At 36.1% G+C, this 57,671-nt stretch carries 55 protein-coding genes and 2 tRNA genes (1 of these 57 running past the window's edge); 20 read left to right on the top strand and 37 right to left on the bottom strand.

The annotated features are described in order from the left end of the window. From WBG21_RS02220 to rlmB, 3 genes are all read left to right on the top strand, one after another. Positions 1 to 374, top strand: the final stretch of a protein-coding gene (locus WBG21_RS02220) for a SusC/RagA family TonB-linked outer membrane protein (protein WP_340074366.1). Its footprint begins 2,575 nt before the window's first position; 374 of the gene's 2,949 nt are visible here — the last part of the coding sequence; the start codon falls outside the window, past its left edge; its stop codon occupies positions 372 to 374. A 19-nt stretch (positions 375 to 393) separates the two neighbouring features. Beyond that, positions 394 to 1,803: a RagB/SusD family nutrient uptake outer membrane protein gene (locus WBG21_RS02215; protein WP_340074364.1), complete on the top strand. Its 1,410-nt coding sequence runs from the start codon at positions 394 to 396 to the stop codon at positions 1,801 to 1,803. An 83-nt stretch (positions 1,804 to 1,886) separates the two neighbouring features. Beyond that, a complete protein-coding gene (gene rlmB, locus WBG21_RS02210; RefSeq protein ID WP_340074362.1) occupies positions 1,887 to 2,627 on the top strand; it encodes a 23S rRNA (guanosine(2251)-2'-O)-methyltransferase RlmB in 741 nt (246 codons plus the stop codon). A gap of 31 nt (positions 2,628 to 2,658) precedes the next feature. Here the strand turns inward: rlmB and WBG21_RS02205 are convergent, their stop codons facing one another. Then, positions 2,659 to 3,348, bottom strand: a complete 690-nt coding sequence (locus WBG21_RS02205) for a rhomboid family intramembrane serine protease (protein ID WP_340074360.1) — start codon at positions 3,346 to 3,348, stop codon at positions 2,659 to 2,661. 93 nt (positions 3,349 to 3,441) lie between these two features. On the opposite strand from WBG21_RS02205, the gene WBG21_RS02200 reads away from it, so the two are divergent. After that, positions 3,442 to 4,719, top strand: a complete 1,278-nt coding sequence (locus WBG21_RS02200) for a replication-associated recombination protein A (protein WP_340074358.1) — start codon at positions 3,442 to 3,444, stop codon at positions 4,717 to 4,719. On the opposite strand, the gene WBG21_RS02195 is transcribed toward WBG21_RS02200, so the two are convergent. From WBG21_RS02195 to radC, 4 genes are all read right to left on the bottom strand, one after another. Continuing rightward, complete coding sequence (locus WBG21_RS02195; protein ID WP_340074356.1) at positions 4,716 to 5,510, bottom strand: hypothetical protein; 795 nt, start codon at positions 5,508 to 5,510, stop codon at positions 4,716 to 4,718. The two genes, WBG21_RS02200 and WBG21_RS02195, sit on opposite strands and share 4 nt — an antisense overlap. A gap of 164 nt (positions 5,511 to 5,674) precedes the next feature. After that, positions 5,675 to 6,364: a YjjG family noncanonical pyrimidine nucleotidase gene (locus WBG21_RS02190; protein WP_340074354.1), complete on the bottom strand. Its 690-nt coding sequence runs from the start codon at positions 6,362 to 6,364 to the stop codon at positions 5,675 to 5,677. A gap of 4 nt (positions 6,365 to 6,368) precedes the next feature. Next, a complete protein-coding gene (locus tag WBG21_RS02185) occupies positions 6,369 to 7,607 on the bottom strand; it encodes a polysaccharide deacetylase family protein (protein WP_340074352.1) in 1,239 nt (412 codons plus the stop codon). Between the two features lie 88 nt (positions 7,608 to 7,695). Then, positions 7,696 to 8,394, bottom strand: coding sequence for a RadC family protein (gene radC, locus WBG21_RS02180; protein ID WP_340074350.1), 699 nt, complete (start codon positions 8,392 to 8,394; stop codon positions 7,696 to 7,698). A gap of 73 nt (positions 8,395 to 8,467) precedes the next feature. Here radC and WBG21_RS02175 point away from each other — a divergent pair, with 73 nt between their 5' ends. Next, positions 8,468 to 8,911 (top strand): DUF1569 domain-containing protein, encoded by a 444-nt coding sequence (locus tag WBG21_RS02175; protein WP_340074348.1) that lies wholly within the window; start codon positions 8,468 to 8,470, stop codon positions 8,909 to 8,911. Next, positions 8,908 to 9,537, top strand: a complete 630-nt coding sequence (locus WBG21_RS02170) for an FMN-binding negative transcriptional regulator (RefSeq protein WP_340074346.1) — start codon at positions 8,908 to 8,910, stop codon at positions 9,535 to 9,537. The genes WBG21_RS02175 and WBG21_RS02170 overlap by 4 nt, the downstream gene beginning before the upstream one ends. A 5-nt stretch (positions 9,538 to 9,542) precedes the next feature. On the opposite strand, the gene WBG21_RS02165 is transcribed toward WBG21_RS02170, so the two are convergent. The 5 genes from WBG21_RS02165 to WBG21_RS02145 all read right to left on the bottom strand — a co-directional run bounded on the left by WBG21_RS02165 (position 9,543) and on the right by WBG21_RS02145 (position 15,591). Further along, a complete protein-coding gene (locus WBG21_RS02165; RefSeq protein ID WP_340074344.1) occupies positions 9,543 to 10,898 on the bottom strand; it encodes a UDP-N-acetylmuramate--L-alanine ligase in 1,356 nt (451 codons plus the stop codon). A gap of 56 nt (positions 10,899 to 10,954) precedes the next feature. Further along, entirely contained in the window at positions 10,955 to 11,488 is a 534-nt protein-coding gene (locus WBG21_RS02160) for a DUF4136 domain-containing protein (RefSeq protein WP_340074342.1), read from the bottom strand. A gap of 75 nt (positions 11,489 to 11,563) precedes the next feature. Further along, positions 11,564 to 13,288: a leucine-rich repeat domain-containing protein gene (locus WBG21_RS02155; RefSeq protein ID WP_340074340.1), complete on the bottom strand. Its 1,725-nt coding sequence runs from the start codon at positions 13,286 to 13,288 to the stop codon at positions 11,564 to 11,566. Positions 13,289 to 13,457: 169 nt separating this feature from the next. Continuing rightward, positions 13,458 to 14,459 (bottom strand): GTPase ObgE, encoded by a 1,002-nt coding sequence (gene obgE / locus WBG21_RS02150; protein ID WP_340074338.1) that lies wholly within the window; start codon positions 14,457 to 14,459, stop codon positions 13,458 to 13,460. Between the two features lie 25 nt (positions 14,460 to 14,484). Then, positions 14,485 to 15,591 (bottom strand): adenylate kinase, encoded by a 1,107-nt coding sequence (locus WBG21_RS02145; protein WP_340074336.1) that lies wholly within the window; start codon positions 15,589 to 15,591, stop codon positions 14,485 to 14,487. A gap of 106 nt (positions 15,592 to 15,697) precedes the next feature. Between WBG21_RS02145 and WBG21_RS02140 the strand changes: the two genes are divergently transcribed. The 3 genes from WBG21_RS02140 (at position 15,698) to WBG21_RS02130 (ending at position 19,513) form a co-directional block, all read left to right on the top strand. Next, on the top strand, positions 15,698 to 16,852 hold the full coding sequence (locus WBG21_RS02140; RefSeq protein ID WP_340074334.1) for a 5-(carboxyamino)imidazole ribonucleotide synthase: 1,155 nt from the start codon (positions 15,698 to 15,700) through the stop codon (positions 16,850 to 16,852). Positions 16,853 to 16,857: 5 nt separating this feature from the next. Beyond that, positions 16,858 to 17,343 (top strand): 5-(carboxyamino)imidazole ribonucleotide mutase, encoded by a 486-nt coding sequence (purE, locus tag WBG21_RS02135; protein WP_340074332.1) that lies wholly within the window; start codon positions 16,858 to 16,860, stop codon positions 17,341 to 17,343. Between the two features lie 136 nt (positions 17,344 to 17,479). Further along, positions 17,480 to 19,513, top strand: coding sequence for a M3 family metallopeptidase (locus WBG21_RS02130; protein WP_340074330.1), 2,034 nt, complete (start codon positions 17,480 to 17,482; stop codon positions 19,511 to 19,513). A gap of 2 nt (positions 19,514 to 19,515) precedes the next feature. Here the strand turns inward: WBG21_RS02130 and WBG21_RS02125 are convergent, their stop codons facing one another. Further along, complete coding sequence (locus WBG21_RS02125) at positions 19,516 to 19,902, bottom strand: rhodanese-like domain-containing protein (RefSeq protein ID WP_340074328.1); 387 nt, start codon at positions 19,900 to 19,902, stop codon at positions 19,516 to 19,518. A gap of 90 nt (positions 19,903 to 19,992) precedes the next feature. Between WBG21_RS02125 and WBG21_RS02120 the strand changes: the two genes are divergently transcribed. Beyond that, positions 19,993 to 20,547 (top strand): sigma-70 family RNA polymerase sigma factor, encoded by a 555-nt coding sequence (locus WBG21_RS02120; RefSeq protein WP_340074326.1) that lies wholly within the window; start codon positions 19,993 to 19,995, stop codon positions 20,545 to 20,547. Then, positions 20,548 to 20,811, top strand: a complete 264-nt coding sequence (locus WBG21_RS02115; protein WP_340074324.1) for a hypothetical protein — start codon at positions 20,548 to 20,550, stop codon at positions 20,809 to 20,811. On the opposite strand, the gene WBG21_RS02110 is transcribed toward WBG21_RS02115, so the two are convergent. Beyond that, complete coding sequence (locus WBG21_RS02110; protein ID WP_340074322.1) at positions 20,808 to 21,629, bottom strand: UbiA prenyltransferase family protein; 822 nt, start codon at positions 21,627 to 21,629, stop codon at positions 20,808 to 20,810. The two genes, WBG21_RS02115 and WBG21_RS02110, sit on opposite strands and share 4 nt — an antisense overlap. Positions 21,630 to 21,760: 131 nt before the next feature. On the opposite strand from WBG21_RS02110, the gene gcvP reads away from it, so the two are divergent. The 3 genes from gcvP to WBG21_RS02095 are packed head-to-tail and all read left to right on the top strand — an operon-like array spanning position 21,761 to position 26,015. Beyond that, on the top strand, positions 21,761 to 24,610 hold the full coding sequence (gene gcvP / locus WBG21_RS02105; RefSeq protein WP_340074321.1) for an aminomethyl-transferring glycine dehydrogenase: 2,850 nt from the start codon (positions 21,761 to 21,763) through the stop codon (positions 24,608 to 24,610). 17 nt (positions 24,611 to 24,627) lie between these two features. Continuing rightward, the gene (locus WBG21_RS02100; protein WP_340074319.1) at positions 24,628 to 25,149 is read left to right on the top strand and encodes a methyltransferase domain-containing protein; all 522 of its coding nucleotides are present in this window, start codon (positions 24,628 to 24,630) and stop codon (positions 25,147 to 25,149) included. A gap of 8 nt (positions 25,150 to 25,157) precedes the next feature. Beyond that, positions 25,158 to 26,015, top strand: a complete 858-nt coding sequence (locus WBG21_RS02095) for a glycosyltransferase family 2 protein (RefSeq protein WP_340074317.1) — start codon at positions 25,158 to 25,160, stop codon at positions 26,013 to 26,015. Here the strand turns inward: WBG21_RS02095 and pafA are convergent, their stop codons facing one another. Beyond that, positions 26,016 to 27,650, bottom strand: coding sequence for an alkaline phosphatase PafA (gene pafA / locus WBG21_RS02090; RefSeq protein ID WP_340074315.1), 1,635 nt, complete (start codon positions 27,648 to 27,650; stop codon positions 26,016 to 26,018). Between the two features lie 117 nt (positions 27,651 to 27,767). On the opposite strand from pafA, the gene WBG21_RS02085 reads away from it, so the two are divergent. Next, the gene (locus WBG21_RS02085) at positions 27,768 to 28,505 is read left to right on the top strand and encodes an MlaE family ABC transporter permease (RefSeq protein ID WP_340074313.1); all 738 of its coding nucleotides are present in this window, start codon (positions 27,768 to 27,770) and stop codon (positions 28,503 to 28,505) included. After that, entirely contained in the window at positions 28,505 to 29,275 is a 771-nt protein-coding gene (locus tag WBG21_RS02080) for an ABC transporter ATP-binding protein (RefSeq protein ID WP_340074311.1), read from the top strand. Before WBG21_RS02085 ends, WBG21_RS02080 begins: the two co-directional genes overlap by 1 nt. Before the next feature lie 169 nt (positions 29,276 to 29,444). Here the strand turns inward: WBG21_RS02080 and WBG21_RS02075 are convergent, their stop codons facing one another. Continuing rightward, a complete protein-coding gene (locus WBG21_RS02075; protein WP_340074309.1) occupies positions 29,445 to 29,756 on the bottom strand; it encodes a hypothetical protein in 312 nt (103 codons plus the stop codon). Between the two features lie 327 nt (positions 29,757 to 30,083). Next, positions 30,084 to 30,269, bottom strand: coding sequence for a hypothetical protein (locus WBG21_RS02070; protein WP_340074307.1), 186 nt, complete (start codon positions 30,267 to 30,269; stop codon positions 30,084 to 30,086). A 101-nt stretch (positions 30,270 to 30,370) separates the two neighbouring features. Here WBG21_RS02070 and WBG21_RS02065 point away from each other — a divergent pair, with 101 nt between their 5' ends. Then, complete coding sequence (locus WBG21_RS02065; RefSeq protein ID WP_340074305.1) at positions 30,371 to 30,739, top strand: helix-turn-helix domain-containing protein; 369 nt, start codon at positions 30,371 to 30,373, stop codon at positions 30,737 to 30,739. On the opposite strand, the gene WBG21_RS02060 is transcribed toward WBG21_RS02065, so the two are convergent. The 13 genes from WBG21_RS02060 to porU all read right to left on the bottom strand — a co-directional run bounded on the left by WBG21_RS02060 (position 30,721) and on the right by porU (position 45,758). Next, on the bottom strand, positions 30,721 to 30,942 hold the full coding sequence (locus tag WBG21_RS02060) for a hypothetical protein (RefSeq protein ID WP_340074303.1): 222 nt from the start codon (positions 30,940 to 30,942) through the stop codon (positions 30,721 to 30,723). The genes WBG21_RS02065 and WBG21_RS02060 overlap by 19 nt on opposite strands. An 11-nt stretch (positions 30,943 to 30,953) precedes the next feature. Continuing rightward, positions 30,954 to 31,763, bottom strand: a complete 810-nt coding sequence (locus tag WBG21_RS02055) for a hypothetical protein (protein WP_340074301.1) — start codon at positions 31,761 to 31,763, stop codon at positions 30,954 to 30,956. After that, entirely contained in the window at positions 31,687 to 31,854 is a 168-nt protein-coding gene (locus tag WBG21_RS02050; RefSeq protein WP_340074299.1) for a hypothetical protein, read from the bottom strand. The genes WBG21_RS02055 and WBG21_RS02050 overlap by 77 nt, the downstream gene beginning before the upstream one ends. 573 nt (positions 31,855 to 32,427) lie before the next feature. After that, positions 32,428 to 33,882: a DUF389 domain-containing protein gene (locus WBG21_RS02045; RefSeq protein ID WP_340074297.1), complete on the bottom strand. Its 1,455-nt coding sequence runs from the start codon at positions 33,880 to 33,882 to the stop codon at positions 32,428 to 32,430. A gap of 2 nt (positions 33,883 to 33,884) precedes the next feature. Next, complete coding sequence (locus WBG21_RS02040) at positions 33,885 to 34,961, bottom strand: mannose-1-phosphate guanylyltransferase (protein ID WP_340074295.1); 1,077 nt, start codon at positions 34,959 to 34,961, stop codon at positions 33,885 to 33,887. A gap of 44 nt (positions 34,962 to 35,005) precedes the next feature. Further along, positions 35,006 to 35,602: a SprT-like domain-containing protein gene (locus tag WBG21_RS02035; protein ID WP_340074293.1), complete on the bottom strand. Its 597-nt coding sequence runs from the start codon at positions 35,600 to 35,602 to the stop codon at positions 35,006 to 35,008. Between the two features lie 64 nt (positions 35,603 to 35,666). After that, positions 35,667 to 36,356: an SDR family NAD(P)-dependent oxidoreductase gene (locus WBG21_RS02030; RefSeq protein WP_340074291.1), complete on the bottom strand. Its 690-nt coding sequence runs from the start codon at positions 36,354 to 36,356 to the stop codon at positions 35,667 to 35,669. After that, the gene (locus WBG21_RS02025; protein WP_340074289.1) at positions 36,349 to 37,353 is read right to left on the bottom strand and encodes a M28 family metallopeptidase; all 1,005 of its coding nucleotides are present in this window, start codon (positions 37,351 to 37,353) and stop codon (positions 36,349 to 36,351) included. Before WBG21_RS02025 ends, WBG21_RS02030 begins: the two co-directional genes overlap by 8 nt. 85 nt (positions 37,354 to 37,438) lie before the next feature. After that, a complete protein-coding gene (locus WBG21_RS02020) occupies positions 37,439 to 39,043 on the bottom strand; it encodes a pyruvate dehydrogenase complex dihydrolipoamide acetyltransferase (protein ID WP_340074287.1) in 1,605 nt (534 codons plus the stop codon). Positions 39,044 to 39,048: 5 nt separating this feature from the next. After that, on the bottom strand, positions 39,049 to 40,047 hold the full coding sequence (gene pdhA / locus WBG21_RS02015) for a pyruvate dehydrogenase (acetyl-transferring) E1 component subunit alpha (RefSeq protein ID WP_340074285.1): 999 nt from the start codon (positions 40,045 to 40,047) through the stop codon (positions 39,049 to 39,051). A gap of 150 nt (positions 40,048 to 40,197) precedes the next feature. Next, the gene (locus WBG21_RS02010; protein WP_340074283.1) at positions 40,198 to 40,680 is read right to left on the bottom strand and encodes a cytidine deaminase; all 483 of its coding nucleotides are present in this window, start codon (positions 40,678 to 40,680) and stop codon (positions 40,198 to 40,200) included. A 10-nt stretch (positions 40,681 to 40,690) separates the two neighbouring features. Beyond that, positions 40,691 to 41,839, bottom strand: a complete 1,149-nt coding sequence (gene porV / locus WBG21_RS02005) for a type IX secretion system outer membrane channel protein PorV (protein WP_340074281.1) — start codon at positions 41,837 to 41,839, stop codon at positions 40,691 to 40,693. A 40-nt stretch (positions 41,840 to 41,879) separates the two neighbouring features. Beyond that, the gene (gene porU, locus WBG21_RS02000) at positions 41,880 to 45,758 is read right to left on the bottom strand and encodes a type IX secretion system sortase PorU (RefSeq protein ID WP_340074279.1); all 3,879 of its coding nucleotides are present in this window, start codon (positions 45,756 to 45,758) and stop codon (positions 41,880 to 41,882) included. Positions 45,759 to 45,965: 207 nt separating this feature from the next. On the opposite strand from porU, the gene gldJ reads away from it, so the two are divergent. After that, positions 45,966 to 47,615 (top strand): gliding motility lipoprotein GldJ, encoded by a 1,650-nt coding sequence (gene gldJ / locus WBG21_RS01995; RefSeq protein ID WP_340074277.1) that lies wholly within the window; start codon positions 45,966 to 45,968, stop codon positions 47,613 to 47,615. A gap of 62 nt (positions 47,616 to 47,677) precedes the next feature. Beyond that, the gene (locus WBG21_RS01990; protein ID WP_340074275.1) at positions 47,678 to 48,952 is read left to right on the top strand and encodes a UDP-N-acetylmuramoyl-tripeptide--D-alanyl-D-alanine ligase; all 1,275 of its coding nucleotides are present in this window, start codon (positions 47,678 to 47,680) and stop codon (positions 48,950 to 48,952) included. A gap of 3 nt (positions 48,953 to 48,955) precedes the next feature. Here the strand turns inward: WBG21_RS01990 and WBG21_RS01985 are convergent. The 8 genes from WBG21_RS01985 to WBG21_RS01950 form a co-directional block, all read right to left on the bottom strand. Further along, positions 48,956 to 49,030, bottom strand: a tRNA-Val gene (locus WBG21_RS01985). Positions 49,031 to 49,078: 48 nt separating this feature from the next. Continuing rightward, positions 49,079 to 49,153: transfer RNA gene (locus tag WBG21_RS01980), tRNA-Val, on the bottom strand. Between the two features lie 68 nt (positions 49,154 to 49,221). After that, entirely contained in the window at positions 49,222 to 50,433 is a 1,212-nt protein-coding gene (locus tag WBG21_RS01975) for a bifunctional folylpolyglutamate synthase/dihydrofolate synthase (protein ID WP_340074273.1), read from the bottom strand. Between the two features lie 6 nt (positions 50,434 to 50,439). Continuing rightward, on the bottom strand, positions 50,440 to 51,246 hold the full coding sequence (locus WBG21_RS01970; RefSeq protein ID WP_340074271.1) for an energy transducer TonB: 807 nt from the start codon (positions 51,244 to 51,246) through the stop codon (positions 50,440 to 50,442). Positions 51,247 to 51,250: 4 nt separating this feature from the next. After that, positions 51,251 to 51,637 carry an ExbD/TolR family protein gene (locus tag WBG21_RS01965; RefSeq protein WP_340074269.1) on the bottom strand — a complete coding sequence of 129 codons (387 nt, stop codon included), beginning with the start codon at positions 51,635 to 51,637 and terminating at the stop codon, positions 51,251 to 51,253. A 1-nt stretch (position 51,638) separates the two neighbouring features. After that, positions 51,639 to 52,328 carry a MotA/TolQ/ExbB proton channel family protein gene (locus WBG21_RS01960; RefSeq protein WP_340074267.1) on the bottom strand — a complete coding sequence of 230 codons (690 nt, stop codon included), beginning with the start codon at positions 52,326 to 52,328 and terminating at the stop codon, positions 51,639 to 51,641. Positions 52,329 to 52,376: 48 nt separating this feature from the next. Next, positions 52,377 to 53,711, bottom strand: a complete 1,335-nt coding sequence (gene nhaD / locus WBG21_RS01955; RefSeq protein ID WP_340074265.1) for a sodium:proton antiporter NhaD — start codon at positions 53,709 to 53,711, stop codon at positions 52,377 to 52,379. Positions 53,712 to 53,731: 20 nt separating this feature from the next. Further along, positions 53,732 to 54,958 carry a Glu/Leu/Phe/Val dehydrogenase dimerization domain-containing protein gene (locus WBG21_RS01950; RefSeq protein ID WP_340074263.1) on the bottom strand — a complete coding sequence of 409 codons (1,227 nt, stop codon included), beginning with the start codon at positions 54,956 to 54,958 and terminating at the stop codon, positions 53,732 to 53,734. 213 nt (positions 54,959 to 55,171) lie between these two features. On the opposite strand from WBG21_RS01950, the gene WBG21_RS01945 reads away from it, so the two are divergent. Beyond that, positions 55,172 to 56,314, top strand: a complete 1,143-nt coding sequence (locus WBG21_RS01945) for an acyl-CoA dehydrogenase (RefSeq protein WP_340074261.1) — start codon at positions 55,172 to 55,174, stop codon at positions 56,312 to 56,314. Positions 56,315 to 56,349: 35 nt separating this feature from the next. Here WBG21_RS01945 and WBG21_RS01940 read toward each other — a convergent pair whose 3' ends face one another. Further along, positions 56,350 to 57,585, bottom strand: coding sequence for an acyloxyacyl hydrolase (locus WBG21_RS01940; RefSeq protein WP_340074259.1), 1,236 nt, complete (start codon positions 57,583 to 57,585; stop codon positions 56,350 to 56,352). Positions 57,586 to 57,671: the final 86 nt, after the last annotated feature.

The following is a 57,671-nucleotide window of genomic DNA, read 5'->3' as shown; positions in this document are numbered from 1 at the left end:
TCAACATGAGTACGCGTCTTTTAGATTACTGGACACAACCTGGCGATAATGCATATTTTCCTGCATTAAATAGCTCTACAGTTGGTTTGTTTAGAACTAATTCTACTAATCAACTAAAAGATGGATCATTCATAAGACTTAAGAATGTTACCTTAGGGTATAATGTGCCAAAAAAATTCTTAGAAAAAATGAATTTCGTAGATTCTATCCGAATCTATGCTACAGGTACAAATCTCTTAACTATAAAAGATAGCGATTTGGGAGATAGAGATCCAGAGGTGACTAACAATGTTAATCCTTTACAATTAGGAGAAAGTTTCTTTGTAGCTCCACAAACAAAATCCTATCTAATAGGAGCTAGAGTGACATTTTAATTAAAAAAATAAATATAAAATGAAAAAAATAATAAATAAAATCACTTATATACTAACGATGACAATATTTGTCTCAGCAGTATCATGTGTAGAAAAGTTAGACATTGGTCCGGAAGATAGTATAACAAATAGTGCTATTCTTTCAGATCCAGGCTTAGTAGAAGGTGTTTTAGTAGGAGCCTATAGCCGTTTGCAAAGTGACAATGTAATGAATGGTACCCCTCAGTTAGCTCAAGAGTGGATGAGTGATAATGTTAATTTTGTAGGCTCATTTCCAACCTTTAGGGAAATGCGTGATTATATAACACTTGCAAATAACACTTCAATATTTCCTTTCTGGAGAAATTCATACAGGGTTATTTCATCTGCAAATTTTTTGATCAATAACTTGCCAGCTGCTGACGTTCCTGGTCTATCAAATACGGATAGAGACCGTATAATAGCAGAGGCAAAGTTTATTCGTGCGTTGGTTAATTTTCAATTAGTCAATTTGTTTGCACAGCCTTATCAGTTTTCAAATGGAAGCAACCTAGGAATACCTTTGGTTACTGAATTTTTTGAAGGAGATCCCAGTCAATTTCAGTTAGCAGCCAGTACTGTGAATGAAGTACATGCAGCAATTGAACAGGATCTTACTGATGCCATTCCAGGTCTTTTAACTTCAACAAGTAGAGGGTTAGCTAGTAAAGGGGCTGCAAGAGCTTTGTTAGCAAGACTCTATCTTTATAGAGAGCAATTTGCTGAAGCAGCTGATTTTGCAAATCAAGTCATTCAGTCTTCGGAATATAGTTTAGCTTCTGATTATAGTTTTTATAATCAGCTCACTTCCGAAGATGTATTCACCGTAATTAATACGGCAATTGATGGACAGACAAGTGGTCAAGGTTTTTCAGGATTGTCAAATCCTGCTCCCATTGGAAGAGGAGATGCACCATTTTCACAAAATTTGTTAGATGCGTTTGCAGCAGAACCGGGAGATCTTAGATTTACTACCTTGAATCAAGTAGGGACAGATGCAGAATCTGGTACGTCTACATTTAGCAGTAAGTTTCCTGATGGAATAAACCTTACAGACAATGCACCTGTTATTCGTATAACAGAAATGTATTTAATACGTGCCGAAGCAAACTTAAGAGGTGGTACAACTGTTGGAGCCACTCCTCTTAGTGACATTAATACATTAAGGAATAGAGCTGGTCTAGCACCTTTAGGTTCAGTCAATTTAGATGCTATATTGCTTGAACGTAGAAAAGAGCTTTGTTTTGAAGGACATCGTAGAATGGATTTATTACGAAATGGAATGGCTCTAAGAAGGCCTGGAATGCCAAATGAAGCAGCATCTGCCTTTGGTGCTGACAAGACTATCCTTCCAATCCCAACTTCTGAAAGAGACTTGAATCCAAATATTCATCAAAACCCAGGATATTAAATATTAATCTATTTAAAATAATAAAAAAGGCTGTCTATTTTGACAGCCTTTTTTTATAAAAAATAACATTTAAAAACATTATCATGAAATTAGAAAGTTACGCTTTTGGTATCAGGTCTGTTATTGAGGTCATAAAAGCCAAAAAACCTATTGATAAGGTTTTTGTTCAACGGGAATTAAAAAATAGTTTATTTAATGAACTCTATGAGTTAATTAAAAAAAAACAGATCAGTATATCCTATGTCCCTCTTCAAAAGTTAAATAAAATAACTTCTAAAAACCATCAAGGGGTCATCGCTATCATCTCCCCTATAGAGTTTTATGATTTTGAAGAATTGGTCATCTCAACCCTGGAATCAGAAGAAGTTCCTTTATTTTTAGTACTTGATCAATTATCAGATGTCCGGAATTTTGGTGCTATCATCAGAACAGCCGAATGTACCGGGGTTAATGGTATTATCATCCCTAAAAGAGGGAGTGTTTCGGTCACAGCTGATACCATCAAAACTTCTGCCGGTGCTGTTTTTAATATGCCTATATGCAAAGTAGATCATATTAAAGATGCTGTTTATTACCTTCAAGCTTCAGGTATCAAAGTTATTGCTGCTACCGAAAAAGCAAAACAAACCATATACGAAAGTGCTTCGTTCAAAAAGCCTATAGCGATTATTATGGGGGCTGAAGGAAAGGGAATTTCCCCTTCCCTACTGAAAATAACCGATGAAGCCATAAAATTGCCTATGAAAGGAACTATTGCTTCATTAAATGTATCTGTAGCGTGTGGTGTATTTCTCTACGAGGTCTTGAGACAACGCAATTATTAATCCTTATAGCTTATTAATCAGCAGATCAAGATTACTCTTTGTTTTCATTTTTTTCATTTTCCAATGCACTCGTCGGAATAAAATTACCATCTGCATCAAAATGATTTAGAAAAGGATCGTTTTCATCTCCTATTGTTGTTTCTATATCTATTTCTTTACGATTATTTTCTTTAAATAAGAAGGCAAAGATCAATCCGGTTAAAAATCCTGACAGATGCCCTTCCCAAGAAATTCGGTCGTCTACAGGAAAAACATACCACACAAGGCTTCCATACAAGAATACTACTATAAGTGATAATGCAATTAAGCGATATTGTTTTACAATAATCCCACGAAAAAAAACAAAGCTGCTAAGCATGTATATAATCCCACTCGCTCCTATATGATAGGCATCTCTCGCTATCAGCCAGGTGATAATACCCGTCAAAACAGTTCCAAAGGCCATTACTTTCCAGCTTATCCTTCGATAGAAATAGAATAATCCACTTGAAAGAAAGAAAAATGGAAGGGTATTATTATATAAATGTTTTAATGAGCTGTGGATAAAAGGGCTGAAAAAGATCCCTTTTAATCCTGAAACAGTTCTGGGAAATATGCCATAAACCGTAAAATCATACCCAAAACGAACTTCAAACCAATAAACTATCCATATGGCTAAGACAAACAGTAATGGATAACCAACTACTCCGGTTGAAAAAACAAATGATGCTGTTTTTTTCATTTCATGAATTTAATCAATGTTTTGTATATCAAAAAAATAACCAAACATAAAAACATGTTATCTTGTCATATAAATATTGGTTATTTTTATCTTATGAATGCACCATTAGCTGAACGAGTACGCCCAAAAACATTAGATGAATACATAAGTCAACAACATTTAGTTGGAGAAACTGGGGCACTTACAAGCCAAATAAAACAGGGGATTATACCTTCATTAGTATTTTGGGGGCCTCCAGGTACCGGAAAAACGACATTGGCAAACATCATTGCCAATGAATCAGGCAGGCCTTTTTACACGTTAAGTGCTATCAGTTCAGGAGTTAAGGACGTACGTGAGGTTATTGATAAAGCAAAACAAAGTAGTGGACTGTTTACTACAAAAAGTCCTATTCTTTTTATTGATGAGATTCATCGGTTTAGTAAATCACAGCAAGATTCGTTATTAGGTGCTGTGGAAAAAGGTTGGGTGACTTTGATTGGAGCTACTACAGAAAATCCAAGTTTTGAAGTGATCCCCGCACTCTTATCACGCTGTCAAGTATATATTTTAAATCCCTTTAATAAAGAAGATTTAGAAAGATTATTGTTGAGAGCACTTAAAATAGATCCTGTTCTGTCTAAAAAGAACATTACGCTAAAAGAAACGGAAGCATTGCTACGGCTCTCCGGAGGTGATGCTAGAAAGCTACTTAATATTTTTGAATTGGTTGTAAATGCTGAAAATATGAATACTATCATTTTTACAAATGATTTGGTGCTTCAAAAAGTGCAAAAGAATACAGTGCTATATGATAAAACCGGAGAACAACATTACGATATCATTTCTGCCTTTATAAAGTCGATACGAGGGAGTGACCCTAATGGTACTGTCTATTGGTTGGCAAGAATGATAGAAGGCGGTGAAGATGTAAAATTTATTGCACGGCGTATGCTAATTTCAGCTTCCGAGGATATCGGTAATGCCAATCCAACTGCATTGGTGATTGCAAATAACACTTTCCAAGCGGTAACTACTGTTGGGTATCCTGAAGCACGAATTATTTTAAGTCAATGTGCTATATACCTAGCAACCTCTCCAAAAAGCAATGCTTCCTATACAGCTATTAAAAAGGCGCAGCAAACTGTTAAGGAAACAGGAGATTTGTCAGTACCATTACATTTGCGAAACGCACCTACAAAATTAATGAAAGAGTTGGGATATGGGGAAGACTACAAATATGCGCACGATTATGCGGATAATTTTGTGAAACAAGAATTTTTACCTGATGCGCTAAAAAACACTACTTTTTACATACCGGGAGAAAATCAACGGGAAAATACGGTCCGTGCACTTCTTAAAGCACAGTGGAAAGACAAGTATGATTATTAAAATTTAATTTTTAATCTTTCTTGTTTTAGTTTATTTTTCTCATAATATTCCATTATCCAATCATTTCCTTTTTTATAAAGGATCCCCTGTTTGTTTTTTAAGATAAATACATTTTCTAAGGTTGTTTTTTGTAAAACATATACAACTGCAGGAGCGCTATCAACCAGTTGGTAACCGTTGGCAATAGGCTGTGCATATAAAACATCTTCTAGCTCCTCCTTTATAGGAGTTTCTATAAGTTCTTTGGATTGTTGTATAGGTTTCTTCTCCTCTTTTGTTTTTGTTTCTTTCTCTTTAATATCCTGGACAGGCTCTTCAGCCTTTACTACTTTTTTCTTTGTTTTTTCTTGAGGAGCTTCTTGTTTAGGTTGGTATGTATAATTAAGGCTTTCTATTGATGAAAAAGCATCCCTTATGGCTGCATGATAGGTTTTTTCAAAATCTTTCTCTTTACTTTTTCCTTCTTTGGATCTATAAATAACATTTTTATAACAATCTTTGAGTTCTACAATTAATTTAGTAGTAAAAAAGTTTGAATTATTGACTACATCTGCTTTTAATCCCAAACAATTATCCCTAGCAAGGTCTTCCGGCATATTTTCCCCTTCATAAAAAGCTGTAAAACCATTTTCTTCAAATAACAACTTTACAAGTGTATTTACCCGATATTGATTCTCCTTTTTAAGAAAATCAAATTGTTTAGGGATAATTACGTATTTGTAGTTGTTAATGTTTTTTTGAGCAAATGACATTATTCCTGTAAAAAGGAACAAATAAATTATTTTCTTCATTGTCTTTCTAGTATGGTTTCTTTGTTTTCGAGAGTATATAATTAAACCCTAGCTGGAACGAAATACTTCTGGCTTTAGCTAAATCTTGATACTCGAACAGATTATCTGCTAAAATATAAAAATTTACATTGCTAATGTATGAAGATAGCCTTTTAAAGTTGTCACTATAGAAACTCTTTAATTTCAATTAAATCATCCACAATAATACAATGATCATGCTTCTTTTCTTTGTTTGAGTTAAAATGTATTGTGTGCATGCCTACATTTTTAGCTCCTATGATATCTGCTTCAAGGCTATCGCCTATCATTACTGATTTTTCAGGGTCTACAATTGCTTTCTCTAAGGCAAATTCAAAAATCTTTGGGTTTGGTTTCTTCACACCGACCATCTCAGAATTAATTACATGCGTGAAAAAACCCATAATAGCTGCTTTTCTTAGTTTTCCTTCTTGAACTTCTTCAAAACCATTTGTTATAATATGAAGATCATATCCTGAATTCTTTAAGTATTCCAAAATCACAATCGTATTATTAAATAAATGGTTTTGGTGGGGTAGCTCTTTTATATATTCATCTGAGAGAATATGTATGAGCTCATCATCTATCTTATATGAGAATTCATCAAATGTGTCTTTAAGGCGCTTGTACCTTAACACTTCTTTTGGTATTTTTTCCTCTCTGTATGCTTTCCAGTACTTGAAATTAATGGGGGCATAGGCTTCTAAAAATTCCTGAACTTTCAAATTCACTTTATGTGTTTTCAATATTTTATTGAATGTAATTGCTGAATTTTTTTCAAAATCCCACAAAGTATGATCCAAATCAAAAAACACATCTGTGACTATATCTTTCAAAATATTATTTTTTTATAAGTTCTCTATACAGTTCTTTCCATTTATGGGTTGTTTCATCCCCAAGGATTTCATTAGAAAAAACAGTAATAAAAGTACCTTTTACCTTTTTTACTTCATCACGTATATTGAAAAGTGTCTTTTTGACCTCTTCCATAGTTGGTTTTCGCAATAATGCATGGTCTTGTATAGAAAATGGGTTGACTTTTATAGGTAATTGAGCCTCAAAATTTATATTGTAAAGGTAGAAAGGGGTACACGTCCCGGCTCTAAATCCGGCATGGTGTGAATATCCCATTGTATAATCTTCATTAAACTCAGCTTCCAAAAATGCTTCATAGGTTTCAGGAATATTGATTTTATTATATCTGAGACGCACTTTTTTTACCGGACGGTTTATCAAGTTTATCAGGCGGCTTCTTTCCCTTTTCAACATCTTGATATCTATTGCAGATTGATATGAAGCCATTAAAGAGACTATACTATAGTCTGCTACTGATTTTACCAATGAGCAGAATTCTTTGTTGGTTACAGAAATATTTTTATCATAGTTGGAATAATCTGCCATCAAGAAAAAGTACATCGCATCAACATCATAATGCTTGTGGAGTTCAATCAATTCTTCAAAATTATCATAAGGGTCTCTGAAAAACCCCATCAATGTAGCATACCGTTTTAAAATACGTTTTATTCTGAATGAAAATAAGTCTACCAATGTACCGCCCAGTGTACGAATGAAACCTCTCTTCCTAAAGCAATACGCAACCGGAACATCAATAAGAGAAATATGTCTATAACGTCTTACAGGGGAGTACATCTCAGGGAATCGCCTGAGCAATACCTGTTTAAGTTTTAATGCCCAAATATCTATTACCGGTAATTCTAAAAAATTATTTTTAAAGGCTATACTTTCTGTAGCAGGGTATCTTCCGTGTTCATCCTTTACGTGGGGTAAATATTCTTCATATCTACTAATCAAATAAAAACTCGCTGCGAAAATATCAAAGGGGATCGTACTTCTCTCCCCTACAGGAAATATACATGGGGTTCCTTCCCAGTCTTGTACATTTATCTCCACATTTCTAATCCCTTGTTCAAAAAGAAGTTCATGGCTTCTTATAAAAAATTCATTTTGTAACGGTTGCTTGGAATATGTAAGTTTTGGGCCCGTATGTGCAATAAATTCCTCCACTTTAACAGTAAAAGCAACTTCTACCTTCGACATATTTATAAAAATATGCTTCATTATATAGGTAAGCCGTGGTGTAATTCTATGGGTATAAACTAGTAGCATATATAAAGGTTACAAGCCTTTCGAAGTATTCCTAATGTTTTTATATCAGGTTTTCATCAGCAAAGCTAAAATACGCTTTTTCAGTTACAATGAGATGATCTAAAACTTTTATATCCAGACTTTCACCTCCTGTTTTCAGCTTCTCTGTCAGTTTTTTATCTGACTCACTGGGCAATAATACTCCTGAAGGATGGTTATGTGCTAATATTAAAGCAGTAGCCCCAATCTCTATAGCCTTTCGTAATGCTAATCGTACGTCAACCAATGTCCCGGTAATCCCTCCTTTGCTTAATTGCATAGATTGTATCACCCGATTAGCGTTGTTTAAATAAACAACCCAAAATTCCTCATGAGGCAACTCCCCGATAATTGGTTGCAACATCTCATAAGCAGTATTACTTGAAGTAATTTTCTTTTTCTCCAATGCTTCTTCAGCCCTACGCCTTCTACCAAGCTCTAATGCAGCTGCTATAGTAACTGCCTTAGCCTCCCCGATTCCTTTAAATTGCATAAATTGAGCTACCGATAACTTCCCTAATTCATTAAGATTGTTTTGAGCAGAAGATAATATACGCTTGGAAAGGTCAACAGCAGTTTCCGATTTACTACCACTTCCTATTAAAATAGCTATAAGCTCTGCATCACTTAATACTGCCTTCCCCTTTTGCAAAAGTTTTTCTCTGGGTCTATCATCTTCTGACCAGTTTTTTATGGAAAAAAAAGTTGTTTTTTCTGTCATTTTGTTTTTTTGCTAAAGGTAAAAAACTTCAAAAAATATTGTACCTTCCATTACTAAATTTAAATGTTTTTCCATGGAGTCTATTTTTAATGAAAAACCCTATCAAGAAATTTTAACCCGTATTGATGCATTAACTGAAAAATCGTCTGCTTCCTGGGGCAATATGGATGTAGCTCAAATGTGTGCGCACTGCAAAGAGCCTATTGAAGTGGCCTTAGGAAAAAAGAAACTCGATCAAAAACCAAGTTTTTTACTCAAACTCTTGTTTAAAAAATCATTATACAACGATACACCTTACCGAAAAAACCTCCCAACGGCAAAACAATATAAAATAGTAACTTCTAAAGATTTTGAGCAGGAAAAAAATGATTTAAAGAGCCTTATTGACGAATTTCACAATCATAAAACAAAAGAAGATTGGGCTCCACATCCTGTTTTTGGTACATTTACGAAAGAACAATGGGGTAAAATGACGTACAAGCACTTAGACCATCACCTTAGACAATTTAATGCATGATAAACAAATACCCCCCTGCACACCATCAAGAAGGTAATTTTGAAAACATTGTAGAGGTTATAAAAAGTTATCCCCTTGCTACACTTATTTCTGTTCATGAAAACGAATTGTATACTACACACCTTCCTTTAATCTATGAAAAGGACAAAACCAAATTTGGCAAGCTGGTAGCACATATTGACAAATACAACCCACATGTTAAAGCTTTGACGGATGAAAAAGAAGTCACTGCTATTTTTCATGGACCAGAAACATATATTTCACCCGCTATCTATACTACTTCACAGCTTCCAACGTGGAATTATATTAAAGCGCATATAAAAGGAACTGTAACTAGGTACAACAATAGGGAAAAGGTAAAGCAAACCATGATCCGGATGACAACATTTTTGGAACACCCCAAGCATTTATATACGCTGGAGCAAGACGATCCTAAAATGGAAGCCGCATTAGATTATGTAGTAGGTTTTGAGATCAATATCACTGCTTGGGAAGGAAAATTTAAATGGTCGCAAGATAAATTGCCACGTGATCAAAAACTTGCGAAAGAAACCCTTATAAAAAATCAACAAAAAGGCATTGCTTCATTCATTGATCGATTATTCGAAAAACATCAGCATAAATAACTTAACTATTTTACTAATTTTTTAACCGCTTCAAAATTAAGACCGCCATAATTTCCGGAACTCATCAATAACAATGTATTATTTTCTAAATTTTGGTTGAATAAAAATTCTTTGAATGCCTCAGGCGCTGTGTGAACCACTATATCTGACCGGTTAAAAGCACTGGTTATTTGTTCTGATGTAATAGTTTCTAAGCGTTTTATTTTTACTGCCTCCGGCGAATAAAAAACAATTGCAACGTCTGCAGCATTTAAACTACCATCATATTCCTTTAAAAAATCAACATTTAAGCTGCTGTATGTATGCAATTCCAAACAAGCTATCAATTTTCTATCAGGGTACTGAGCTTTGACAGCATCTGTAGTTGCCTTCACTTTACTGGGTGAATGTGCAAAATCTTTATAGGCAACACTTTTAGCACCCTCTGCTATCTTTTCCAACCGTTTAGAGGCCCCTTTAAAACTGGCAATAGCTTCATAAAAATCTACCTCATCAACTCCCATATGTTGGCATATCCATTTAGCCCCTTCCAAATTACTCAAATTATGTGCTCCAAAAATCTCCAGCGGCATAGATCCTTCCGGAGTATGTAACAATGTTTTCCCTGCTACCACTTCATAATCAGGTGTCTTATAGGGATGCTTCCTAATGGCACTCTTAGATGTTTCGACAATATGCTTTACCATTTCATCTTCTTCATTATATACGAGAATACCTCCTTGTACCATGCTCTCAATAAACTGCTCAAATTGAGCTACATAATTTTCATAGGTGGGAAACACATTGATATGGTCCCATGCAATACCGCTTATCAAGGCTATGTTTGGTTTATAGAGATGGAATTTTGGCCTTGGGTCTATGGGAGATGACAAATATTCGTCACCTTCTAATACTATAAATTCATTCTCTTCCGTAAGGTGCGTCATCGTATCAAATCCTTCTAATTGTGCCCCTACCATATAATCGACGGAAATCTCATGATAATTTAGCACATGCAGAATCATAGAGGTAATGCTTGTTTTTCCATGACTTCCACCTATAACCACTCTTGTTTTTAGTTCTGATTGATTGAATAAAAATTCAGGATATGAATAAATAGAGAGTCCTAATTTTTGCGCTTTCAAAAGTTCCGGATTATCGGGCTTGGCATGCATTCCCAAAATTACGGCATCTAATTGCCCATGAACTTTATCCGGAAACCACCCGAAAACTTCTGGCAATAACCCCTTAACTGCTAATCTCGATTTGGATGGCTCAAAAATAGTATCATCACTCCCTGTAATAGTATATCCTTTATCATGCAGGGCTATCGCTAAATTGTGCATAGCACTTCCTCCAATCGCTATAAAATGTATTTGCATGGAAACTTTTTTGTAAAGTAAAGATATAAAATGATGCGCAACAGAAAATCCTATAATTACTCTTTGGCTTTGACTTTTGGGGGATATGGTCCAAATATTTTATTAGCCATGGCTTTATAGTATTGTTCACGTTCAAAAGGAGTAGCGTTTATGGGCATCCTTCCTTTGGCAGTTGCCTGCCAGTAAAGCTCATTTCGTTTTACATCAATTAAATCAATTGTTATTTCTTGTCCTATTCGTGAAGAACCCACCGGAATACCTCCAGAAACCCCTACCCGTGTATTTCTACCTCCGGTACCTATTCCAATTCCAACAGCACTTTGTGAAGGTATTTCATATTCCCGTACAATAATATTGACATAGATGTCAGGGGCTTCTGATTTATAAAGTCCTTTCAATTGCATTACAGAATCTATCTGAGTAAAAAAACGTTTGTCATCTAACTGATTTAATCCTGTCCTTATATCCGGATAAAAATTGTAGGACTTATAATTATCATAGTCAACATTTCTATCATAATCATAAGTTACCCTAGGGGTAGCGCAAGATATGATGAAGAGAGAAAAGAAGCATATTTTTAAAAGTCTCATAATTAAAGTTAAGGAAATGGCTTGTTGTTTCAAAATAAAACTCTGTCCTATTTGAAAAACAGTTTGCAAAAACTCTTATATTTTTAATTTACACTTAGGGGGCAATAACGCTTTTATCCGTTTTTCTTCTGCTGAGGAAATATTATTTTTACCTAGTTTTACCCTTTTTAGATTTGCAAGGTTTTTTATTTCTTCCGGAAGCGTAGTTAGTTGATTATCGGAAAGGTCTAACACTTCTAACTGTGAAAGGTTGCCAATAGATGCCGGCAACACAGTTAGGGCATTTCCTGATAAGTCCAATCTTTTTAATCCGGTAAGACTTCCTATATTTTCAGGGACAGCCGTCAAACTTAGTCCATACGCACGTAACTCATTCAATTCTTTAAGTGTCCCTATAGCTTCGGGAAGCTCTTTGCCTTCTATATCCCTATCATACCAATTGTTTATAAACAATACATATCCTTGTAAAGCGGTATAAGAAATCCTATTTCGGTACTTTTCTACTATATCATCTTCTGTAGGGTTGTTCCGTTTTTCTTCACTGGCTGCCTGTATAGCTGCTATACGTTCAGTGTTTATGGCATTTATTTCTTCTTGAAAATCAGAATACATAGCCAGCCCGGTAAGCAAGGTATAAGAACCATTTACAGATTTCCCATTGAAGATGTCTACCAGATCAGGAGCTTCTACTAAAGGGGCATTCATTATTAAAGACTTATTATTTTCACGACGTTCTTCCCGGTCTTTCAGTCGGCTCCAAATTACTTCTGCCCGATCATCAATTGCTTGATTAAAAGCAATTTCTGTAAGTTTCAGGTACTCTTTTCCATAAACCGTCGCCTTTTCAAAATCATCTAAGTACATGTAGGCAATAGTAAGGTTCCCATATAGTGTAGTAGCTACCCTTCGGTTAATTCTGGCTTTGTTATTTCCTATATCTGCATCGGCTACTTCTGATTCCCATATTGCGATTCCTTCTTTTAAAACAGTTTCCAGTTCAGGGGTGTTTTCTTCAAGAGCTTCTATTACGTTATCCTGAACCTCATCAAGTTTGGCATAATCATAATCCTTGTCTTTGGCGGTCCCTATTTTAAACTCATCTATTTCTTTATCAAAAAATACATTTTCATAGATATCATAAAGCATTTCAGCCACTTTTTCATGTATAGCGTCCCTATATATTTTATCCATCCCTGATTCTTCAAATGCAGCAGCTAACTCTTCTTTAACCAAGTACCCGGTAAGCCCTGTTGAATCATATCCATAGGTGGTTACATCATTCGTGTCATATTCTTTTATGAAAAATACTTGCCCTGATTTATTGGATATTTTTAAAATATACGGCACCTTATAGGTTATTTCATAATAATAACCATCACATTCTTTTAGGTTCTTTTTTATGCTCTCTACGGAATTGAGTTTTGCCCCTTCATACACACATCCTATTTTATGGATTTTCATTGCTTTTTCAACAACTTCAAAATCTCCAAAAGCTATTTCTATCCATATATCCGGATCTTCTTCTACATACTTAAAATGGTCTAGTGCATAAAATGTAAGGTCTTTGGTATATTCCCTAAACTTCCTCCGGGCCCTATTACTAGTGAAATGGTTTTCAGAAACAGGCAAGCCACCTTGATGGATTTTTATTCCATAGGAATACGCATTAGAGACGTCAACCAATGGATAGTTAACATACGTATATTTATACGACTCTCGAGAAGCTCTTTGGGCATTAAGATGTACCCATCCCGTAATTAAAAATAAAATACTAATGGTTTTGAGTAGATGTGTATTCATTACATATTAATTTGGGTTATACAGAATGGCTTTCATATATTATATCACCATATAAACTAAACTACGAAATATTATGATTTTTCCTGTTGATTTTTTTGAAGAAAGGGCTATTTTTATTATTATTTGGGATAATTAACTTGCTGAACTAATCCCCTATAAATTTTTACTCTTATTCATTTAATAAAGCCCAAAGAGCATCTTTTAGTCCTTGTATTCCCTGCTGTGCCACAGAAGAAATAAAAAGATAGGAAATTGTTTTAAATTCTTTATCCAACTCTGTTTTCATTTCGGCCTTCAGTTCATCATCCAGCAAATCGCTTTTGGAAATGACAATCATGCGTTGTTTGTCTAATAACTGCGGATTGTATCGTTTTAATTCATCCAATAAAACAGTATATTCCTTAGCAATATCTCGACTATCTGCAGGAATAACAAATAGCAATACGGCATTGCGTTCTATATGTCTCAAAAAATAATGTCCAAGACCCTTCCCCTCTGCCGCTCCTTCTATAATGCCAGGGATATCGGCCATTACAAATGTTTGAAAGTCCCTGTGTTGAACAATCCCTAAATTTGGCTTTAAGGTTGTAAATTCATAATCAGCAATTTTAGGTTTTGCAGAAGTCATCACAGATAATAAGGTAGATTTTCCGGCATTAGGAAAGCCTACTAGCCCTACATCAGCCAGTACTTTCAGTTCAAGGGTAATCTTTTTTTCTTCGCCAGGGGTTCCAGGTTGTGCATAACGGGGCGTTTGATTGGTAGGGCTTTTAAAATGCCAATTGCCCAAGCCGCCCATACCTCCTTTAGCTACAATTTTTTCTTGCTTGTCTTCGGTAATTTCAAATAGAACTGCATTTGTATCAGTATCTCTAACTACCGTCCCCAGAGGAACTTCTATGTAACTGTCTTCTCCGTTAGCCCCTGTACTCCGGTTTTTACTACCATGTTCTCCATGCCCGGCCTTAAAATGCTGCTTAAATTTAAAATGGTATAACGTCCATAAATTTTTATTTCCTTGTATGATAACATGGCCTCCACGCCCACCATCGCCACCATCAGGACCTCCTTTTGTCACGTATTTTTCCCGATGTAAATGTACAGAACCTTTACCACCATTTCCGGAAGCTACGTGAATCTTCACATAATCTGCAAAATTCCCTTCGGTCATTGTTATATATTAAATACTAGGGATACTATAACTCATCGATAATCTTTTTCAAGCGTAATGTGATTTCGTCTACAGAACCTATACCATTTACACTATGAAATTTAGATTGATCTTTGTAGTAATCTATTAAAGCCGCTGTTTTTTGATTGTATTCTTCAAAGCGGTTCCTGATTTTTTCTTCATCCTGATCATCGCTCCGGCCACTTACCTTCCCTCTTTCTAATAATCGATCCGTTAATACTTCCTCATCTGCTTCTAATGCTATCGTGGCACTTACCTTCATTCCTTTGTTTATTAGCAAAGTGTCTAGTGCTTTTGCTTGGGCAATAGTCCTAGGAAAACCGTCAAAAATAAACCCATTGGCATCTACATTTACTTCCACTTCTGCTTTTAGCATATCAATGGTCACTTCATCCGGCACCAAGTCACCCTTATCCATATATGATTTTGCAAGTTTTCCAAGTGTTGTGTCTCCTTTAATGTTTCGCCTAAACACATCTCCGGTGGAAATATGAACCAAATTGTATTCTTTTTTCAAAAAAGCTGCTTGCGTACCTTTTCCTGCTCCCGGTTTTCCGAAGAGTACTAAGTTTATCATATTTTTTTCTTTTAATTGGTATACTTCCGGTAAGTTTCTGCCCAGCTCCATATAATCCAATCCATACCCTACTATGAATTTATTGGGTATTTTTATCCCAACATAATCTATATTATATTCGCCGCTGTAAGCATCTTCTTTGTAAAACATAGCTGCTACCTTAAACTGTTTCACATTGATATCAGCAAAAAGATGAATAAGTTCTTTTAACGTATTTCCTGTATCTATAATATCTTCTAACACAATAACACTTCTTCCCTCAACAGTTTTAGGCACATCCAAGAGTGTTTTTACAATTCCTGTAGATGAAAGTCCATGATAAGAACTAAGCTTTACAAAACTTATTTCACAAGAATATGGATATTGTTTCATGAAATCAGAAGCAAACATAAAAGCTCCGTTCAATACACAAACAAATACCGGCACTTCATCTTTAAAATCAGCTGCAACCTGCGCAGCTACCTTTTTTACTGCACCCGCTATTTCCTCTGCTGAAATAAACGCCTGAAAGTCTTTATCGTGGAGCTTAATCAATTGGATGTGTTTTTTTAGAAAGAGCAAAGATAACATTTTGATTTTTGATTTTTGATTTACATAGATTCATTTAAGATTTAAATGTATTTTTGTGCAAATGATGGATATGAACTACTTCTCATCCGATTTTAAACTGGGGATTATAGGTGGCGGACAGCTCGGAAAAATGTTGTTGTACGAAACCCGAAAGTATGACATCTATACTTTAGTGCTTGACCCAAACAATGATTCTCCTTGCAAAATTGCCTGTGATGAATTCCACAAAGGTGATTTAATGGATTTTGATACTGTCTACCGTTTTGGAAAAAAAGTCAATGTACTCACCATAGAAATAGAACATGTAAATGTTGATGCTTTAAAAAAGCTAGAGAGTGAAGGAATAAAAGTCTATCCATCTTCTAAGACATTGGAGATTATCCAAGATAAAGGGAAACAAAAACTTTTCTATGTCGACCATTCCATACCCACTGCACCGTTTTTACGATTTGCATACACACATGAGATAGAAGCCGCTATAAAAAATGAATCACTCCATTTTCCTTTTATTTGGAAAAGTACCCGCTTTGGGTATGACGGTCAAGGTGTAAAAGTTGTTAAAACTTATTCTGATTTGGAAGAACTCCCAAATGTTTCATGTATTACAGAAGATTTAATTCCTTTTAAAAATGAGCTGGCCGTTACAGTCGCCCGGAATGTTGATGGTGCCATTGCGGTATATCCTGTAGTGGAAATGGAATTTCACCCAGAGGCCAATCAAGTGGAATATGTGATTTGCCCTGCTAGGATTGATAAGCAAGTTGCAGAAAAAGCACAATTAATTGCCTTAAAAGTATCCAATGCTTTGAAACATGTAGGCTTATTGGCTGTAGAAATGTTTCAGACCATCGACGATGGCATTTTAGTAAATGAAGTAGCCCCCAGACCACACAATAGCGGCCACTATAGTATTGAAGCTAGTTACACCAATCAGTTTGAGCAACACCTAAGAGCCATTTTAAACCTGCCTCTGGGCAAAACGGCTAGTAAACTTGGTGCTGTCATGGTCAATTTAGTAGGTAGTGAAGGCCATACCGGCCCTGTAATCTACCAACACGTAGAAAAAATAATGGCTATGGAAGGTGTTACACCTCATATTTATGGAAAAAAACAAACCCGCCCTTTTCGGAAAATGGGACATGTAACTATTGTCAATGAACAATTAAACGAAGCGCGAAAAATAGCAGAACAAGTAAAAAAGACCATAAACGTAATAAGCAATTAGTAAAAATGAGCAAAGTAGCCATAATTATGGGGAGCACCAGTGACCTTCCCGTCATGCAAGAAGCTATTGATATATTAAAAACATTTGACATTGAGGTAATAACCGATATTGTATCTGCGCATAGAACGCCCGAAAAAATGTTTGAATTTGGAAAAAATGCCCATAATCAAGGGATTTCTGTTATTATTGCAGGTGCTGGTGGGGCAGCCCATTTACCGGGTATGGTGGCCTCATTGTCGCCGCTTCCGGTCATCGGGGTTCCCGTAAAAAGCAGCAACTCAATAGATGGCTGGGATTCTGTGCTTTCTATTCTACAAATGCCGGGAGGCGTTCCGGTAGCTACCGTAGCATTAAATGGTGCTAAAAATGCCGGAATATTAGCTGCACAAATCATAGGAAGTAGCAACAAAAAAATATTGGACAAAGTGCTTCAATACAAAGAAAACCTGAAGCAAAAAGTAATTGATAATTCCAATAACCTTAAAAAATAAAACTTTAAGAAATACCTTGAAGCTTTTTACACTATTAACCAAAAACCTTTGTGTTTTTTCAGCCATAAAATAATGTTGCTTATTTTATCTACGAATAAATCATCTTACACATATTTTAATCAAAAAAAACATTTAAATGAACTCTGTTCTAAATAAAGCCTTTACAACATCATACAATACTGCTCCCTTTTCCAAGATAAAAGAAGAAGACTTTCTTCCTGCAATCAAAAAAGAAATTGAAAAAACAAAAGCAGTAATAGATGTAATTACTTCAAATCCGGATGCACCAAGCTTTAAAAACACCATTGAAGCATTGGAATATTCAGGAGAGCAACTAGACAGGATCACTAACATTTTTTTCAACCTGAACAGTGCAGAAACAAATGAAACTATTCAAAATATTGCCCAAGAAATATCACCATTATTAACTGAATTTGGAAATGACATCCGTCTAAATAAAGTACTGTTTGCAAAAGTGAAAACTGTATATGAAGAAAGAGAAAAACTCAATTTGACCAAGGAACAAAGCATGCTGTTAGAACGAAAGTATAAGAGTTTTTCAAGGAACGGCGCCAACCTTTCGGATGACAAAAAAAAACAATTAAGGACTATTGACAAAGAGCTTGCTCAACTCAGTCTTAAATTTGGTGAACATGTGTTGGCAGAAACCAATAAGTTTGAACTTCATATCACTAATGAAGCTGATTTAAAAGGGCTTCCAGAAGGAGCTGTTGAAGCAGCAAAAAACCTTGCCGAAAGTAAAAATAAAACAGGGTGGGTATTTACACTAAATTACCCTAGTTATATTCCTTTTATGACCTATGCCAAAAACCGGAAACTCCGAAAAAAAATGGCGCTCGCATTTGGCAGCAAAGGATTTCATAATGATGCGCTCGATAATCAAAAAATAGTCCTGCAAATAACTAAATTAAGACACCAAAGAGCACAACTTTTAGGCTATTCAACACATGCACATTTTATCCTAGAAGAACGGATGGCAGTAACTCCTGAAAAGGTTACAGAATTTCTAAATGACCTTCTTGAAAAAGCAAAACCTGCTGCTAAAAGAGAGTTTAAACAACTTCAGGATTTTGCTAGAGAAACAGATGGCGTCGAAAAATTTCAAAAGTGGGATGGGGCGTACTATACAGAAAAACTCAAACAAAAGCTACTTAATCTAGATGATGAAAAACTGAAACCCTATTTTAAATTAGAGAATGTGATCAATGGCGTATTTTTAATTGCAAAGAAACTATATGGGCTTCATTTTGAAGAAGTTTTTGACATAGATACCTATCATCCTGATGTAAAAACATATGTAGTAAAAGATGACCAAGGCAATTTTACAGCTATTTTTTATGCTGATTTTCATCCAAGGGCAGGGAAACGTAACGGTGCATGGATGACTTCCTATAAGTCACAATATAAAAAAGATGGGGCAAATGAACGTCCACATATTTCCATTGTCTGCAATTTTACAAAACCTACAAAAACCAAGCCTTCTCTATTAACTTTTAATGAGGTAACCACGCTTTTCCATGAATTCGGGCATGCCCTTCATGGCATGTTGGCAAACACCACTTATCCTAGCCTTAGTGGAACGAGTGTTTACTGGGATTTTGTAGAACTCCCTAGCCAGATACTGGAAAACTGGTGCTATGAAAAAGAAGCATTGGACTTCTTTGCAAAGCACTATGAAACTGGAGAAGTTATTCCCATGGAATACATTGAAAGCATAAAAAAATCGGCTGCCTTCATGCAAGGAATACAAACATTGCGTCAGTTAAGTTTTGGAATGTTGGACATGAGTTGGCACGGAAATGATCCTACAGCTATAACCGATGTAAAAAAACATGAACAAAAAGCATTTGAAAAAACCAACCTATATCCTGAAACTCCAGAGACATGCATGAGCACTGCCTTTTCGCATATTTTTCAAGGAGGATATTCAGCGGGGTATTACAGCTACAAATGGGCAGAAGTATTAGATGCAGATGCTTTTGAACTATTCAAGGAAAAAGGTATATTCAATAAAAAAGTAGCTGATAGCTTTAAAAAGCACATACTTTCGAAAGGCGGAACGGAGAACCCAATGGATTTGTACATACGCTTTAGAGGTAAAAAACCGCAACCGGATGCTTTATTAAAAAGAGCAGGGCTCCTAAACTAGTTTTATTTAACCAATGGTTTTCCTGCTGCCTGCCATCCTAAAACACCACCTTCTAAATCCAGGATTTTCTTAAAACCAAGGGAATCCATCACCAATGCAGCTTTTCCGCTCCTGTTCCCCGACCTGCAATAGATATATATGGGTTTGCGCTTTTTATAGTCACTTATCTTTTCAGCAAAATCATCTGATAGATAGTTAACATTTACCGCATTTTCCAAATGGCCTTCGGCATATTCTTCGGGAGTACGAACATCAATTAATGTTGTTTTTCCTTTTTCAATAGCTTCCGAATACGATGCTGTATCCAAAACAGTTATGTTTTTTTCTTCTGTCGAATTGCAACTAAAAACAATTAGTGTTGCAAAAACAATATAAATTTTTCTCATCATGCATTAAAATTATAAAAAAATTAATTAGCCGCCCCATTATTCTTATTTAATCTATTTTTCTCTTATTTTTGATAAGGCAAAAGTGATCATATGTCGGTAAGCACCCTCAACCCTAATCAATGGATAGACAAATATGCAGACTATTTGTACAATTATACCATTGCCCGGGTCAGCAATAATGAAATAGCTCAAGACATTGTCCAAGATACTTTTCTGGCCGCTTTAAAAGCTTCCAAAAACTATAAGGGTGATGCATCCGAACGTACATGGCTTATATCCATTTTGAAGCGAAAAATAATTGACCATTATCGGAAAATAAATTCTAAAAAAGGAAAAGCAGAAGTATTGATTGATTACAACTCTGATCCTGATTCAGAAGGAAACTGGTTTGAAGAACAAGTGGCCGATTCTTTTGAAATGAATGCAGAAGATACTATTCAAAATGAAGAATTGAGGCTTGCCATAGAAAATTGTTTAGGCAAATTGCCTGAAAAACAAGCACGTGTTTTCAAAATGAAAACAATCGAAGGGATTGATACTGAAGATATTTGTAATGAAATAGGCATCACACCGTCTAATCTATGGGTAATCATTCACAGAGCAAGAACCTCATTGGTTTCCTGCTTAGAACAAAATTGGTTTTAAATGAGTTTGCGGAAAAAAATATTCTTAACATGCGAAGAGGCTAATCATGTATGTGATAGAAAGCAGTATCATGAGGCTTCTTTCTGGGAAAAAATCAGAATGATTATCCACGTTTTATACTGTAAAGCATGTATGAAATATTCTATGGATAATAATAAGTTGTCAAAACTTATAAAAGAGGCAAATATTAAAACGCTGGAAACTTCTCAAAAAAGGGAAATGAAAGAATCCCTTGAAAGGGAAATGAATAATCTTGGCAATTAAACCAATGTAGTCAAAAATACCATTCCCCACCATAATATGGGCAAGCTTTCTACCCAAAAACCACTGTAATATTTCGATTGATTTGCTGTTGAAAAAAACAATAATAAAGTAGTTATTATTGCTAGTATGATCATTATATACCACCCAAGTGTGGTATAACCAACTTTAAAAAGTTCCAACAGTACAAACAATATCAAGAAAAATAGCCCTAATTTTTTAGTGTTCCCTGTTCCTATTTTTTGTGGTATCGTTCCCAAGCTCAGTTCATCAAAATGAAGGTCACGGATCTCAAAAGGCAATGTAATTACAATAATAAATAGAAATCGCTGTGCCGCTTCAATTATAATATTGCCATCCAATTGAACTTTCGTATTCAATACAGGCAAAAAAACTGTCATGCCCGTCCATACAAAAGCAACGATGAGTAATTTTATTCCGTTAAATTCACGAAACCTTTTTTTGAACATGTAGATAGGGACTGCATACAACATACAAATGATACCTAAACACATAAGCAAGAACATAGCGTTCAAAGAAAGCCCAAGAGCATAGAACATCCCTATACATCCACAAAGTATACTAAATACTTGTATTATCTTCTCATTACTTTTCTCAACAAAAAAATAGTTTTTGGCCTTACTTCCATACTTAATAAAGTTGTACACTACAATTGTTCCGAAAAAAGCTAGATAACCTACCGTAGCATCTTCAAAAAAACCTAAATTAATATATGTCAATTGTACCAATGCATAGACCGCTATTGCCACATGAATACTAGCATGGATATAGAAATCAAAAATAGCTTTTATAATACGCACAGCATAAAAGTAAAAAATCTGTTCATAATTATCTCTTTTGGTTAAAAACTTCACTTAAAAGGGAATGCTACAACGTTATATTTAACAAATTTAATACGTAATTTTGCCCATCTTATTTTAATATTTCCGGAATGAGGACAGATTCTTTTGCACTACGTCACATTGGTATCAAAGAGCAGGACATTGATCATATGCTCAAAACTATTGGTGTTGATACTGTAGACCAATTAATTTATGAAACAATCCCTGATGATATCCGTTTATCATCTGATTTAAAACTCCCGGAAGCCTTGAGTGAGAATGCGTTTCTTAATCACATTCATCACTTGGCTTCCAAAAATAAAGTCTATCGGTCCTTTATAGGACTAGGGTACCATGAATCTTTTACGCCCTCTGTCATTAAACGTAACATTCTGGAAAACCCTGGCTGGTATACCGCGTACACCCCTTACCAAGCCGAGATTGCACAGGGAAGGCTGGAAGCATTATTGAATTTCCAAACAATGGTATGTGATCTTACCGGTATGGAAATAGCAAATGCTTCTTTATTAGATGAAAGTACGGCTGCAGCAGAAGCCATGGCTATGTTGTTCGAGCTACGAAGTAGAGAACAAAAAAAAGATAATGTTGTCAAGTTCTTTGCTTCTGAAGAACTATTGCCCCAAACACTTTCTTTATTACAAACTAGAGCTACTCCGTTGGGAATTGAATTAGTAGTAGGTAACCATCAAACATTCTCCTTTAGTACAGATTTCTATGGAGCGATCCTTCAATATCCCGGAAAGCATGGGAATGTTCATAATTATTCCGATTTTATTGCACGTGCTAAAGAACAGGAAATAAAAATAGCGGTAGCTGCAGATATACTCAGCCTTGTTGTACTAACGCCTCCCGGAAAAATGGGCGCTGATGTTGTTGTGGGGACTACCCAGCGTTTTGGCATCCCTCTTGGGTATGGAGGCCCTCATGCTGCCTATTTTGCCACTAAAGAAGCTTATAAACGTACTATTCCGGGAAGAATTATAGGGGTTACTAAAGATATGGATGGTAACAGTGCACTACGGATGGCACTTCAAACTAGGGAACAGCACATAAAAAGGGATAAAGCAACCTCCAATATTTGCACTGCTCAAGTTTTATTGGCAGTCATGGCGGGCATGTATGCTGTGTACCATGGGCCTGAAGGGTTAAAATACATCGCACAGAAAGTGCATAAATCAGCGGTTACTATTACTGATCAGCTAGAAAAATTAGGCTATCAGCAGACAAATAATGTTTATTTTGACACCATTGTTATACATGCAAATACTGAGACGATAAAACCGATAGCGGAAGAAAAAGGGATTAATTTTTATTATATTGACAACAATACAATTTCTATAGCTGTTAATGAAACTACCTCATTGACCGATATCAATACCATTGTTCAAATTTTTGCAACAGCTGCTAAAAAAACAGCTGTTGCAATTACAAACTATACAACGTCTGAAGCACTTCCGAAAATATTGAAAAGAACTTCTCCCTTTTTAGACAATGAAATTTTTAACAGTTATCATTCGGAAACTGAGCTTATGCGGTATATCAAAAAACTAGAGCGTAAAGATCTTTCACTCAACCACTCCATGATATCATTGGGTTCCTGTACCATGAAACTCAATGCTGCCTCTGAAATGCTTCCGTTAAGCTGGTCACAGTGGGGCAATATTCATCCTTTCGCTCCACAAAATCAAGCAGAAGGCTACCATGAAGTTATAAAGAAATTAGAAGAGCAGTTAAACGTCATTACAGGTTTTGCCGGAACCTCGTTACAGCCCAATTCCGGGGCACAAGGTGAATTTGCCGGGTTAATGGTAATAAGGGCTTATCATCAATCTAGGGGCGATTTCGATAGAAATATCTGTTTGATACCAGCATCTGCCCATGGAACCAATCCTGCTTCTGCGGTCATGGCCGGCATGCAAGTAGTTGTTACCAAAACGGACGAAAACGGAAACATAGATATCGAAGATGTTCGTGAAAAAGCCATCAAGTATAAAGATTCGCTTGCGGCATTGATGGTTACGTATCCTTCTACCCATGGTGTTTTTGAGTCATCCATCAAAGAAATCACAAAAATCATTCACGACAATGGCGGTCAGGTATATATGGACGGTGCTAATATGAATGCACAAGTTGGTTTGACCAATCCGGCGACTATCGGAGCCGATGTATGTCACCTTAACCTTCATAAGACCTTTGCTATTCCACATGGCGGTGGTGGCCCGGGAGTAGGGCCTATTTGTGTGGCTGCACATTTGGTTCCTTTTCTACCTACAAATCCAATCATTGCAACCGGAGGAAAGCAAGCCATTACAGCTATTTCTTCTGCTCCTTGGGGAAGTGCGCTCGCATGCCTGATTTCTTACGGATATATTCAAATGCTAGGTGCAAAAGGCTTAACGGATGCTACTAAATATGCTATTTTAAATGCAAATTATATAAAAGCACGTTTAGAAGGCCATTACGATATCCTGTATACCGGAGAATGTGGAAGGGCCGCTCATGAAATGATCATTGATTGCCGTCCGTTCAAGAAAAAAGGTATTGAAGTTATTGATATTGCCAAACGGCTTATTGATTATGGGTTTCATGCACCAACAGTATCTTTTCCTGTAAATGGCACTATGATGATAGAACCTACCGAAAGTGAAAGCCTAGTAGAACTGGACAGGTTTTGCGATGCTTTAATTGCCATCAGAAAAGAAATTGAAGAAACCAATCCGGAAGAACCTAATAATGTCCTTAAAAATGCACCCCATACATTAGCGATGTTAACCGCCGATGCATGGCATTTTCCATACTCAAGGGAAAAAGCGGCATACCCACTGCCTTATATTTCCGAAAATAAGTTTTGGCCTGCTATAAGACGGGCAGATGATGCTTATGGAGACCGAAATTTAATTTGTACTTGTGCTCCTATAGAAGCCTATGCGGAAGCATAAATTGTAACCAACGTATCATGTATGAAACTAATTTTCCGAAAAAAAGATACCAAAACACATTAACGTTTTTAAAAACACATGTGCCCCCTCCTGCCACTGTTCTGGACCTTGGTATAAAAAATCCATTTTCAGCTATCATGAAGGATCACGGGTATGAGGTGGAAAATACATGGGGGGAAGATTTAGATTTGGACACAAAAACTGTTAAGACAAGCAACTATGATGTGGTAACTGCTTTTGAAATTTTTGAGCACCTGGTCGCTCCTTTCAATGTTTTAAGAGACATAAAAGCAAAAAAACTGGTCGCTACGGTTCCCCTCCGGCTGTGGTTTGCCCCTGCTTATCAAAATAAAAATGATGATAGGGACCGTCATTTTCATGAATTTGAAGCTTGGCAATTTGATTGGTTACTGGAAAAATCCGGGTGGAAAATAAAAGCACGGGAAAAGTGGAGCAACCCGGTGAAAAAAATAGGGTTCCGTCCACTTTTGAGAAGTTTTACGCCTCGTTACTATGCTGTTTATGCAGAACGCAAATAACACAATTAATGGAGTATTATATCATCATGCCGGCACATAATGAAGAAGCGTTCTTGCATGTGTCATTGGAGTCTGTAGTAGGCCAAACATTGCTCCCTAAAAAAATGGTGATCGTAAATGACCATTCCTCAGATGGCACAGAAATTATTATCGATGACTATGTTTCCAAATACCCCTGGATTCAGAAGTTAAATACAACTTCTTCTTCAGACCGGATGCCCGGAAGTAAAGTGGTAACTGCTTTCAATAAAGGATATGAACTTTTAGATGATCATTTTGATTTTATCGTCAAATTAGATGCTGATACAATACTCCCTCCAAACTATTTTGAAACAATCGCTAAACACTTTTTCGGAGACCCTAAAATTGGAATTGCCGGTGGGTTTGCCTATGAACAAGATGAAACCGGAAAATGGAAGCGCAACCACCCTATGAATAAAGACCATGTACGTGGCGCATTTAAATCCTATAGCAAGGCTTGTTTTAAGAAAATGGATGGGCTTAAAAACTCCATGGGCTGGGATACCGTTGACGAACTTCTGGCAAAATACCATGGTTTTATATGTCATACAGATGAATCATTGCATGTGAAGCACCTGCGCCCTGTGGGGAAAGCATATCATAAAAAAGCCAAGCGCTTACAGGGTGAGGCTATGTACAAAATGCGGTATGGGTTTCTCTTAACATTTATTGCCTCAGCAAAAATGGCTTCTACGCAAAAAAAATGGCGGACACTTCTGGACAATATGCATGGTTTTTTTAATGCTAAAAAGGCTAAAATCCCTTTTCTGGTCACAGTTGAGGAAGGTGTTTTTATACGAAAACTCCGCTTTCAGTCCGTATTTAAAAAATTAAGGCTTCGCTAGCTAATCTATCACCTCACTTATTGGGTTTCCCGTAGTCCCATTCGGGAATGCAATGCCAAGCAATGCTGAAATGGTAGGAGCGATATCCGTAATGGCTGTTCGTTTGGTAGTACTTCCTTTATTAATCCCTTTACCGTAAAATAACAGTGGCACATGAGTATCATACGAATAGCTAGATCCATGTGTAGTACCTGTTTTACGGGAACTTGAAATATGTCCCGGTTCTTTCACCAAAATTACATCCCCGGAACGTTTATGGTTATACCCATTTTGAATGTGCATTGAAATATCGCGGGTATAATTTTGAGTTTTCATGCTTTCTGCCGAGTACACTTCTTTAATCCCTTCATAAGTAAGCACCTCTTCTACAAGTGCTTTTTGTATTTCGAGAATGTCCAACTTCATTTTTTTTGCTATATCATGGTCAATATATACTTGGTTGTTTGAAACATTCTCTAACAATTTGCTTTCACCAAACCTAATTTCTAAGAAATTTGCTAGCTGTTTTCTAACAGTGTCCACAACCACATACCCTCCTGGGATATTTAATGACTGAAGGTACGAAGGCACATGTACTACTCCATGATCTGCTGTTAAGAAAACAGTATAATTGCCACTTCCCACTTTTTTATCTAACGTATTGAGTAAACGTTCAATGTCTTTATCCAATCGAATGTAAGTATCTTCCGTTTCTTTAGCGTTTACTCCATAAGCATGTCCCACATAGTCAGTACTAGAAAAACTAATGGCCAGAAAATCGGTAATAGCATCTTGTCCCAAAGCCTCTCCCTCAATAGCCGCCAAAGAAAAATCCATCGTTAAGCTATTTCCATAAGGGGTCCACGGGATGAGTTCATATTTTTTATTTTCTTCCCATAATTTTGGTAAATCGTACGGAAAAACGGGAGCATCCACACCCGGAATTTTTGTTTCAAAAGCATTGTTATCATTCCCACTTTCCGTATATGTGGCTATGGGGTAAAGTGTGTTCCATGTTTTAATATACTGATCAATAGTTCTTGAAGTATTGAATTTTTTCACCCATGCAGGCAACTCGTTCATATAATAATCACTACTAACCCATATGCCTTCATCTTTTCCATGAAACCAATACGCAGTACCTGTATGTCCTGCTGGAAGGATAGCACCCCTGTCTTTAAGCGCTATACCAACTACCTTTCCTTTCATCTGTGTTGCCAGACGGAGCTCATCGGTTACTGTGGTAGTGATCAAATTTTTAGGTGACTTTCCTCCGGGTATAGAACCCGTTCCAACTGATAAATAACGATCATCATCCGCACAATAAATCATCTTCATGCTAGCTCTATCATACCATTCATTAGCTATAATCCCGTGCATTTTGGGGGTAGTCCCTGTATAGACAGAAGCATGCCCGGGGCCTGTATAGGTAGGCTCATAATTATAATGGTTGTTCTTGCAATTAAAACCTTCATTCACCAACCGTTTAAATCCCCCATCATCATATTTATCCCAAAAACGTGTGAGGTAATCATACCGCATCTGGTCTATAACAATGCCTACCACCAACTTTGGCTGTGAATAAGGTCTTTCATCCGTCTGTGCTGTTCCAAAAAAGCATATAAAAATAAATAGTAAAGTAAAATAACGTTTCATGTTTTTCAATCAATCAAATTTCAGCGAAAATACTATAATTTAAGAACAGGAAGTTTAATTTTGAGTTAAAACAACACTATTGTATTTTTTTATACTTTAGTACTCCTTTTACAAAGCATGAATTATATAGAAAGTATAGGCCGTTATTTTTTAATGATCCGGGAGGTTTTTAACAAACCCACTAAATGGCCTATCATGAAAAACCTTATTTTAAAGGAGATTGAAGACCTTATGTACAATTCCTTGGGGGTTGTCATCTTTATTTCGTTTTTCGTAGGTGGGGTTGTTGCCATACAAACGGCACTGAACATTGACAACCCATTGATCCCAAAATACTTAGTGGGGTTTGCCACCCGGCAATCTGTTATTTTAGAATTCGGCCCTACTTTTGTTTCTATCATTATGGCAGGGAAAATTGGTTCGTATATTACGTCCAGTATTGGTACTATGCGAGTTACAGAACAGATCGACGCTCTAGAAGTCATGGGGGTTAATTCTGTAAATTATCTGATATTCCCAAAAATAATAGCGCTTTTGTTTTACCCATTTCTCATTGCTATGAGTATGTTTTTGGGTATTTTAGGCGGATGGGTAGCCGCTGTCTTCGGGGGGCTTAGTACCAGCGCAGAGTTTATACAAGGAATACAATACGACTTTGATCCTTTTCATGTAACCTACGCTTTTATCAAAACTTTTGTTTTTGCGTTTATCCTCGCTACCATTCCTTCATTTCATGGATATTATATGAAAGGGGGCGCGCTTGAGGTTGGAAAAGCGAGTACTACCTCTTTTGTTTGGACAAGTGTGGTGATCATTATATTGAATTATATATTAACTCAAATGTTGCTTGGCTGATGATTGTTGTAGAAAATTTACATAAATACTTTGGAGAGAACCATGTTTTAAAGGGCATATCCGCTTCTTTTGAAAAAGGAAAAACCAACCTTATTATTGGGCAGAGCGGATCGGGGAAAACTGTTTTTTTAAAATCTTTGTTAGGGTTGTTTATCCCTGAAGAAGGCCGGATTGTTTATGATGACCGTGTGTATTCTGAATTGACAGACGACGAAAAACGATCGCTACGCCAGGAAATGGGCATGGTTTTTCAAGGAAGTGCTTTGTTTGATTCTATGACAATTGAGGAAAATGTGATGTTCCCCCTGAAAATGTTCACCAATCAACCAATGAGTGAAATGCAAGACCGGGTCAATTTTGTTCTCAAACGGGTCAACTTGATCGATGCGCACCATAAATATCCTTCCGAAGCCTCGGGAGGAATGCAAAAACGAGTGGCTATTGCCCGGGCCATTGTAAACAGGCCAAAATATCTTTTTTGCGACGAACCCAATTCAGGGCTCGATCCTAAAACAGCCATTCTCATTGATGAACTCATTCAGGAAATCACCAAGGAGTATGATATTACCACTGTCATCAATACGCATGACATGAACTCGGTAATGCAAATAGGGGAAAAAATAGTTTTCTTAAAGGACGGGCATAAGGCCTGGGAAGGCTCTAATAAAGAAATTTTTAAAACCGATAATGAAGCTGTTACCAATTTTGTGTACTCCTCTGATCTCTTTAAGAAAGTACGGCAAATGTATTTGAAGGAAGATACTCAGTAGTAATTAATAAACAAAAGAGGGGGCTAAAAAACCATAAAAACTCTAAATATGCCATATTGAGCGTCCCGATAGCTATCGGAACGAAATATTTGATTCTCAATTGCATATGATTCTCGACTGCGCTCGAATTGACAGAAGAATATGTTTTTTTGGATACCCTCTTTATAACCTATGCAACTAAGCCCATCTTTTCCATAGCAAAAGCCTCCAAAGCTTCGTCTAAGGAGTAGCCCTCATATTTAAGTCGGTATTTTACCGTAACCTCAGGTGTCCTTTTCATTTCCTCATAAAGGTATTCTTTGTACTTCCATGGAAGGCTCTTGAAAGGGCGCCTGCGCTTGCCATCTACCCATACCAAACGTTGCTTGTCCTCTTCATAAAGAATCTCTACAGGCTTGGGCTCTCGCAGCTTCCTGGCCATCATTTCATACATACGCTGTTCGTTTTTAATTTCCGGGGTGTGATTGATGCGGAGTATCATTGTTGTTAGTTTTTAGTTAAAAGGTTTTATAGTTTAATTGTTTAGGGTTTAGTTGTTCTGTTTACTCGTCCCTTCTCACTATTTCCTATTCACTTGTCCAGTTTATAGTCTATTCGTTTAAAAGTTTAGGGGTTCTTTTTCCTTTTCACTAATCGCGCTTTCCTTTTCGTTCTTCGCTAGTTCACAGTTGATAGCTTTAAGCTGAAAATTTTTTCTTTGATTAGTCTTTAACTTTACTATTCCCTATGTTTCCTTTTCCCTCTTCGCTCATTTTAATTTACAACTCCATAATTCGTAATTATGAACTCTCCTTTGTCCATTCGTAATTCATAATTTCCTTTCAATTATTTCTATTAATTCTTGGTAAATTGCTTTTGCTTTTTCTGTATTTATATTTCGTTTTCCTTTTATAATAAGCCGTACGTATTGCCCGCTACATTGATGCTTTTTCCCTATCCGTTCGCCATACCCAAAAAGTATTTTTTGTGCTTCTTCGGTGAATTTGGCTATCATTTTTACTACATTTGTTTATATATTACTAATACAAGTATACGAAATATTTCGTTTTTAATGCGCAATAATGCCGTTTTTTTTCGTATTTAATTTGTAATTATATGGATGTCAACAGTTTAACTATTAAAAAATATCGGGAAGAAAATGGATTGACCCAAATGCAGTTGGCAGAAAAACTGGGTGTTTCTTTTCGTACGGTACAAAACTATGAATCCGGGCACCCTATCCCTAAATCAAAATTAGTACTGTTCCGTTCATTGTTTAAAAATGGCCATATGGATCACCACAAAGACACTTCAGAAATTGACCAAAAGTTTAAAGGGATTTCTTTTGATGAGATTGCCATGTATTGTATGGCCCATGATGAGGAGTTGATGAAAAATAAAACCTTTAGTACCTATATTGAAAACAAAACGGTAAAGGCGATCAAGGGATATATGGAAAGACTCATTCAAAGTAAAGATGTATAGTCCATATCTATAGGTGGCAGCACAATTTCTACGGACCGCTCTTTTATTTTTTTACATAACGCTATAATCTGGTCTTTTATGGCTTCGGTCTCCTCTTCATATAGTTCTATGAGTTCTTCTTTAATAATCTCTACAGTTCTCTTATCTATGAGCTCATTCTCTGTGTAATACTCAATAATTTTTTCATCTTCCTTTTTTTTCATCGTCTTTTATTTTATTTTGTTCCTTTTCCGAGAACTTTGATGTAATCTTTAATATATGCTTTCTTTTGTTCTTTGGACACATACTTATGCTGCACGGTAACTACTATATGGCTAATTAGCAACTGGATAATGTGTTTAAGTTTTAGAATAGGGAGGTATTTTGCCGAAAGCCACCTTAAAAAATACCGTACCGTTATGGTGGTTAAAACGGCTATAAATACCATCATTAAAATATAGCTATAGAAGGGGAGGTCTCCTTGCGGATAGAATACCCACGTAATGTAGTAAAAGGCAATGCTGGCAAATATAAAGGTAACATGGTTAAGGGGTTTTCGCAATTGCCGGTCTGTTAGTTTTAAAGAAACCAAATAGAGTACCAGCACCGCGAACAACAATACCAGATATACGCTTAATTGGAAAGCGAAAGCATTAACACTCATAAAACCAAAAAACCTATGATTTTCCTCTCTTTTTAGAATTTTTTCAAAATGAATATTAGAAAGATTTTTATAAGTTATATAGTCTTCCAAAAGCGTTTTTTGAGCATTTAATTCTTCGGAAGTTATTTTCTGGCCATAATAATCCTGAAGCAAGAGAATAAGAGCATCTCTTTTAGCATTCCGTTCGTTTTTAACTTTTTGATGTGCTTCTCGCATCACGGTGAGTTCAGGAGATGCCCTGGGCAAAAAAACATGTAGAAAAACTGCGGCAACTGCCAGCGCCGCAGTAGTATAAATAATAATACTAGTCGTTATTGGTCGGGGATTGTGGTGTTTCCCCGGGTGCTCCAAGTTCTGATTTGTCTGCTGCAATGGTTTCATATAAAGCTTTTTCGTCATCAGTAGTGCTAGATTCACAAGAAATAAAACCAACACTCACTACTACTAAAATAAGACTTAATACTTTTTTCATTTTAAATTGATTTTATGATTATATTGACGTAATATAACTTATAAACCAACTTAAAATTAGCGTATTATCTTATAGTATTTTCTGTTTTATGAAGGCTAAATTAGCAAAAAAAGAACAACAAAGTTAATTTGTTTGATATATTTTTAACTGTTTAATTTTCAGTATTTTATAAATAAAATTGTTATAGATTTGTTGTTATTTTGCTATGGTTTTCCAGTAATCATAATGAAGGTTTTTTCTTTAAAGAGTAACTATGTCATTTCGAACCCCTCAAAAAATGAGGGTGAGAAATCTATAAAATTTTAGTAGAGAATGTAATCAGATTTCTCAGTTGTTTTCAACGCCTTCGAAATGACTTGGTTATAATAAAATAACACGCTATATGTATCATTTCGAATCTTTTGCTTTTTGCAAGGGTGAAAAATCATAAAACTTTCTTAGAAGACATAATAAGAGCGCTCTCCCAATAGTTGTCCGAGACGCTTCGCTTCTCAAAATGATCCGTAAGTCTCTTTTTTGAATAATCATTTAGAACATAAACAGTCTAAATACAAACCGAAAAACCTTCTTAAACTACTGAATTCTATTCACTTGTACATTTTCTGTGTTCAACTTTACCTGCAACCACCTTTTTAAGCGGTCTTGGTCTTTTTGTATGATGGTATCTGAAATAGTGTCTTTCCATCGTACTAAAAATACTGATAAGGTATCTATGCGCTGAAAATTGGTTTTTACGACTGAAGAGTATCCTATCTCCCGTAGGTTTTCATAGTTTACTTTCGCTTCATTTATAATCGCCTCAAAAGGGATTTGGTTAATGGGAAGTTTTCCCAGTTTTGCAATTTCATTTTCCAACAGTTGCAATTTTCGGTCTTTGTCCAACAACTCTGCCTTTTGCGATTCGTATAATTCATTCACAAAACGATATTTTTCTTCATCGTCATTTTTAGCACCATCTACTATTTTCAATGTGGTATTTTTTAATTTTGGATAGGCTGTTTTTTGGTTCTCCCAGGTATTTATAATATTATCGGGAATGCCTTTATCTCCCATAAAAACAAGTTCGATAGCTGATTCTTCTGCATTTTCATAGGTTATATTGGTAAAATTTTCCAAAAATTTACTGTTCCCCGACAGCTGATAGGTTGCTATCCGTTCGTTGATAAACTGTTTTGCTTGGCTCCTGAACAAGGATTCTTGAAACACATTATAAAAGGTATAGATAGCAGGTACCATCACTATAAATGCCACAAAAGAGGCTAATTGTGCAATGCGTTTTCTTCGTTTGGAATTGGCATAACGTACCATCGGAAACCGTAACAGTTTAAGTACTAAAAAGGTTGCCAACCCTATGAATATAGTATTGATAATGAACAGGTACATAGCTCCCCCTGCGTATTCAAAGTTTCCTATGGCCAACCCAAAACCTACGGTACATAATGGTGGCATAAGCGCCGTAGCAATGGCAACCCCAAAAATAACACTAGCAATGGTGCCTTTTTTGGCACGGGCAATTACCAATGCCAACCCTCCAAAGAATGCTATAAGTACATCCCTTATATCTGGAGCTGTACGGGCCAGTAGTTCCGAAGATTCTTCACGAAGCGGAAACAAATAGAAAAACATAAATGCTGTTAATACACTTAAACCTACCATTACCCCAAAGTTTTTAAGGGAACGGCGAAGTGTGTCAATATCATTAATGGCAATGGCCATCCCTATACCCAATATAGGGCCCATAAGGGGTGAGATCAACATGGCACCAATAACTACAGCCGTGGAGTTGGCATTCAATCCCACGGAAGCAATAAAGATGGAACATACCAAAATCCATGCGGTATGCCCTTTAAAAGAGATGTCATTCTTAATGGAGTCTATAGTGGTATCCCGATCTGTTTCTTTTCGGATATCGAGCAGTTCTTTTAAAAACTTCCTAATACTTCCGAGAAGTCCCGTAAATTCTTTTTTAATTTCTTCTCCCGAAGCTTTATTAGGTTCTTCCGGATTGATGTTGGCATTGTTTTCCATGGTTAAGCATATTGATCGCCGTAAGTGTCTTTTACTTTTTGTAATATTTTTTTAATATCCTGCTCTTTTGTTTTTGGGTAAAGGAGCAAAATATCGTCTTTGTCAACAATGATGTAGTCATTTATACCATCTATCACCACTATTTTGTCTTTTGAGGTCCGGATCATATTTCCGGAAGCTTCTTCTGCAATAACCCGTGCATTTACAACAGCATTGCCCTGTTGTTTTTCGAGCTTTTCATAAAGCGACCCCCAAGTGCCAAGATCGTTCCAATCAAAATCAGCAGGTAACACATAAATGGACTTGGCATTCTCTAAGATAGCATAATCTATGGATATATTTTCCGCTTTGCTGTAGTTTTCTTTGATGAAGCTTTCTTCTTGTACTGTATTGTATATAGTGATTCCCTCTTGAAAATGGTCATACATAGCTGACTGGTGTGTTCTAAAAGCATCTAAAATAGTTGAAACGCTCCAAATAAAAATTCCTGCATTCCACAAAAAATTTCCTTTTGCTAAAAATTGTTTGGCAGTTTCATAATCGGGTTTTTCCCTAAAACTGTTTACTTTTTTAATTGATTCTGTTGATCCGGCATCGTATTCAACATAGCCATAGCCTGTATTTGGAAACGTAGGTTGGATTCCCAGAGTCATTAACACAGGATGATTACGACAGAAATCAAAAGATGCTTGCAAGTTTTTATTAAAGGCTTCTTCATCTTCAATCCAGTGGTCGCTAGGCGCCACGATCATTACGGCTTCAGGGTTTTCTTTATATATTTTTAAAGAGGCGTAGAGTATGCACGGTGCTGTATTGCGCATAGCCGGCTCTAAAACTATTTGCCTTTGCGAGATACCGGACAATTGTTCTAATACTAAATTGTTGTACCGCTCATTTGTTAAAATAAATATGTTTTCTTTAGGGACACTTTTACACAAACGGTTAAACGTCCGTTGGATAAGGGTTTCTCCTGTTCCCAACATATCATGAAACTGTTTAGGGAAATTGGACGTGCTTACCGGCCAAAATCTGGAACCTACACCGCCTGCCATTAAAATAGCATAATTGTTTTTATTCATTTTTCAGTTAATTCTTGAAAGTTAAAAAAGGTTCTATTTTTCTGTTAATTTACGATTTCTACTTCTACGTTGGGATTGAACAGGTATGTTTTCCCTGTTGCCATCTCCAAACATTCATATCGTTTTATCCGTTTATTTCCTTTTTTGAATATTTTGCCATTGTATATCCGAAAGGTACTCCCTATGGCTAGTTCAAAAATATAGTTTTTATCGTTTTCCGGATCGTACTGTTTCAAAGCTATGGATAATGTAGTGTCTGTATCACTACTCGCCTTCGGGTTGCGGAAATGATTTGCTAAAAGCGGTAAAAGTTGCGATGGAAATATCTCCGGACGTATAAATGGCACCATTAATTGCTGGAAGGTATATTTCCATTCTTGTCCGTGTGGTTTAATACGCCTGCCATATTTTTCAAAAGCTACTAAATGGGCTATTTCATGAACAAGTGTGATAAGGAATTTGTATTTATTCAGCGATGTGTTTACAGTGATTTGGTGCATCCCTCCGGGCAACCTCTTATAATCACCATGACGTGTAACCCGTTCATTTACAATTTTTAGGTGGACAGCATATACTTTTATCAATTCAAAACAGGGAACTACTGCATTTTCCGGAAGGTATTTTTGAAGTGTCTGTTCCATCAAAACAAAGATAGAAAACAACTTTGGGTTTTAATTAAAAAGGGCTTACAGGTTTTAAAAACCTTTAAGGTGTTGCACTAGAAACCTGCAACAACTTTCCATTGTAATAGTTGTTACCGGTAAGTGCAAAATTATATATGTATGTTGCCATTTCTAATGCAGTTACCGGGGCTTTGTAACCCGGGAAAGCAGCTTCTAACATTTCCGTTTGAACAGCACCTAATGCTAATGTATTAAAGGAAGGGCCAGTGTCTTTGTACTCTTCAGCAAGTAATTCTGTAAGTGTAATAACAGCTCCTTTGGAAGAGCTATAAGCAGCTAATCCTGCAAACTTCAGGCTTCCTTGTACACCTCCCATACTGCTGATATTTACCACATGGCCTTCCTTGGGCATAAAGGGGAGTACTGTTCTGGTAACTTCTGCTACTCCAAAGATATTTACTTTATAGATTTCTTCGAAATCTTCTGCAGTTGTTTCCACAAATGGTTTATGGAGCAGCTTCCCTGCATTATTGATCAAAATATCTACCTTTTTCCATTGACCTGATAAAAAACCGTCTAGCTTTTGGACAGCTTCTTTCTTGCATACATCAAACGAAAAGCAGGTGATATTCGGGTGCCTCATTGAAGTCACAGGTTGTTCATTTCTGGAAAGTGCCAATACTTTATGGCCAGCATCAGCAAATAGTTTTACCAGTTCAAAACCAATTCCCCTACTCGTACCCGTAACAATAATGTGCTTTGTATTATTCATTCATTGTTATTTCTCGAGTGGGTGTGTTGGACATTCTTTCTATGGCCGGGATCATTCCATTAATGAGGGTTGCCATATGGGCAAAATCCATTTCGGAGGTTTCATCATCTACATGATGGTAATAATCATAGTTAGTAAAATCAAAAGTGCTAATGGTTTGTGCCGGCACCTTAAATACTTCATAAAAAGGGTAATTGTCTGATCTTTTAAATAATTGGTATTCTTTAGCTGTTGGCAAGTAACCTATCAAGTCTTCCCCTACATATTCATTTATTTTAGCTGCCATGTTAGATTTTTCATATCCGGTGATATATGCCTTATAACCCCTCCCTTTCATAGAGACCCCTATCATTTCAATATTGAAAACCGTATATAAATCAAGTGATTGTTGTTTTAATTTTTCGGCCAAATGTTTAGATCCTAACAAGCCTTTTTCTTCTGCTGAAAAGAGAATGAACAACAAGCTTCTTTTATTGGTTTTGACATTCCCAAAGTACCTGGCCAATTCTAAAACAGCTGTTGAACCTGATGCATTATCATTTGCTCCATTGGCAATGGCATCTCCATTTACCCGTTCTCCTAAACCAATATGGTCATAATGAGCACCAATAATTATGAATTCATTTTTTAACGATGGGTCATTTCCCTCTACATATCCTACCACATTATAAGCCACTTTTTCATAATTAGACAACGTATCTCGGTATGTTGAAAAATATGGTTTTAAGCCATTTTTTATGAAAATAGTTTCTGCATAATCTGCTGCTTTTGCAATTCCCTCACTGCCTGCTTCACGGCCTCTAAGCTTATCAGATGCTAAAAACTCCATTGCTTTTTTTACAGAGGTTTCCGTTGAGTAATACGCTTTCTTGTCTATTGCTTTTTCAACATTATTTCCCGCATCCGGTTTATCTATGATTCCCTCTGGACGCATCATCACAGTTGATGACTTACAGCTTAATAACCCAATGAGTATAAAAAAGATTGTCTTTTTCATTGCATTTATAATTTAACTTTTTAAAGATAAAAAAAGCATCTCGAATATAAGATGCTTTTCTGTTATTTATGTAGTGAATACTACCTTACGCCAGCATGGTTACCGGGTTCTCCAGATAATGTCTTAGTGTCTGTAAAAACTGAGCGCCTGTGGCACCATCAACAGTCCTGTGGTCGCATGCTAAAGTAATTTTCATAGTATTACCAACAACAATCTGTCCATCTTTAACTACCGGTTTTTCTATAATCGCTCCTACAGATAAAATAGCAGCATTAGGTTGGTTAATAATCGAGGTAAATTCTTGAATCCCAAACATACCAAGATTGGATACTGTAAAGGTACTTCCCTCCATTTCTTGAGGGGTAAGCTTTTTGTTTCGGGCTTTTCCGGCTAAATCTTTTACTTGTGCGCCTATTTGTGTGAGGTTCATTTGGTCTGTAAACCGCAGAACCGGAACAACCAGCCCTTCATCAACGGCAACAGCAACACCTATATGCACATGATGGTTATATTTTGTAGTATCGCCATTCCAAGTAGTATTCACCTGTGGGTGTTTTTTTAAGGCCATGGCACATGCTTTTACCACCATGTCATTAAATGAGACCTTGGTATCGGGCAATGCATTTATTTGACTTCGGGAGGCGATCGCATTATCCATATCCACTTCTATGGTAAGATAGTAGTGGGGTGCTGTGAATTTCGATTCTCCCAAACGTTTTGCGATGGTCTTTCGCATTTGAGAATTTTTAATTTCTTCAAAGCGCTCTTCCCCTGCAGGAACAAAAGGCATCGTAACAACTTCTTTTGTTTCTTGAGAAGAAACAGTGGAAGTGGCTATTGCTGATGGCGTATAATTCTCTATATCTCTTTTTACAATCCGGCCATTTTCCCCAGAACCTTTCACTTGTGATAGATCAATTCCCTTTTCTTCGGCCATTTTCCTGGCTAATGGCGATGCAAACACCCTTCCTCCTGTATTGATAGGGTTTGGTGTTTTTTCTTGTGTGTTTTGCTCGGGCCTAGATGGCGGCTCTTTTTGTTGTTCGTCTGGCTGAATGGTCTCTCCTGACTGAACTGCTGCCAATATTTCATCCACCTTAGCTCCTTTAGGGCCAATAATGGCCAATACGGCATCTACCGGTGCTGATCCTCCCTCTTCTATGCCTATATGTAGTAATGTACCTGCATAGAATGATTCAAACTCCATAGTTGCCTTGTCCGTTTCAATCTCTGCCAAAATATCTCCTTCAGACACTTCATCCCCTACTTTTTTAAGCCATTTTGCCACTGTGCCTTCTTCCATCGTGTCACTTAAACGGGGCATCCTAACTACTTCTACACCTTCTGGTATTGAAACTTCAGAAACTGTTTCTTCTTTTTTGGGTGTTTCTTTCACTTCCTCATTTTTGGTTTTCGCAGCTTCTCCATTCAACAATGCAGAAATGTCTTCCCCTTTATCCCCTATAATTGCTAAAAGGGCATCAACAGGAGCTCCTTCTCCCTCTTGGATGCCAATATGGAGCAGCGTTCCTGAGTAAAAAGATTCAAACTCCATAGTTGCCTTGTCCGTTTCAATCTCAGCCAGGATATCTCCTTCTTCTACTTTATCCCCTACTTTTTTTAACCATTTGGCCACCGTACCTTCTTCCATGGTATCACTTAGCCTTGGCATGTTTATAATCTCCGCCATATTTGTTATAGTTTATGAGGTAAAAAAGGGTAATCTTGTTGTTCATATACGCTATCATACATCACATTTTTTTCAGGATATGGTGATTCTTCAGCGTATTTTTCACATTCTTTTACTAAATCCTTTACACGTTTGTCTATTACCGCAATCTCATCATCCGTAGCATATTTCTTTTCTTTTATTACTTCTAATACCTGTGTAATAGGGTCTATTTTTTTGTATTCTTCTACTTCTTCTTTTGTCCTATATTTTTGTGCATCAGACATGGAGTGCCCTCTGTAACGGTATGTTTTCATCTCTAAAAATGTTGGGCCACCACCACTTCTGGCCCTTTCAATAGCTTCGTTTACAGCTTCAGCTACCTTAACAGGGTTCATGCCATCAACAGGCCCGCAAGGCATTTCGTAACCTAATCCCAGTTTCCATATCTCAGTATGACTGGCTGTACGCTCTACCGATGTACCCATTGCATACCCATTATTTTCTACAATAAACACTACCGGTAATTGCCATAGCATGGCAAGGTTTAATGTTTCATGGAGCGCCCCTTGTCGCGTAGCTCCATCCCCCATATACGTAAGTGTTACCGCATCTCTCTTAAAATACTTGTCAGCAAAAGCAATCCCTGCGCCTAAAGGTATTTGGCCCCCTACAATACCATGACCACCATAAAACCGGTGTTCTTTAGAAAAAATATGCATGGAACCCCCTAATCCTTGCGAGGTTCCGGTTCCTTTACCATAAAGTTCTGCCATTACCTTCTTGGGGTCTACGCCCATTCCTATAGGTTGAACGTGATTGCGGTATGCAGTTATCATTTTATCTTTGGTAAGGTCCATAGCATGAAGGGAGCCTGCTAATACAGCCTCTTGACCATTATATAAATGTAGGAACCCCCTAACTTTTTGCTGAATATAGACGGCTGCGAGTTTGTCTTCAAATTTTCTCCAGAAAAGCATGTCTTCATACCACTTAAGGTACACTTCTTTGGTAACTTTTTTCACGCGTTTATTTTTTAGTTAACCTTTTTCAATGCATCTCATACCCGTTATGGAATGCATAAAAATGAAATACAAAAGTAACATATTATGTATACGTAGGAAAATGAAAACACACAATTATCCTTGTTTTTGTTATGTTTAAAAATCTACCTATTAAAGGAATGAACTGTCAAAAATTAAAGGGAGTATGTTTTTAACAGAATTGGTCTTGATGATATTTCCTTCCTCTCCCATAAAGTAGATAGGAATAGGTTTTTTTTGATTTATTTCATATTCAAGCATGGCTTGCCTACAAGCACCACATGACGGTACAGGTTCTTTAACGCTATGATTATCAGAAGTAGCTGTAATGGCTATCATTTCAATTTTTGAACCGGGGTAATTTGCACCTGCACTGTAAATAGCAACTCTTTCTGCACATAATCCTGATGGATAAGAGGCGTTCTCTTGATTATTACCTGTAATGATAATTCGATTATCTAGTAGCAAAGCTGCTCCCACACGAAATTTGGAATATGGTGCGTATGCATTATTTCTTGAAAGGATAGCATTGTTCATTAAATTCCGAGCATCCTCCGAAAGCTCATTAACATGCTCATATACTATAAAAGATGCCTGTATATTTAATTCTTTCATTCAAATATGGCTAATACTCAAAATATTCCCTGCCCAAATTAAAGGTAAGTGAAAAACGTAGTGTGTTCTCCAGAGGGTTTCTAACTTTTGAGGCCGAAAATAAGTAGGACACGTCTATAACAGCTGCTTTAAATTTGAACCCGCCACCTAATGTAAAAAACTGGCGCGCCCCTTTTTCCTCACTTTCATTAAAATAACCTGTCCTTAGTGCAAATGAATCTTGGTACCAATATTCAGCACCTAATGCCCATGTAAATTCTTTTAGCTCTTCACTAAATCCATCGGGTGCATCACCAAACGATTCAAATATACCACTAAAAAAACTTATGTCCTGATATTCAGCATTATCATCTGCATCAATATCACCATCGCCATCGAAATCTTGCGGTGTAGGCACCAACAATTTATTAACCTCTGCATTCACTGCAAGTCTATTGAATTCATCAAAGATGAAATCAAAACCAGCTCCAAATTTCAAATTAGTTGGTAAAAAATTCTCTTGCCCCCCTTCATCATATTTGATTTTCGGACCAATGTCTGACAGGTTAAAACCAAAACGCCAGCGGCCATCAAATGTATTATAAGGTATTTGTTCTGATTGGTAATATCCTGATATCCCTACAGCAAAGGAATTGGCAGCTTGTGCATTGGCATCTATTTGTTGAATTCTTAAATTAGAACGTATGTACCTCCCTGTAACTGCCATAGAAAAGCGGTCACTTAGCTTTAATGCGTATGAACCATCTAAAGCAAATTCGTTTGGCTTTACAATTTCTCCCGGATCATTTGCAAATTGCCGTAATTCAATTTCTCCTAGTCCAAAATAGCGGAAACTAAACGCAAAAGCACTCCTGTCATTAATTTTATTGTAAAAATTAGCTTGTAAAAGTGCTATATCGTTGACCAATTCTGCCAAATAAGGAGTATAACTTATTCCTACCCCTATTTGTTTTTCTGCAAAAACATATTTGGCAGGGTTCCATTGTTGTGAATAGGTGTCGGGAGAAGTGGCTGCGCCTATATCTCCCATTCCTGAAGCTCTTGCATCTGCTGCAATGGTAAGAAAAGGTACTGCTGTTGTAATTACTCTAGACTGTTCTTGTTGTGCATAGTTCTTCCATGTTAAGAACACCACTACTATCATTAAAGCATTTTTCATGTAGGTATAAGTAATATATTTTGACAAATATAACTTTTTATTAGAGGATAACAAGTTTTTCAAATTTATGCGTTTTCTTATTTGTTAACGAAGATTTAACAGTAATCTTATATACATAAACCCCTTTTCCTATTCTATCTCCAAAATTATCTCTTCCATCCCATACAATATCTCTTGAAAATCCATCTGTTGTTATAATTTGGTGTGTATTCCATACCACTTTACCTGATATGGTAAAAACTTGTATGTCAACCTCTATAGGTTCAAAAGGTTTGTTGTGCTGGAACCAAAATTCTGTATAGCTAGTAAAAGGGTTGGGGTAATTTAATACTCGTTCTAATTGAATTTCTCCATCATCTAATACCAAGAACTGAATTTCTGCAGTTGAGGAATTGTTGTATACATCCCAGGCTTTTAATGTCAATGTATGTAGTCCCGGGTCTAAATCTCTAAAAGGGAATGAAACCCTCCCCTCTGTAAAATCATCTATTTCGGCTTCATAATAATCATTAAGCACAAAAGGATTATTCTCATCTCCATCAAGGATCGCTACAATATCGTGTCCAATACCACTTGCGGTATTAATTCCGTTTTCATCTTTAAGTATGGCTATTAAAAGTGGCGATTCATTTGTAATTCCTCCCGAAACAAAACTTTCATTATTCATAAAAAGTTGTATTTCAGGGCCTATATTATCTTCAGGAGCATTTTCATTAATACCTCCTACATTAATGTCAAGATTATAGCCTGCTTTATCTTCAAAAATTGCTCCTCGCTCACTATAGAAACTAACCCTTCCTTTTCCTACGGGAATGCTAATATCCCTAGGCACTACAAAATTAAACGTAAACTCTCCGTTCACAGCAGTTGCTTTTCCTCTAAAAATACTTTCTCCCAAAGTTTCAAAGTCTAAAAAAATAAGGGCTCCACTATTATCTCGAGTTTGGTCATTTGCAAGGGTCATTTTTTGAGTATTTTTATCATGTATGGTAGCAAAAACTGTCCCATTGTAATTAGTCAAGATATTGTTATTTTCATCTGTAATAACTCCTCTCATTTTTATTTTACTCAATGCCTTTAAAGTATCTACAGGCTGTGTTATCGGGATGTCATTTATTTCCAATAAATTTACATTGGGCTTTGGGATTGCTAATTTTATTGCAGGATCCCCTATAAAAAACACTACTCTTTTTTGAACGCCTCCAGTAAATCTCGGATCAACTTTTGAACGCCTGAGAATCTCTGCTACCGAATAGTTCTCTGTGCCTGAAGGAAACAAATAATCGGATATAATATCATTATAAGCAATTCCATTTCCAACAAATATTTCCCTTGTTGTAGTTATTAATCCAATAGCACCTCCTTGTTCATTCCAAAAGGTTAACTCTCCAGCTGTTAACCGTTCTGGGTTGTCAAATCTGGTAAATTCACAGGTTGTTGTTATAAAGAGCGGGAATTGGGTATTATTCCGCAGGCTTTCAGCATCTGCTTTTGTAAACAAACGTTCCTGTGCCAATCCCTCTTCTCCCCCATGTCCAAAATAATTAACAACCAATGTTCCCAAATCAATGGCTGCCAATAATTCTTCTTTTGCTTTTGGATACCGTTCTCCTCCGGAAGAAACCTCTTGTTTAAAAGCATCTGCATAAATTTTTGTAAGATTAAAGAATGGCTTGTTTATAGTTATTCTATCACCTAAATCGTTCAGGTTCGACTGGATTATTCCTTCCCAATTATCATCTACATCATCTGCCAAAAGCGTTATACTATTACGCCACCTTCCTAATGCTTCTGTTTGATGATATGCTATAATTTTATCAACCATTGCATCTGCTTCCTGAGGGGTGTTGGCCAAAATACGCCCTATCGCTATATCCATTAAATCATTTCCAGTTATATGACCTTCCCCAACATCCATCATGGTATAAAAGTCATCGGATGCAATTCCAAAAGTAAATGAAAAACTTTCATATGAATGAAATATGGGAACTATATTGGTATTAGGTGATAACCTGTCTTTATAATCTATGGAAGCATCTCCAAATAAGGCAACATATTTTAGTCTATTTGCAGGATTAGAAGCATTATCATATATGTATCTTATAAAATTTCGAATAGCTGCTATATCCGGATTACCGGAATTAAATTCATTGTATATTGATTCTATGCTTACTACTCTAACGATCAACCCGGAATTTGTCCTATGAAAATCTGCAAGTCTTTGTGCTTGTGACAATAAAAATTGTGGCGCAATGATTATATAGTCAATATCTGTAGGCTGTCCATTATCGTTAAAGATGGTTCCTTTTACATTTTGGTTAGGGACTTGTTGGTTGGACGCAATGATAACTGGCTCATAAAAATCTTCTTCATTGACTATTGCATAATAATGGTTTTCTCCTAAAAAAGTTTTGTACTCAAATATAGTTGATGTATCTAAATTTCTATATGTTACAATATTATTGTTGTCGGTCACCTCCCAGATTTGAGAAATGTTTGCAGCGTCTGAGACTACATAGTTGGCTACTCCGGTAGTGTTCTCTGAATTTTTATAGGTAAATGTATATTGCCCTCCTTTTCCCGATAAATGTCTCTTTGCTTCAACAGCAATATAGTCAAGATAACCTATGGCACTTGGGTTTCCATTATTATTATAAACAAGTGCTATCTCAATATCTTGGCCGGATACTGTAGCATCAGCATATTTTAATCCTCTTTTTAATGTTGAGCCGTCCGGACTAAAATTGTCTTGAGTGCCAAAAAAAATATCGCCCTGAGGGGTTGCTGTAAAATTAAATCCTAATATTTCTTGTCCATTTAAGTTAACACTCATTGATGAGGGAGATGAAGATACTGCTGCAGGTTTTACCCCTACCCGTATTGGTGATGATATATCAATATCAGGAATAGTAAATTCGAAGATTTGTTCATTTTCAATGTTAAATTGCTCGCCAAACCATCTGCGTCCAACTTTTGCTATATTAGTGATATCCTGTTCATGAAAGACACTCATATCTACTTTAGTGATTGTTGTTGTAGCTGTTGTATTGGGTTGGTTCGCATCCAGTATTCTTTTACCATTTGTTTCTCCAATACTCAAGAAATAAGACGGTAAATCTGTGTATACGTTTCTATACGTCTGACTCTCTTCATTCCACTCATCTGGACCTATGGCATAAAACAAGATATAATCATTAGCATCAAAAGAACCATCTGCTTCTCCTATAACCTGAATAGCGTTCTCAGGAGTATCTTTAATATAATCAACCTCATTCATTAATGACTGCATCCTTCCTCCATTTCCATATATTTTTATCTTTCTAGGGTCTATGGTATTTATATCAACCCCTAACTGCCTTAAAAAATTCCGGTCAATTCGATAAACCCCTGTTTTTTCTACATAGAATTTATACCATGTTCCTTCTCTCAGTACTGAGTTGATGATATTTCCTCTTCCATTGGTATTAGAAAATTTATTTACTCTTGAATCAATAACATATTCAATATCAAATGAAACTACCCGTTTTATTTGATTTTCATCTTTGTATAATGGAAATAGCTTAATTGAAGTGTATGTAACGTTTCTCGCTTTATTTATAGCTCCTTTAAAAAAAATAGCTTCCGGAAGAGCTTCATAAGGAACATCATAAATCTCTGAACTATTAATATTTTCGGTTACTATATTTTTGATTGCAACTGATGTATTTGTGCTATAATTATTTTCTTCCCACCGTGCATTAAAAACTATTTGGTTATTTTCATAAACAAAATAACCTCCTGTAAAATAAGGAACCGTATATTTTTTAGATAACGTTGTTATTTCTTTTGAAGCCTTCCAGTCAATTTTAAATTGCTTGTCCTGAGCTAAACCGCTGAAAAAGCAAAGTAATATTAAAGGGAAGAAAATGTTTTTCATCATCAAAATAACGTATTATGCATAAAAATAGTGCGTTCCATCCAACATACAATTTTAAACAATAAATAATAAATATAAAAAACCTTCGTTTTTACAGTGTCGTTCAACCTAATTATATGGCGTTTACCATAGATTCTAAACTAAAAAATTGAATATATCATGTTAATTGTTATATTGCGCCAAAAATATAGATACTCAAATCTTAACTCTATGAAAATAGATGCTATCAAAGCTTTTTTACTGCTGTTTATAGCAGTTTTAGGATTAACAGGGTGTAAAAACACCTCCTCAAAAAATACTTCAAGAGCAACCGGCTGGCAAATCAATGCACGAGAGGGCGGGTTTCAGTACAACACAAATTTTAAGGAGCAGGAAACAGCTCCGGGTCTTGTATTTATAGAAGGAGGTACTTTTACCAAGGGACGTGTTCAAGACGATGTAATGCATGATTGGAACAATACCCCTACACAACAGCATATACAATCCTTCTATATAGATGAAACAGAAGTTACTAATGTAATGTACCTCGAGTTCCTTGATTATCTAAAAAGTGTTTACCCTCCTGATGACCCGAAATATACAAACATCTATTATGGTGCGCTTCCGGATACTTTAGTATGGCGGAATCGGTTAGGGTATAATGAAGTAATGACCAATAATTACTTACGTCACCCAGCTTATGCAGAATATCCTGTTGTAGGGGTTAATTGGGTACAGGCTACACAATTTAGTGAGTGGAGAACTGATCGTGTTAATGAATTAATTCTTGAAAGAGAAGGCTATATTGAAAGAGGCACCAAATATGCTGTTGTTCAAGGTGAAGTAGATGGTACATTCAGTACCGCTGCTTACATAAATAATCCGGAATCTGTATATGGAGGAGAAATCGACTCATTGCAAGGAAGGGCAAAAAGAGACTCTGTAAATGTTTTTGCTAAAAGAAAAAGCGGTGTTCTATTACCAGAATACAGACTCCCTACAGAAACCGAATGGGAGTATGCAGCATTGGGACTTGTAGGTGAAAGAGAATATAATAACTACAGAGGAAAGAAAAAGTACCCATGGGAAGGTCGTTATACAAGGTCGGGGAAAAGAGCTATAAGAGGTGATCAATTGGCTAATTTTAAACAGGGAAAAGGAGATTATGGAGGAATTGCAGGTTGGTCTGATGATGGTGCTGATGTTACCGCCCCTGTTAAATCATACCCACCTAACGATTATGGGCTATACGATATGGCAGGAAATGTAGCCGAATGGGTTGCTGATGTATACCGACCTATTGTAGATGATGAAGCTAATGATTTTAACTACTACAGAGGCAATGTTTATACAAAACCTTCTATAGACAAAGACGGTAAAGTAGCCATAGTGGGTGAAGGAAATATTGTTTATGACACTTTAAGCAATGGCCGCATAGTTGCAAGGGATTTGCCTGGTGAAATAGCCATGGTACCAATTACAGAAGATGATGCTTATTTAAGGCCTAATTTTACAAAAAGTGACAACAGAGGATATAGAGATGGTGAATATGGTTCTACAAGATACTATGACCGGTTTAGAAATAATGATGATGACGATCCTAAAAACAGGAAGCGGATGTATAACTCACCAGATCATAAAGTAACTACTGATTCATTAGGGAACCTTATCAAAGAATACGATAAAGAAAAAAGAACAAGCCTTATTGATGACAATGTCCGGGTATATAAAGGAGGGTCTTGGAGAGACCGCGCCTATTGGTTAGACCCTGCTCAACGAAGATATCTCCCCGAGTATATGGCTACAGATTATATTGGGTTTAGATGTGCTATGTCTAGGGTAGGTTCTAAGTCCAAAAACAAAAAAAGGCCAAGAGGATAGTCATTTTTAAATACTATAAAAGAAGCTCCGATAATTTGGAGCTTTTTTAATACCTTTATTTTATGATGATTCAGGATTTATATACTCTTTTCCTAGACACAAGATCTGTTTGTACTGACACCCGAAAAATCGAAAAAAACTGTCTTTTCTTTGCTCTAAAAGGAACCAATTTTAATGGTAATCAATTTGCAAAGGAAGCTTTAAAAAAAGGAGCTTCTTATGCAATAGTTGACGAAAAAAAATATGAAGTTTCTGGAAAAACAATATTGGTAGATGATGTTCTAACGACATTGCAGAAACTTGCCAATTACCATAGAAAACAACTAAAAACCACTATTATTGCATTGACAGGCAGTAATGGAAAAACAACTACCAAAGAACTTATTAATTGTGTACTAAAAAGCAAATACAATACTATTGCTACCAAAGGGAATTTAAATAATCATATTGGTGTTCCATTAACTTTACTCTCTATTAAGTATAATATAGAAATTGCTATTGTAGAAATGGGGGCTAACCACCAAAAAGAAATTGCTTTTCTCTGTGAAATAACTTTCCCTGATTATGGCTGTATTACTAATTTTGGGAAAGCACACTTGGAAGGTTTTGGCGGGATAGAAGGTGTTATTAAAGGAAAAAGCGAATTATATGACCATCTCATTGAACAAAATAAGCACATTTTTTATAATACCGACGATCCTATACAAGTTGAAAAATTAAAAAATTACTCAAAAAAAATAAGTTACTCTAAGTCTGGAAAAGCTGATTATGTTATAGAATTTGTAGGTGCAAACCCTTTTGTTACCATAAAAGTTGGAGATACCTATATTAATTCTCAACTGATAGGATCATATAACTACAGTAATATTGCATTAGCAATTACTATCGGAATGTATTTTGATGTCCCGTTATCAGCGATCAAAAAAGCTGTGGAGAATTATATTCCTGCTAATAATCGCTCCCAAATACTTTATAAAAACTCTAATAAAATCATCTTAGATGCTTATAATGCTAACCCTACAAGCATGGTTGCTGCTTTTGATCATTTCTCAAACCTTCCTGATAAAAATAAAATTGCTTTCTTAGGTGATATGTTTGAACTAGGTGAAGATTCGAATAAGGAACACCAAGCCATCGTTGACATAGCTGAAAAAGCCCAAGGGATTAACGTGATCCTTATAGGAACCCATTTTTATAAAACAAATTCAACTCTAGAAAAATATAAAACGTTTAATGATTTAAGAAAAGGAATTGACAGAGAATCTATTAAAAATAGTACTATCCTCATAAAAGGCTCCAGAGGCATGGCCCTGGAAAGAATCCTGGATGTATTATGAATGTGGGTATTACAGGATTCGAACCTGTGACCCCTACCCTGTCAAGGTAGTGCTCTAAACCAACTGAGCTAAATACCCTATAAACAAAAATATAAAACCCTTGATTTTTCAAGGGTTTAGTAATCGTGGGCCCTGCTGGATTCGAACCAGCGACCCCCTGCTTGTAAGGCAGGTGCTCTGAACCAACTGAGCTAAGAGCCCCATTACATCATTAGCGGATGCAAATATAGAATAGTTATTCTTATAACCCAAAAATAAATTTTAAAAAGTTAAAGTGTTTCTGCTACTACAAAGTTACTCCCTCCAATAAAAATTAGATCATCTCTCTTAGCATTTCTTTTAGAGGCTGTGTAAGCTTCCAAGACAGTAGCATATTTATTGCCTTTAAGTTTATTTTGAACTGCCTTCCGATGAAGTTCATTAACGTCCAATCCCCTAGGAATATTAGGTTTACAAAAATAGTAGCTTGCACTTTTAGGAAATAAAGGAAGTATTTCATCCAACTCCTTTTCCTTTACAAACCCAAGAACGATATGTAGCTTGTCATATGTTTGTTCTTGTAATTGCTGCATTATTATTCCAATGCCTTCTTTATTATGGGCTACATCACATATAACCCTTGGAGCGATTCCCAATTGTTGCCACCTTCCTTCAATACTTGTGTTTTTCACAACATTTGATAACCCCTTTTTAATAGCTGAAAGTGTTACTTCAAAATCTTTTAATTGCTGAACCGTTGCTACTGCAGTTTTACTGTTCTTTTTTTGATAGTTCCCTAGCAAATCGGAACCATATTCTTTTTTTACTAATTCTTCTGCTAAAAAAACGGATGCATTCCTATCTTTTGCCACTTTTAAAAAAACAGGCATCGTTTCCTCTTGGTACTCTCCTATAACCACAGGGACTTCCTGTTTAAAGATTCCTGCTTTCTCCAAAGCAATTTGTTCAAGTGTATTCCCTAAAATTTCTTTATGATCATAGCCTATATTCGTAATTACAGCAACTTCTGGAATAATAATATTAGTTGAATCTAAACGACCTCCTAATCCGGTTTCAACAATAGCTATATCAACTTTTTCTTTAGCAAAATAATCAAAAGCCATACCTACGGTCATTTCAAAAAATGATAACTGATATTGTTCTAAAAACTGCTTATTGTTATCAATAAATTGAACTACAAACGCTTCTGGTATTTTTAGCCCATTAACTTTAATCCGCTCCCTGAAATCTTTTAAATGTGGTGATGTATATAATCCGGTTTTATAACCTGATTCTTGAAGTATGGAAGCTACCATATGACTCACAGAACCCTTCCCATTAGTACCTGCAACATGAATTGATTTAAATTTTTTCTCCGGATTGCCCATAAATTTTGAAAACCCCTGAATGTTATCCAGTTTATTTTTAAGAGCAGTTTTTCCTTGTTGTTGGTACATCGGCAATCGGCCAAACATCCAATCGAGGGTTTCTTTATAATTCATGGACAGTTATTCCCCTAACTTAAAATTAACTACCACAAAACCTATTTGTCGGTTAGGCGCTTTCGGGTCCGGGTTCCACTTGTGCAAAAAAGCGGTTTTCCTGGCAGGTTCTATCAGGCAGGGATGGTTATTTGTAGTTCCCTTTACACCCGGTATTGCACTCACTACGTCTCCATTTTTACTTACTTCAATCTTTACTACAACACTTCCCTCTTCATCACATTCTTGTTGAACTTTTCCCCTATTAACTAATGATCTTCCATTAAGGCCATACCCAACAGCACTCCCTGTAGACCCGTAATAATTATTGGCATAGGGATCTCCTTCCGGTTGACCCTTATCTCCACCAATAACATCATTTCCTTCACTTACAGAAGTTGTATTTTCACTATTGATGATACTTGAAAGGGCATCTGTAGTAATCTTTGAAGGCACCTGTTTTTCTTCTTTTTTTACTGCTTCCTTAATTTCATTTATCGAGGTTGCTTTTTTATTTTTCGTTTCATTAGGTATTACAACGGTTTCCTCTAGCTCATTTGCTAAAATTTTTTCCTGTTTTACCGTCTCTTTCACAACTTCTTTAATTTTTTCTTGAGGCTCCGATACCTTCTTTACTTTTTTTTGAACAATGGTTTTTGGAGGTTGTTTCCCTTTTCCTGTGTTCGTAGTGCCAAAATTAACCAAAATGCCTTTTTCCGGAGGAGGTTCTAAATACGCAAGGCCAACATAAAACAAAAGTATTAGCAACCCTAATAGCAAAAAACTAGTTAAGGTAAACGATTTTCGTTTATGTTTTGTATCGAAAAGTGACATAACGCTAATTTGGCCGGACTGCTAGAATCACCTTATAATTGTTCCTGTTAGCAATATCCATTACATTAACAGCATTCTCTATAGGAACACTTTCTTCTGCTCTTAGAATAATTGTAGGTTTATCTTGATTTTTTAGTTTTCTCTTGAGCTCAATTTCTAAAAAGTCCAAATTTACTTTTTGATTATCTATATAATAATCCAAATTTTTATTGATACTAACTGCTACATTTTGAACATTTGTTGATTTTCCCCGAGCCTTAGGTAATAACAAATCCAATGCATTAGGGGTGTTTGCTGTAAGCATAAAAAATACCAGCAGCAAAAACACAATGTCTGTCATAGATGACATACTGAAATCTGGAGAGATTTTATTTCTGCTTCGTAATTTCATATTACACAGGTTCGTTTAGCAAGTCTAAAAACTCTACAGCATTGGCTTCCATTTGATGGACTACCTTGTCTGTTCTGACTACCAAATGATTATATCCTATATAAGCTATAATCCCCACAATAAGTCCTGCTACAGTAGTAGTCATTGCTGTATAAATACCAGAAGCCAAAGAACCCATTTCAGCTTGACCGCCACTACTGGCCATCTGATGGAATGCAATGATCATACCGATTACTGTTCCTAAAAAACCGATCATAGGGGCTGCCCCGGCAACTGTAGCTAGTATACTGACATTCTTCTCTAGCTTGTAGACCTCAAGGGTTCCTGCATTTTCAATAGCTTTATTAATATCTTCTAGTGGTTTCCCTACCCGGGTTATCCCTTTTTCAATAAGTCGTGCCACCGGAGAATCTGTCTGGGCACATAGTAATCGAGCAGCATCTAACTTTCCATTAGATACATGATCTTTAATCTGGTTCATGAAATTTTTATCAATAGTAGAAGCTGCTTTAATAGCAAAAATACGTTCAAAGTATATATACAACGCAGCAAACAAAAGAACAAAAAGCACTGCTATAATTACAATACTTCCTGTTCCCCCACTAATTATTAAGTCTACTACTGATAATGTTTTTTCTTCTGTAAGTGTTTCTTCCAGTACTTCTTGAGTCACTTCTTGAAATAATACCATATGCTTTAGCTAAAAAGTTTACTGTATAACGCCTCACAGTATAGAAAATTATACATTCAATACAAAATCCCTGAGAAGTATAAAACCAATGGCTCCTGAAAGAAAACCTATTAACGCCAGCCAAGCTATTTTCCTAAGATACCAAAAGAAATCTATTTTCTCCATCCCCATGGCAACTACCCCAGCTGCAGAACCTATAATAAGCATACTTCCTCCTGTTCCTGCAGAATAGGCTATAAAATGCCATAAAGGACTATCAACTCCTTCAGAGAACATTCCCATACTGGCTGCTACTAATGGGACATTATCAATTACTGCAGAACCTACACCCAATAGGGACACCACGATATCTGTATTTGGTATTGTATTATTGAGCCCTTCTGCGAAATGGAATAACTGTCCTAATGACTCTAAAGCAGCCACTGCCATTAGGATCCCCAAGAAAAAAAGAATACTGGGAAGTTCTATCTTTGATAGTGATTTATGCACAGGTCCGTGATGACTGGCTTGATCACTTTCACTATCAATGTGAGAAACACTAAATTTTGTACCACTATATATTTCTGCAAATGCAGCAACTATAGCTAATGAAAGCATCATGCCTACGTATGGGGGTAAATGTGTAATGGTTTTGAACACAGGGACAAACACAATGGCTCCAAGACCTAAATATAGCATCACGGCCCCATATTTGGATTTAGCAGGCTGATTGTCTGAAGCATCATACGTTATTTCCCCGCTAAATGCTTTTAATCTGGAAGCTATAAAAGCAGGTACTACAAAGCATAGTACAGATGGTATAAACACATGTTCTATAAGTTGCATCGTTGTTACTTTCTTACCAATCCATAACATGGTAGTGGTTACATCCCCTATAGGCGACCACGCACCTCCGGCATTTGCTGCTATAATAATTAACCCTGCATACCATAATCGAGTTTCACGATCGGAAATAACCTTTTGCAGAATAGTAATTAGAACAATCGTTGCCGTAAGGTTATCTATAATCGCCGATAGTATAAACGCCAGTAAAGAAAATATCCATAATAACTTTTTCTTACTTTTTGTCCTTATGAAACTTTTAATCGTTGCAAACCCATCAAAATAATCTATAATTTCTACAATGGTCATAGCTCCCAACAGGAAAATCAATATCTCTGATGTTTTACCCAAATGATGAAGCAATACTCCTTCCAAATGCCCTGCCTCTAATTCTTTCAGCTCCGTATTAACTTCAAAAACTGGCATATGTGTTAATGCTATAATGGCCCACAATAATGCCATCATACCTAACGCCGGTATAAGCTTATCTATTTTTAGGTTATGTTCCAGTGTTATAGCAAGATATCCTAAAACGAATACAATAATTATAAGGGTTTCCATAGGTGTTAGTTAGTTTTATTTCATATTAACTGCTTCAATGCTATTTCAAAAGCAGTACTTGACATATTTATCTTTGATTTATTTTTATTATAAGTATTTAAAAGTGCTTTTTTGATTGTTTCCGACGTATCATTAAAAATAGCATCATCATCCATAGAAACACGTCGTTCCATAAAATATGCAAACACTCTTGCCATTCCACAGTTAGAAATAAAATCGGGAATAAGGCTTACCTGCTCATCTGTATGCTCCATTATAGGCCCAAAAAAGATTTCCTTATCAGCAAAAGGAACATTGGCACCACATGAAATTACTTCCAGCCCGGAAGCAATCATTTCATCAATCTGATCCTTAGTGATCAATCTAGACGCTGCACAAGGGGCAAAAATCTCTGTAGGCAAGCTCCATATACGATTATTCATTTCTTCAAAAGGAATCAGATGATCTGCAGCTAATGTATTTCCCTTTTTATTGAGAAAAAGCGATTTGATCTCTTCATAGGAGAAACCTTCTTCATTTATCAAACCACCAACAACATCTATAATTCCAACTATCCTTGCGCCCATTTGCGATAAGTAAAATGCTGCTGCTGCACCTACATTTCCAAAACCTTGAACAACTGCACGCTTCCCTTTTACCGAACCTCCATAGATATTATAATAATGCCTCACCGCTTCAGCAACTCCATAGCCCGTAATCATATCTGCAACAGTATATTTTTTTTGTATGTCCGGTGAATAGTGATTACTTTCAAGAACCTTTATAACCCCTAAACGCAATTGTCCAATCCTATTTATCTTGTCAGCCTCTGTAGGCTTAAAATGTCCATTAAAAACGCCCTCTTGAGGATGCCAAACACCACAATCTTCAGTAATAGGGATTACTTCATGGATTTCATCCACATTTAAATCGCCTCCTGTTCCATAATAGCTTTTTAATAATGGCGATACCGCTTTGTACCAACGCTGTAAAACTTCCCTTTTTCTGGGATCTTTAGGGTCGAAATTAATTCCGGATTTTGCACCGCCAATTGCAGGGCCAGACACCGTAAACTTCACCTCCATTGTTTTAGCTAGTGACATCACTTCATTCATGTTTAACCCCTTTCGCATTCGCGTACCGCCTCCAGCTGCTCCACCACGGAGTGAATTAATAACAGTCCATCCCTCAGCATCTGTTTCAGGGTCTTTCCAATTAAAAATAATTTCCGGAGGAGTATCCTCATACTTCTTGAGTAACTCTTTCATGTAGTAGTTTTTCTTCTGTCACAAATATAAAAATTAGTTTATAGGTTTCCTTTTTTATTTTCTTCGATTTCTATATATCTTTTTAATAAAAACCTTTTTGTTGGGTAAGGATGTTTTTCATATAACTCAAAATAACATATTCTCAATTGAAAAATTCACAATTAAAAGCTATATTTGGGCTCATTTTTTACGTTTTTTATAAAATACTAGTTTATGGATTTTAACCTTACCGAAGAGCAGTTAATGATTCAACAAGCTGCGAAGGATTTTGCTGAAAATGAATTACTATCAGGTGTCATCGAAAGAGATGAAAAACAACAATTTCCCACTGAACAAATTAAAAAAATGGGAGCACTTGGTTTTATGGGGATGATGGTTTCTCCTGACTATGGAGGTAGTGGCCTTGATACTGTATCATATGTCTTGGCAATGGAAGAAATTTCTAAAATAGATGCCTCTGCTTCAGTGGTAATGAGTGTCAATAATTCATTGGTATGCTGGGGATTAGAACATTATGGTACGGAAGCACAAAAAGAAAAATATTTAACTAGATTAGCTTCTGGAGAAATCTTAGGAGCATTTTGCCTTTCTGAACCTGAAGCAGGTAGTGATGCTACTTCACAAAAAACAACTGCCATAGATAAAGGTGATCATTATCTTTTAAATGGAACAAAAAACTGGATTACTAATGGAGGGACAGCCGAAGTATATTTAGTAATTGCTCAAACTGATATTGAAAAAGGACATAAGGGCATTAATGCTCTTATAGTTGAAAAAGGAATGCCCGGTTTTGAGATAGGACCTAAGGAACAAAAACTAGGAATTCGAGGAAGTGATACCCATTCCTTAATGTTTACTGATGTGAAAATACCCAAAGAAAATCGAATTGGTGAAGACGGTTTTGGATTCAAATTTGCGATGAAAACATTAGCAGGTGGGCGAATTGGAATTGCTGCACAAGCTTTAGGAATTGCATCAGGAGCATATAAACTAGCTAAAGAATATTCAAAAATAAGAAAGGCTTTCGGAACTGAAATATGCAATCATCAGGCTATTGCTTTTAAATTAGCAGATATGCATACTCAAATCGAAGCAGCTCGTCATCTAGTGTTGAAAGCTGCTTGGGAAAAAGACAATGGTAAAAATTACGACTTGTCTGGTGCTATTGCTAAATTATATGCTTCACAAGTGGCTATGGAAACAACTGTAGAAGCTGTTCAAATTCATGGAGGAAACGGATATGTAAAAGAATACCATGTAGAACGGTTAATGCGTGATGCCAAAATCACCCAAATTTATGAGGGCACCTCAGAGATACAAAAAATTGTTATTTCCAGAAGTATTTTAAGGGGTTAAATTAATAATACAGTAGAGGCTCAATAAATAAAAAGCTAAAACGTTCTTCCTATATTAATCATTAACGGAATAGCAACGCCAGCATTTTCAGTAAACAGATTACCATTTGAATAATGCATGATCTTAAGCTCTATATTTAAACGTCTCTTCTTCCCTACAAATGCCCCTATCCCCATGAAATCTTGATAGGTCAAATTAGGCCCTGTTTCAAATCCATCAATATTCTTTTTAGAAATGTATGCAGGCCCAATAACAGAATAATTTAAATACATATCTAATAGACTTTTTCGTAACACATAAAACCTCAATACAGGAAAAACCGATAATGCAAAAACATTTGTATTTGTGTCAATAGTTTGAAATCCCGTAATACTTACTCCCCAATCCAACGAAAATGTTTTTTTAGTATGAAAAGCCGTTTGCTGATATGATATCATAAAAGTATTAGCTGCTCTTGAGTCACCATGCCAAAATATAGGAATACCAAAACTATCAAAATTGCCTATTTTGGCATCCATTGAAAAAAACCTGTTAGCAAAAAACCCTATTGAGCTACTCCCATAACCTACTTGGATAAACCGCTTTGGGAAAAAATAACCTGAATCTCCAGTATATTCTTTAGCTTGTTCTTTTGGTATCTGTTTTAGGTTATATAACAGTCCTACTGTTTGCTGAAAAATATATGGTTGGTTATGCTTTGTAGATGACGGTACATACATACTATTTAACAAAAAATCCCACTTTTTATTTAAAGTATATTTAATTCCAGCACCAAAAACTGGTGTTATGTAATGAGCATCAGGATAAACAACATCATCTCCAACAGAAAAACCTACCCTAGTCAAATTTCCCAAGCCTGCTTCTCCGTAAATAGAAAGTCTGTTATTAAAATTAAGATACCTTTTTAGCGATAATGACCATATATTAATCCATACACTTCTTTCAATAGCTCTCCCATTTATATTTTTATATTTTACCCACGCAGCAGGGCGTGTAACCCCAAATTGAATTGCTAAATCTTCATTGAATTTATATCCTAACAAAAAACGGCCAGAAAAAGGATTAAGTCTTATGTCATCAGAACTATATCCTTCAGCCAAATGTGTATTAGAAAAAGGATAAAAAATACCTCCAAGATTAAAGTTAAAATAAGTTTTAGATAGAAATGGAGAAAATTGAGCTAAAAGCTTTTCATCATTAACTTGTGAAAATCCTACAGTCAAAAAAAATAAAGTAATTGGTATGGTAATTTTTAGGGCTTTTTTACACATATCAAGATTTTGTGTAAATATAAATTAATCTCTTTTAAAATAGCCAATAAAAAAAGCACTTATTTGTTTAAATAAGTGCTTTTAAA

The organism is Leptobacterium meishanense (assembly GCF_037645805.1).
Lineage (GTDB): Bacteria > Bacteroidota > Bacteroidia > Flavobacteriales > Flavobacteriaceae > Leptobacterium_A > Leptobacterium_A meishanense.
Note: the sequence above shows the minus strand (reverse complement) of the source record. Positions and strands in the feature narration are given on the sequence as shown.

What these genes read in the sequence shown, in the direction of transcription:
- WBG21_RS01945 (WP_340074261.1), top strand. Translation starts at nt 55,172, where the DNA reads ATGGATTTTAACCTTACCGAAGAGCAGTTAATGATTCAACAAGCTGCG.
- pafA (WP_340074315.1), bottom strand. Translation starts at nt 27,650, where the DNA reads ATGAAACGTTATTTTACTTTACTATTTATTTTTATATGCTTTTTTGGA.
- WBG21_RS01970 (WP_340074271.1), bottom strand. Translation starts at nt 51,246, where the DNA reads ATGTCACTTTTCGATACAAAACATAAACGAAAATCGTTTACCTTAACT.
- WBG21_RS02045 (WP_340074297.1), bottom strand. Translation starts at nt 33,882, where the DNA reads ATGGAAAACAATGCCAACATCAATCCGGAAGAACCTAATAAAGCTTCG.
- WBG21_RS02130 (WP_340074330.1), top strand. Translation starts at nt 17,480, where the DNA reads ATGAACTCTGTTCTAAATAAAGCCTTTACAACATCATACAATACTGCT.
- WBG21_RS01960 (WP_340074267.1), bottom strand. Translation starts at nt 52,328, where the DNA reads ATGGTATTATTTCAAGAAGTGACTCAAGAAGTACTGGAAGAAACACTT.
- WBG21_RS02085 (WP_340074313.1), top strand. Translation starts at nt 27,768, where the DNA reads ATGAATTATATAGAAAGTATAGGCCGTTATTTTTTAATGATCCGGGAG.
- gcvP (WP_340074321.1), top strand. Translation starts at nt 21,761, where the DNA reads ATGAGGACAGATTCTTTTGCACTACGTCACATTGGTATCAAAGAGCAG.
- purE (WP_340074332.1), top strand. Translation starts at nt 16,858, where the DNA reads ATGAGCAAAGTAGCCATAATTATGGGGAGCACCAGTGACCTTCCCGTC.
- gldJ (WP_340074277.1), top strand. Translation starts at nt 45,966, where the DNA reads ATGAAAATAGATGCTATCAAAGCTTTTTTACTGCTGTTTATAGCAGTT.
- WBG21_RS02100 (WP_340074319.1), top strand. Translation starts at nt 24,628, where the DNA reads ATGTATGAAACTAATTTTCCGAAAAAAAGATACCAAAACACATTAACG.
- obgE (WP_340074338.1), bottom strand. Translation starts at nt 14,459, where the DNA reads ATGACCGAAGGGAATTTTGCAGATTATGTGAAGATTCACGTAGCTTCC.
- WBG21_RS02205 (WP_340074360.1), bottom strand. Translation starts at nt 3,348, where the DNA reads ATGAAAAAAACAGCATCATTTGTTTTTTCAACCGGAGTAGTTGGTTAT.
- WBG21_RS01990 (WP_340074275.1), top strand. Translation starts at nt 47,678, where the DNA reads ATGATGATTCAGGATTTATATACTCTTTTCCTAGACACAAGATCTGTT.
- WBG21_RS02155 (WP_340074340.1), bottom strand. Translation starts at nt 13,288, where the DNA reads ATGAATACACATCTACTCAAAACCATTAGTATTTTATTTTTAATTACG.
- WBG21_RS02195 (WP_340074356.1), bottom strand. Translation starts at nt 5,510, where the DNA reads ATGAAGAAAATAATTTATTTGTTCCTTTTTACAGGAATAATGTCATTT.
- radC (WP_340074350.1), bottom strand. Translation starts at nt 8,394, where the DNA reads ATGACAGAAAAAACAACTTTTTTTTCCATAAAAAACTGGTCAGAAGAT.
- porV (WP_340074281.1), bottom strand. Translation starts at nt 41,839, where the DNA reads ATGAAAAATGCTTTAATGATAGTAGTGGTGTTCTTAACATGGAAGAAC.
- WBG21_RS02070 (WP_340074307.1), bottom strand. Translation starts at nt 30,269, where the DNA reads ATGATAGCCAAATTCACCGAAGAAGCACAAAAAATACTTTTTGGGTAT.
- WBG21_RS02160 (WP_340074342.1), bottom strand. Translation starts at nt 11,488, where the DNA reads ATGAGACTTTTAAAAATATGCTTCTTTTCTCTCTTCATCATATCTTGC.
- WBG21_RS02165 (WP_340074344.1), bottom strand. Translation starts at nt 10,898, where the DNA reads ATGCAAATACATTTTATAGCGATTGGAGGAAGTGCTATGCACAATTTA.
- WBG21_RS02065 (WP_340074305.1), top strand. Translation starts at nt 30,371, where the DNA reads ATGGATGTCAACAGTTTAACTATTAAAAAATATCGGGAAGAAAATGGA.
- nhaD (WP_340074265.1), bottom strand. Translation starts at nt 53,711, where the DNA reads ATGGAAACCCTTATAATTATTGTATTCGTTTTAGGATATCTTGCTATA.
- WBG21_RS01950 (WP_340074263.1), bottom strand. Translation starts at nt 54,958, where the DNA reads ATGAAAGAGTTACTCAAGAAGTATGAGGATACTCCTCCGGAAATTATT.
- WBG21_RS02080 (WP_340074311.1), top strand. Translation starts at nt 28,505, where the DNA reads ATGATTGTTGTAGAAAATTTACATAAATACTTTGGAGAGAACCATGTT.
- WBG21_RS02035 (WP_340074293.1), bottom strand. Translation starts at nt 35,602, where the DNA reads ATGGAACAGACACTTCAAAAATACCTTCCGGAAAATGCAGTAGTTCCC.
- WBG21_RS02020 (WP_340074287.1), bottom strand. Translation starts at nt 39,043, where the DNA reads ATGGCGGAGATTATAAACATGCCAAGGCTAAGTGATACCATGGAAGAA.
- WBG21_RS02060 (WP_340074303.1), bottom strand. Translation starts at nt 30,942, where the DNA reads ATGAAAAAAAAGGAAGATGAAAAAATTATTGAGTATTACACAGAGAAT.
- WBG21_RS02095 (WP_340074317.1), top strand. Translation starts at nt 25,158, where the DNA reads ATGGAGTATTATATCATCATGCCGGCACATAATGAAGAAGCGTTCTTG.
- WBG21_RS02125 (WP_340074328.1), bottom strand. Translation starts at nt 19,902, where the DNA reads ATGATGAGAAAAATTTATATTGTTTTTGCAACACTAATTGTTTTTAGT.
- WBG21_RS02120 (WP_340074326.1), top strand. Translation starts at nt 19,993, where the DNA reads ATGTCGGTAAGCACCCTCAACCCTAATCAATGGATAGACAAATATGCA.
- WBG21_RS02200 (WP_340074358.1), top strand. Translation starts at nt 3,442, where the DNA reads ATGAATGCACCATTAGCTGAACGAGTACGCCCAAAAACATTAGATGAA.
- WBG21_RS02215 (WP_340074364.1), top strand. Translation starts at nt 394, where the DNA reads ATGAAAAAAATAATAAATAAAATCACTTATATACTAACGATGACAATA.
- WBG21_RS01975 (WP_340074273.1), bottom strand. Translation starts at nt 50,433, where the DNA reads ATGAATTATAAAGAAACCCTCGATTGGATGTTTGGCCGATTGCCGATG.
- WBG21_RS02175 (WP_340074348.1), top strand. Translation starts at nt 8,468, where the DNA reads ATGGAGTCTATTTTTAATGAAAAACCCTATCAAGAAATTTTAACCCGT.
- WBG21_RS02040 (WP_340074295.1), bottom strand. Translation starts at nt 34,961, where the DNA reads ATGAATAAAAACAATTATGCTATTTTAATGGCAGGCGGTGTAGGTTCC.
- WBG21_RS02115 (WP_340074324.1), top strand. Translation starts at nt 20,548, where the DNA reads ATGAGTTTGCGGAAAAAAATATTCTTAACATGCGAAGAGGCTAATCAT.
- WBG21_RS01965 (WP_340074269.1), bottom strand. Translation starts at nt 51,637, where the DNA reads ATGAAATTACGAAGCAGAAATAAAATCTCTCCAGATTTCAGTATGTCA.
- WBG21_RS02140 (WP_340074334.1), top strand. Translation starts at nt 15,698, where the DNA reads ATGAACTACTTCTCATCCGATTTTAAACTGGGGATTATAGGTGGCGGA.
- WBG21_RS02170 (WP_340074346.1), top strand. Translation starts at nt 8,908, where the DNA reads ATGATAAACAAATACCCCCCTGCACACCATCAAGAAGGTAATTTTGAA.
- rlmB (WP_340074362.1), top strand. Translation starts at nt 1,887, where the DNA reads ATGAAATTAGAAAGTTACGCTTTTGGTATCAGGTCTGTTATTGAGGTC.
- WBG21_RS02050 (WP_340074299.1), bottom strand. Translation starts at nt 31,854, where the DNA reads ATGAAAAAAGTATTAAGTCTTATTTTAGTAGTAGTGAGTGTTGGTTTT.
- WBG21_RS02025 (WP_340074289.1), bottom strand. Translation starts at nt 37,353, where the DNA reads ATGAAAAAGACAATCTTTTTTATACTCATTGGGTTATTAAGCTGTAAG.
- WBG21_RS02030 (WP_340074291.1), bottom strand. Translation starts at nt 36,356, where the DNA reads ATGAATAATACAAAGCACATTATTGTTACGGGTACGAGTAGGGGAATT.
- WBG21_RS02010 (WP_340074283.1), bottom strand. Translation starts at nt 40,680, where the DNA reads ATGAAAGAATTAAATATACAGGCATCTTTTATAGTATATGAGCATGTT.
- porU (WP_340074279.1), bottom strand. Translation starts at nt 45,758, where the DNA reads ATGATGAAAAACATTTTCTTCCCTTTAATATTACTTTGCTTTTTCAGC.
- WBG21_RS02075 (WP_340074309.1), bottom strand. Translation starts at nt 29,756, where the DNA reads ATGATACTCCGCATCAATCACACCCCGGAAATTAAAAACGAACAGCGT.
- WBG21_RS01940 (WP_340074259.1), bottom strand. Translation starts at nt 57,585, where the DNA reads ATGTGTAAAAAAGCCCTAAAAATTACCATACCAATTACTTTATTTTTT.
- WBG21_RS02055 (WP_340074301.1), bottom strand. Translation starts at nt 31,763, where the DNA reads ATGAAACCATTGCAGCAGACAAATCAGAACTTGGAGCACCCGGGGAAA.
- WBG21_RS02185 (WP_340074352.1), bottom strand. Translation starts at nt 7,607, where the DNA reads ATGAAGCATATTTTTATAAATATGTCGAAGGTAGAAGTTGCTTTTACT.